The following is a 57671-nucleotide window of genomic DNA, read 5'->3' as shown; positions in this document are numbered from 1 at the left end:
TGTGTATCGGCAAAGCTGCACGCAACCGCAAGCGCTTTCTCACGCGCCAGCCGCTCAACGTAATCACCGGGCATTTCTGCAATTCGTGGGGTTTCGTCAATATCCGCAGGCTGTATCGTAAATCGGACACCGATCTGCTCAAGAAGTTCTGAGCGGCGCGGCGACGCAGAAGCAAGAATAATGGGGATCATGACTATCCAAGCTTCCGGTTGATGTTATCCATCAGTATGGAAAACACGGGCCATATCAAGGCACTGGTCAGTGCTGGCCACAGGTAGCTGAAACCGGCATCCTCGCCTCCGAACACCTGCTTGAGGAAATGCACCAGCATCTGGTTTATACCCAGAAGCAGAAACACCATAAGGCACTGCTGCGGCCAAGGGTACATCCTCAGCCGTTGGTGAATGGTGAGCACAAGAAACGCGATCAGAGCCATCCCCAAGGCATTAACACCCAACGGCGTTGCTTCCAGCACATCGAGCAACAGGCCGAGACACCAGGCAAACAGGACACCGAACTGAGCTGGAGCCCGGAACGTCCAGTAGAACACAATCAAGCCAAGCCACTCAGGCCGGAACTCGAACCAACCAACGGGAAACAGGGAAATGCTCAATACCAGTGATGCGATCACTGACAGCACAAATATCGGATAACTGATTACCGATAACATCAGCCCTGCCCCTCCTGCTCTGAATCGGAGGCAACCGGCTCAGGCCGAGGCCCGCCTTTGGGCGGAAAAACCACCAGCACCAGACGACTTTGATTGAGCTGTGCCTTTGGCCGCGCCCGAATCGATACAAAAGGTTCGCCGGGCTCTTTGTTGATCAAGCTGACTTCGGCAACCGGATAGCCTCTTGGGAAACGCCCGCCGAGGCCGGAGCTGACAAGCAGGTCCCCCTCACGAATATCAGCTGTGTCAGGCACATGAACAAGGTCAAGGGTTCCCGAATCGCCGGTGCCCAGAAGAATGGCTCTCAGCCCGTTCCGCACCACTTCAACCGGCACCGCATGACTGCTGTCGGAAACAAGCAGTACACGGGAGGTTACCTGGCTAGTCTGCACTACCTGCCCCATCAGCCCATGGGCGTCCAGTATTGCCTGCCCGACCTGCAAGCCATCGCTACGGCCTTTATTGATGATAATTTCATGGGAATAGGGGTCTGGCGACACGCTCACCACTTCGCTGACGATAACCCGATCATCCAGAAGCTCCGAGGAATTCATCAGACGGCGGAGCTCGTTATTTTCAGAGGCCAGAGCGGCGTACTTGAGGGCCCTTCGCTCAAGAATGAGCAGGCGGGCTTTCAGATCTTCATTTTCCTGTTTCACGTCTTCGCGGGTGGTAAACAGCCCGGCAACCCAGTCACTGAACTGATAGGGCGCATTGCCAAGCCAGTAAACAGGAGTGAGGCCGGTGGCCAGAGTACTGCGAACAGGTGCGAGCCGATCAAACTGCTGATCGGCAACAATAAGGGCTGCAGATACAATTATTACGAGCAATAGCCTGAGGCCAGGCACTGGCCCCTGGACAAAAATGGTTTTAATGGCGATCCCTCCCCAAAGGATTATCCCTCCGGTGAGAACATTCCGATGCCACCCCGGTCAATAACTTCCAGCGCCTTGCCGCCACCACGGGCAACACAGGTCAGCGGATCCTCGGCAATGATCACCGGCAACCCGGTTTCTTCACTGATCAACTTGTCCAGCCCGCGCAGCAGCGCGCCACCGCCGGTCAGTACAATGCCTCGCTCGGCGATATCCGAGGCCAGTTCTGGCGGGGACTGCTCCAACGCACTTTTAACGGTCTGTACAATCTGCGCCAGGGATTCCTGAAGCGCATCCAGAATTTCTTCACTGTTCAGCGTAAACGCCCGTGGCACACCTTCGGCCAGGTTACGTCCACGCACATCAATTTCCAGAATCTCCAGGCCCTCATAAGCACAACCTATTTCATGCTTGATACGCTCGGCGGTCGAATCACCGATCAGGCTTCCGTAGTTACGACGCACATAGGTAACGATGGCTTCGTCGAATTTGTCACCACCCACCCTCACAGAATCAGCGTATACGATGCCGTTAAGGGAAATAATGGCAATTTCCGAGGTACCACCACCTATGTCCACAATCATCGAGCCGCTGGCTTCTTCGACTGGCAGGCCGGCACCGATGGCGGCCGCCATAGGCTCTTCAATAAGGAACACTTCCCGTGCACCGGCACCAAGGGCCGACTCGCGAATAGCTTTGCGCTCCACCTGAGTGGATTTGCTGGGAACACACACCAGAACCCGTGGGCTCGGGGTAATAAAGCTGTTCTCATGCACCTTGTGAATAAAGTGCTGGAGCATTTTTTCGGTCACTACAAAGTCGGCAATTACGCCGTCTTTCATGGGTCGAATGGCGGTGATGTTGCCGGGCGTGCGACCCAGCATGCGCTTCGCCTCGGCGCCCACGGCAGCGACCGTTTTCGTGGAGTTAGTGGTACGAATGGCTACAACGGAAGGCTCGTTCAGCACAATCCCGCGGTCACGCACGAAAATAAGGGTGTTGGCGGTGCCCAGATCGATGGACAGGTCGCTGGAAAATAAGCCTCGGAGTCTTTTAATCAACATTCGTGTAGTTTCAACCTGAGAGTTGCGGTTGCGGAAAGATGCGGCAACTTTAGCAGTGCCCCCCCGCGCAGGCAAGGCGCAGCCCGTTGCAAAGGCAAATGATATTGCTCTGAGCATGAACAAATGTTCATATGCCTCGAGGGCCTGCATCCTGTCGCACGCTAATTGCTGGTTGACGCAGGCGGTGAGTTGAACTTTGCTTCACACTGAAGATGGCCCGAAAGGCCACCCACACCACTCTGATCAACCTGCCACCGTTGAGGCCAACGTTGAGAATACCAAAGATTAACCTGCCGCTGTGCTTCAATACGGCGCGCCTTGGCTGGCGTTTACTTTTGATTGTGGCGCTAACGGTTTTTGCTCCCTCTTTGACTCTGGCTCAGCAAAACGAAGCCGAGCCAGCTGGCGCAATTACCCTTGAGCCGGGAGCCGACAGCGACGCGCTGATCGCGCAGCGCCTTTCCAGTATTTTTTCCCAGATTCCACAGTTCGAGTCATTGGAGGTTAACGTTAATAGCGGCGTGGTGGCGCTGTCGGGGCAGATCGCGAACGAGGCTCAGGCCCAGCGTGCATTGAAGCTGGCTGGCCGGGTGGAAGGCGCCATCGCAGTCGATGACAGAGTTGTTCGCACTCTGGACTTGCAAGACAACCTCAACCCACTGTGGGATTCGCTGCAGAACACGCTACGCGGTTGGGTAAGAGCCCTGCCCTTGTTGCTGGTGGCATTCAGTATTTTTGCATTTGTTGCGTTCGCCGGGCACCGCCTTGCAGGCCACACACCTCTATGGTCACGACTGACCAAGAATCCGTTTCTGGGAGAGCTTGCGGGCCACGCGGTCCGGCTGGTTACAATACTTCTGGGTCTGTTGCTCGCCCTGAACATACTCGGGGCTACGGCCTTGATGGGCACCCTTCTGGGCGGCGCGGGCGTGCTGGGGCTGGCCATCAGCTTTGCCGTCAAAGACTCCATGGAGAACTACATATCCAGCATTATGCTGAGCATCCGCCAGCCGTTCAGGGCTCAAGAGCATGTAATCATCAATGATTATGAAGGCGTTGTGGTGCGGCTTACGTCGCGCTCCACGGTATTGATGACGCTGGACGGCAACCATTTGCGCATTCCTAACGCGACGGTTTTCAAGGCCGTTATTCTGAACTACTCCCGAAATCCGCAGCGCCGCTTTGATTTTGTTCTGGGAGTAGACGCAGAAGACGACCCGGCACTGGCTATACAAACCGGCCTCGCGGCCATGCAACAGCTTGACTGGGTGCTGGACGACCCCGAGCCCAACGGAATTATCGAATCCGTGGGTGATTCCAATATTCTTATCAAATTCATGGCCTGGATTGACCAGCGCGAATCCGATTATGGCAAAGCCCGCAGTCTCTCCATTCGTGCCGCCAAGAATGCACTGGAAACCCGGGGATTCACCTTGCCCGAACCCATATACCGACTGCGCTTCGATCAAGCGCCCGCCACGCTGGCTGCCATCGACTCATCCGAAAAGTCCGCGATAGCGGAAAAGCCGAGCAAAGGCGCACTTGAATCCGCGCCCGAGCCGCCGCCTGATGATGTGTTGAATGTGCGCCCGGACACCCATATTTCCCGACAAGTACGGGAAGAGCGCAATGACACCAGCGCCGAAGACCTGCTGGACGATACCCGACCGATTGAATAGATTTGCGACCGCGCAGCACCCCTCCCGCCCAGCCGCGAATCTGTTACCATAACGGCCTTCATAAAAACGCCGCTTTATACTTTGGAGCCAACGTGACCATTTCCCGCGAAGACATTGAAAAAGTCGCCGTGCTGGCCCGTATCCGTCTCGATGAAGAGCAGATACCGGCGCTGGAAAACGACCTGGGCAATATTCTCAGCCTGGTTGACCAGCTCAGCGCCGCCGATACCGACAGCGTAGAGCCGCTGGCTCACCCGCTGGATGCCGTGCAGCGTTTGCGCACCGACGACGTGACCGAGACCAACCAAAGGGAAGCCTTCCAGGCCATCGCGCCGGCTACCGAAGACGGCCTTTATCTCGTACCTCGGGTTATTGAGTGATCTGACGAATCCCACCATCAGCCCACCATCAGGATTGAACATGCATAACAAATCCGTAGCAGAGCTTTCCCGCGAGCTGGAAAGCGGCAAGATTTCAAGCGTGGAACTGACCCGTGAGTTCCTCGACCGCATCAAAGCCGAAGACGGCCAGTACAACAGCTTTATTACCGTAACCGAAGATAAGGCCATGGCCGATGCCAAAGCCGCTGACGAGCAGCGTGCAGCGGGCCAAGCCAGCGTTTGGACAGGCGTCCCCTTCGCCCACAAGGACATCTTCTGCACCAACGGCGTTGCCACCACCGCCGGCTCGAAAATGCTGGCCAATTTTGTGCCGCCCTACGACGCTACGGTAACCGCCAACTTTCGCGCAGCGGGCGCGGTATGCCTTGGCAAAACCAATATGGACGAGTTCGCCATGGGCTCATCCAACGAATCCAGCTTTTTCGGCCCCGTGACCAACCCCTGGGGCCTGAGCAATGGCCAGAAACGCGTACCGGGTGGCTCCTCCGGCGGTTCCGCAGCGGCCATTGCGGCACGCCTGGTACCTGCAGCCACGGCTACGGATACCGGCGGCTCAATCCGCCAGCCCGCCGCACTATGCGGCGTCACTGGCCTGAAGCCCACTTACGGCCGGGTGTCCCGCTACGGCATGATTGCCTTCGCCTCCAGCCTGGATCAAGGCGGCACCATGGCGCGCACGGCAGAAGACAACGCTTTGATGCTGAATGTTATGGCCGGGTTCGATCCTAAGGACTCCACCTGCGTTGATCGCGCCGTGCCGGACTACACCGCCACTTTGAACGAGCCTCTAAAAGGCCTGCGCATTGGCCTTCCGAAAGAGTATTTCTCAGACCAGCTCAACCCTGCGATGGAGCAGCAGGTGCGCAATGCAGTGAAGGAATACGAGAAGCTCGGCGCCACTGTGAAAGAAGTCTCACTGCCCCACGCCAAGTTAGCTATCGCTGCCTACTACGTGATTGCCCCGGCCGAAGCCTCCGCTAACCTGTCGCGCTTTGACGGCGTGCGTTATGGCTATCGCTGCGAAGATCCGCAGGATCTGAACGACCTTTATACCCGCACCCGCGCCGAAGGCTTCGGAGGCGAGGTAAAGCGCCGCATTCTCGTGGGCACCTATGCGCTCTCAGCCGGCTATTTCGATGCCTATTACCTGAAAGCCCAAAAGGTTCGCCGTCTGATCCAACAGGACTTCATTAATGCGTTCAAGGAAGTGGATGTGCTGATGAGCCCGGTTTCGCCTTCACCTGCGTTTGTGCAGGGCGAGAAGACCAGCGACCCGGTGACCATGTACCTGGAAGATATTTTCACCATTGCCGTAAACCTTGCAGGCGTTCCAGCCATGTCGGTTCCGGCAGGTTTTGTTGACGGCCTGCCGGTCGGGTTGCAGATTATCGGGAACTATTTTGAAGAGGCCCGTCTGCTGAACGCAGCTCACCAGTTCCAGCAGGTTACCGACTGGCACCAGAAGCTTCCCCAGTAAGCCCGAATCAGGAGAACGTTTATGCAATGGGATATTGTGATCGGGCTGGAAATTCATGTTCAGCTTGCCACCAAAACCAAGATTTTTTCAGGCTCAAGCACAGCGTTTGGCGCGGAGCCCAACACCCAGGCCAGCGCCGTTGACCTGGCTATGCCCGGCACCCTGCCCGTACCCAACGAACAGGCGTTCCGCTACGCGGTAATGTTCGGCCTGGCAGTGAATGCCGAAATCGGCCGGCGCTCGGTGTTCGACCGTAAAAATTACTTCTATCCGGATTTGCCCAAGGGGTATCAAACCACACAGCTGGATCACCCGATTGTTGGCCCCGGCTTTGTGGATGTTGATCTTGCAGACGGCAGCAGCAAGCGCGTGCGCATTCACCACGCCCACCTGGAGGAAGATGCCGGCAAATCGCTGCACGAAGACTTTCACGGCATGACCGGTATCGACCTGAACCGGGCCGGCACGCCGCTGATTGAAATTGTCACGGAGCCGGACATGAACAGCGCAGAAGAAGCCGTTGCCTTCGCCAAAAAGCTGCACAGTCTGGTGTCTTCGATCGGCATCTGCGACGGCGACATGAGCCAGGGTTCCCTGCGCTTTGATGTGAACATTTCGCTCAAGCGAAAAGGCTCGGACGAACTGGGCACCCGCACTGAAACCAAGAACCTGAACTCCTTCCGTTTTATGGAGCAGGCCATCGCCCACGAAGTAGAGCGGCAGATGGACATTCTGGAGGACGGCGGTCGGATCATTCAGGAAACGCGGCTTTACAACGGCGAGCGCGACGAATCCCGCTCCATGCGTAGCAAGGAAGAAGCCAACGATTACCGCTACTTCCCCTGCCCGGACTTGCTGCCCGTAGTCATCGACGACGCCTTCATCGAAAGCGCTCGCGATCTGTTGCCGGAGCTACCAGACGAGCGCAAAGCACGATTCAAGAAGCGGTATGGCCTCAATGATTACGACGCCCGCCTGCTCAGCGATGATGCGCGCATGGCGACGTTCTTCGAGGAAACCGCCAGCCACGGTAAAGATGCCAAACTGGCCGCCAACTGGGTGTTGGGCGAGTTCTCCGCACGCCTGAACGCCGATGACAAAACGGTGGTTCAGGCACCCATTACCGGAAAGCAGTTGGGACAACTGGTTGCGCGAATTGCCGACAATACTGTGTCGTCATCTGGCGCCAAAAAGGTATTCGAGGCGCTTTGGAACGGTGACGGGGGCAATGCCGATGCCATCATCGAGGCTCAGGGACTGAAGCAGGTATCGGATACCGGCGCGCTGGAGCAGATGGTGGATGAGGTTCTGGCTGGCATGCCGGATCAGGTTGCACAGTATCAACAGGAAACCGACCCCAAGAAGCAGAAGAAGATGCTCGGGGGCTTTATGGGGCCTTTGATGAAAGCTTCCAAAGGGCAAGGCAACCCGAAGCTCTTCAATGAAATTCTGCTAAAAAAACTGAACCATTAACCATTCTGAAGTGCGATTGAGTTATCAGTCAGCGGTCTCAGGTCATTCGCTGAGGCCTGGCTGATAACCCGTGTTAAGCAACCTTAATCTTGCAGCTTCAATACGGTAATCTGCTGGCGACCCAAAGCCCCCTGTGCTGTGTTAAATATGGTAAGCGTTCCTCAATCTGATTTGAGAAGGAGGCTCCATGTTTATTCAGACGTTCAAATCCGAAGGGTTGTCGCATCTTTCGTACCTGGTTGGTAACAACGGTCAAGCCGCGGTTATCGATCCCCGCCGCGACTGTGAAGTCTATGCCGAAGCTGCTGCCGCAGAAGGCTGCCGGATAACGCATATCTTTGAAACGCACCGCAACGAAGATCTTATCTCCGGCGCGCCCATACTTGCGCAACTGACCGGCGCTACTGTCTTCCACGGGCCGAATGCTGCGGGAACCGTGCGCTATGCGAAAACCACCCGTGAAAGCGACGAGTTCAACTTCGGCAATCTGCAACTTCGTGTACTGGAGACACCTGGTCACACCGACGACAGCCTGTCATTTGTGCTTTACGATACTGAATTCGGTGATGACGCCGTGGCCGTATTCACCGGCGACGCCCTGTTCATCGGCGATGTTGGCCGCACCGATTTCTATCCGGAGCGCGCAGAAGAAGTCGCAGGCCTGCTCTACGACAGCCTGCAAAAACTGGTAAATCTGGGCGACCAAACGCTCATTTATCCGGCCCATGGTGCCGGTTCTGTCTGTGGCGACAATATGGCCGACCGGGAATTCTCGAGCATCGGCTACGAACGCCGCAACAACCCCATGATGAAAGTCCGCTCACGCCAGGAGTTTATCAACCTGAAAGTTCAGGAGCATCATTACCAGCCGCCCTACTTCCGTGAAATGGAGCGTCTGAATCTGGAGGGTGGCCATGCGACGAGCCCGGTACTGACTCCCGCAGCGCTTTCACCGTCCGCGTTCAAAGATCTGCCAGACGAGACTGTAACCATCGACGTGCGCGGGATCAGCAGTTTCCTCGGCGCCCACGTACCTGACAGCCTGGCGCTCCCGACGCCGATGATCCCGGCTTTCGCGGGCTGGTTCCTGACCCCCGATGACAAGATGGCTCTGGTCGCTGCCAGCGCTTCGGAAGCCCAGCTGGCCGCACGACATCTGGCACGTATTGGCTTTGACAAGCTACTCGGGTACCTGGCCCCCGACATGCCTCAATGGGCCGCCATGGCAGAACCGTTCAGAGCCATAACGGTGATTGATCTGGAGGATTTCAAAAAGCGCAGATCTGCGCCTCCGGAGAACTGGAGCCTGCTGGATGTTCGGGGTAAAGGCGAGGTGGAGGAAAACCCCGTTGACCAGGCCATCCACCATTACACAGGCAATCTGGCGGAGGAGGCCAGCGAGCTGAACCCTGACAGACATTATACCATCATGTGTGGCAGCGGCGCACGAGCAGCAATCGCCGCATCGGTATTGATGCGCAAAGGCTTCAGCAACGTTGATGTATTCCTGGGATCCGTCGGCGCGCTGATGGCCGACTCCTGAGCTCTACTCCGGGCGCCGCAGGAACATCTGCTCAAACTGGCGGATATTCTGCTGCACGTAATCAATAAATGCCCGCATGGCCGGCGTAGGGTGCCGAGCCTGCGGGTAGACCACACACCAGCTACGCCTCAGTGGAAAGCCCTTGATATCAACAATGTGCAGACTACCCAAGGCAAGTTCTGACGACACACCCAGCTTGGGCAGAACGGCCACCCCCAGGCCCGCGAGAACAGCGTGCTTTAAAGCATCATTGGAGCCCAACTCTATACTTGGCTTTGCCCGTAAACGCTGGTCCTGGCAGTGCAACTCCAGCGCCAAGCGACTACCTGAACCACTTTCCCGCACCAGCAACCCACTATCCAGAAACTCCTGCGCCGTCACATTTTTCTGCTGAAGCAATGGATGACCATTGGGCACCACCGGCACGAGTTCATTGTCCAGAAACGGCAGCGACGCCAGAGGCCTCTCTGCGGGCACCATGCCCATAATCACCAGGTCATCGGAATTATCGTTCAGCCGCTGCAGAGCCGTTGCCCGGTTTACCACCGCCACCGAAACAGTCACCTGAGGGTTCAGCTGCAAAAACGCACTCAGCATATAAGGCACTACGTATTGTGCGGTATTCACCGCCACCAGCCGAAGCTCACCCGCGACCTGCCCTTCGAGAGCCGCCAGGCTGTTTTGCACACGCTCCAACTCCCGGAAGACTGAGCGCACACAGCCCGCCATCTCCTCGCCGGCAGCGGTGCAATAAAGCTTACGCCCAACGTACTCAAACATCGGCATGCCCAGCGCTTGCTCCAGGTGACGCACCTGACTGCTGACGGCGGGCTGAGTCAACCCAAGCAGATCGCCGGCCTTGCTGTAGCTTTTCAGATCATTCACGGCTTTGAAAACCTGGAGCTGCCGGAAAGTCAGGCGGCTGGCCAGTTTCTGAATGCTGAGTGGCATAAAACAGGTTTCTCGCTTCTATTCATAAGTTATTACTTATAGATAAACAAAATAATATCAATTTTTTGTCGAAGATCTATCCCTTTACTCTTTTTGTCACCTTCATTCGGGACGAAGCAATGAGGACACTCCCATGCTGAAGAAAGTGTTAATCGCCAACCGCGGCGAAATCGCCGTTCGCATCGTGCGGGCCTGTGCTGAAATGGGAATACGTTCGGTGGCCATCTACACCGAACCGGACCGATACGGATTGCATGTTAAACGAGCTGATGAATCCTACTCTCTGGGCGACGACCCATTGGCAGGCTATCTCGACCCGGCCCGCATCGTAAACCTGGCGGTCGAAACCGGCTGCGATGCCGTTCACCCTGGCTACGGCTTCCTGTCAGAAAACGCCAACTTTGCGCGCCTGTGCGAACAGAAAGGCGTGGCGTTTATTGGTCCGAAATCCGGCGTAATCCATGGCATGGGTGACAAAACCCAGGCCCGCGACAGCATGCGCGCGGCAGGCATTCCTATTACACCTGGCTCCGAAGGCAATCTGGACAGCCTTGATGAGGCCCTGGAACTGGCCAACGAGATTGGCTATCCCGTGATGCTCAAAGCCACCTCTGGCGGCGGCGGTCGCGGCATCCGCCGCTGTGACACACCGCAAGAGTTAAAAGTGCAGTACCCAAGGGTCATTTCCGAGGCCACGAAGGCTTTTGGTTCCGCTGAAGTGTTCATGGAAAAATGCATTGTGAACCCGCGCCACATTGAGGTTCAGATACTGGCGGACAGCCAGGGCAACGCCATCCATCTATTTGAGCGTGACTGCTCCATCCAGCGCCGCAATCAGAAACTGATCGAGATCGCGCCCAGCCCCCAGCTGACGCCAGAGCAGCGACAGTACATTGGTGATCTCGCGGTACGCGCTGCCAAAGCCGTGGGCTACGAGAACGCCGGCACTGTGGAGTTCCTGCTGTCTGGCAACGAAGTTCACTTTATGGAAATGAACACCCGGGTGCAGGTGGAGCACACCATCACCGAGGCCATTACCGGTGTAGACATTGTGCGCGAGCAACTGCGCATAGCCTCCGGACTGCCCCTGAGCTATCGACAAGAGGATGTCCAGTATCGGGGCTATGCGCTGCAATTTCGCATCAACGCGGAAGATCCGAAAAACGATTTCTTGCCCAGCTTTGGTCGCATAACCCATTACTACGCGCCAGGCGGCCCTGGTGTGCGAGTGGATACTGCCATTTACACAGGTTATGAAATACCGCCTTACTACGATTCCATGTGTCTGAAACTGGTGGTGTGGGCGCTGACCTGGGACGAGGTGATTGCAAGAGGCAAACGCGCACTGGACGACATGCGCCTGCACGGGATCAAAACCACCGCCAACTATTACCAGCAAATTCTGGATCACGCGGACTTTCGCAAAGGAGTATTCAACACCAGCTTTGTGCCCGACCACCCGGAACTGCTGAACTATTCAACCAAGCGCCACCCCAGTGAAATTGCGCTTGCCCTCGCCGCCACCATTGCCGCGCACGCAGGCTGGTAATCCGCAGGAGAACGAAATCATGAGCCAAGCAAAACGAATTGAAGTGACAGACCTGACTTTGCGTGACGCGCACCAGTCTTTAATCGCAACCCGCATGCGCACCGAAGACATGCTGCCGATCTGCGACAAACTGGACAAGATTGGCTACTGGTCGCTGGAAGTCTGGGGCGGAGCCACCTTTGACGCCTGCGTTCGGTTTTTGAAAGAAGACCCCTGGGAACGGCTGCGCCAGTTGCGCGAGGCACTACCCAACACTCGTCTGCAGATGTTGCTGCGAGGCCAGAACTTGCTGGGCTACCGACATTACGCCGACGACGTTGTAGAGGCCTTTGTACAGAAAGCCGCCGACAACGGCATAGACGTATTCCGGGTGTTCGACGCGCTGAACGACCTGCGCAACATTGAAACGGCCATGAAAGCGGTGAAAAAAGCCGGCAAGCACGCCCAAGGCACCATCTGCTATACCACCAGCCCAGTACACACTCCGGAGTTGTTTGTGCAGCAAGCCAAAGCCATGCAGGCCATGGGCGCAGACTCTATCGCTATCAAAGACATGGCGGGACTGCTAACGCCCTACGCCACCTTTGATCTGGTGCAAGCCATCAAGGCTGAAGTGGACCTGCCGCTGATCATTCACAGCCACTCAACCTCGGGCCTGGCGCCCTTGTGCCAGCTCAAGGCCATTGAGGCCGGAGCCGACCGCATTGATACCGCGATTTCATCGTTTTCCTCGGGCACCAGCCACCCGGCCACTGAATCCCAGGTGGCCGCACTCAAAGGCACCGCTTATGACACCGGTCTGGACTTGACGCTGCTGAGCGAGATTGCCGACTACTTCCGCGAAGTCCGCAAGAAATACCAACAATTTGAAAGTGAGTTTACCCGCGAAGACGTATCAGTGCAGATCAATCAGGTACCCGGCGGCATGATGTCTAACCTGGCCAATCAGCTCAAAGAGCAGAACGCCCTGGATCGCATTCGCGAAGTATTCGATGAAATTCCGCGAGTGCGTGAAGATCTGGGCTTTCCGCCATTGGTCACGCCCACGTCGCAAATAGTAGGGACTCAGGCGGTTTACAATGTACTGGCCGGCCAACGCTACAAAACCATCACCAACGAAGTAAAACGCTATCTTCAGGGCGGCTATGGCCAACCACCAGCGCCGGTTAATGCGCAAGTCCGCAACAAAGCCATAGGCAATGAATCCGTCGATGAAGGCCGCCCTGCAGACCAACTCAGCCCGGAAATGAACAAACTGCGCAAAGACATTGGCGAGCTGGCCCTCAGCGAAGAAGACGTGCTCACCTACGCCATGTTTCCCGACCTGGGCCGCGAATTCCTGCAGCAGCGTAAAGACGGCACTCTGGTACCGGAGCCGCTGCTGCCGCCAGAAGCAAAATCCCAGGAGCGTTTGGGCACCGGCGTTGCGACTGAATTCCGGATTGAAGTCCATGGCGAGAGTTACGAAGTGGCTGTTACAGGCTCCGGTGACTCGGGTGCGGGCAGGCGCAAACTGTACCTGTCGCTGGATGGTATGCCAGAAGAAGTGGTGTTCGAGCCCCTGAACGAATACACGGCCGAGGGCGGTAGCGGTCGCATGAAGGCCTCATCACCCGGGCATGTCAGCACTGCCATGCCCGGCAATGTGGTGGAAGTTCTGGTGAGCGAAGGCGATACCGTCAGTGCGGGCCAGGCTGTGCTGATTACCGAGGCCATGAAGATGGAAACCGAGGTTCACGCCAACATCGACGGCAAAGTAGAAGCGATTTACGTAACCAAAGGCGATCGGGTAACGCCGGGTGAAGTGCTGATCGACATCGCCTCATCGTCGTAAAACCGGAAAGCTAAAACCTGAAAGCCGCCTCTGAAATCAGGGGCGGCTCTCCATTTTTCGCTTTGTTATAAGGACTTAGTCAGACCAGAGACGCCCACAGGTCATGCTCGTCGGCGTGCTCAACCACGACACGAACAATCTGCCCCGGCTCAAGGTCGGTGACATCGTTCAGATACACCATGCCATCAATCTCTGGCGCATCGGCTTTGGAACGACCTATGGCGCCCTCTTCGTCTACCTCGTCGATAAGCACATCAATGGTTGTGCCAATCTTCGCCTGCAAACGGGCGGCAGATATTTCAGCCTGTTTGGCCATAAAGCGAGCCAGGCGCTCTTCCTTGACCTCTTCAGGCACTGCGCCGTCAATTTCGTTGGCCTTGGCACCCTCGACCGCACTGTAAGTAAAGGCGCCCACGCGATCGAGTTGAGCCTCGTCCAGCCAATCCAGCAGGTACTGAAAATCTTCTTCGGTTTCACCAGGAAAGCCCACAATAAAGGTGGAGCGAATGGTCAGTTCCGGGCAGATTTCCCGCCATTTGCGAATGCGATCCAGAGTTTTGCTGTCGTGAGCCGGGCGCTTCATGGCTTTCAGCACTTTCGGGCTGGCGTGCTGAAACGGGATATCCAGATACGGCAGGATTTTGCCTTCCGCCATCAACGGGATTATGCCGTCCACATGGGGGTAGGGATACACATAGTGCAAGCGAACCCACACACCCATTTCGCCTAATGCCTCGCACAGCGACTGCATTTTGGTTTTCAGCGGTCGCCCTTGCCAAAAGCCGGTACGGTACTTGGTATCGACACCGTAAGCCGAGGTGTCCTGGGAGATCACCAGCAGCTCTTTCACTCCGGCGTCGACCAACCGCTGGGCTTCGTCCATCACATCGCCAATAGGACGGCTTACCAGATCGCCCCTCATGGAAGGGATGATGCAGAAAGTGCATCGGTGATTGCAGCCTTCGGAAATCTTGAGATACGCGTAATGCCGAGGTGTCAGTTTAATGCCTTGGGGCGGCACCAGGTCAGTGAACGGATCATGCTCGCGCGCTGGAGGCACAAACTGATGCACGGCGCCGACCACCTCTTCATAGGCATGCGGGCCAGAAACCGCGAGCACGCCAGGATGAGTTTCGCGGATTTTATCGGCTTCGACACCCATGCAACCGGTGACGATCACCTTGCCGTTTTCCTTGATGGCCTCACCGATGGCATCCAGAGACTCCTGCTTGGCCGCATCAATAAAGCCGCAGGTGTTCACCACCACAATGTCTGCATCGTTGTAGGTGGGTACCACATCGTAGCCATCCAGCCGCAACTGGGTCAGGATACGCTCGGAATCTACCAGAGCTTTGGGGCAGCCCAGACTGATAAAGCCAACTTTGCCGTTACCAGCCACTGTGTTCTCGGTTTGTTCTGTCATAAAGCGTTTCAGGATTCCTGGCGCCCGGCGGGAGCACGCGAATGAATGGAGGCGGTGATTTTACACCAGTAGAGCACCTTTCTGCAGCAAAAGCCGAGCGGCAAGGGTAGGCTGAAGGTTTCTGACCTGAGTCAAATTTGTGAATCCTTGTTCAGAAAATTATAATAAATCTGACACAATGTGCGACACTCGAGTTGCTGATCAGAAAATAAGCAACTACACTTTTTGTCGTTTACACGTTGTTCTGAAACATTATTTGAGTCCGAGCATGCCCTGACAGGGCCGACGGGGTTGCCCAAAAGAGTGCCAACAAGAGTGCCCATGAAAGCTCCCACAATGAAGCCAAATTTGCGTAACCAGCAACGTGTGGATGTTGTTAGCGACATCGTTATCGAGACGCCGGATGGTTGTCAGCTTACCTGCAAAACCTCCAACCTCTCGCGTACAGGCGTTATGATCTCCTGCAATCAGGAAACTGCAGGCCAGCTTATACCGCACCTTAAAGCCCCCGCACCCGGGAATTTGATGTCGGTTAAAGCCCGGTTCTCGGTGCCTGTTATCGCAATTCAACCTGTATCAATTCTAGCCAACGGGAATATCGTTTATCTGCGAAGGATAGCAAGGGACGAATTTCAGCTCGGCATCCAGTTTGCGGATTTCGAGGGTAACGGACTTGATTACGTAGACAGATATGTCCGAAAACTCCTGGCCAACACGTGCAAGCCCGCTTGAGCCCGGACAGCTCAAGGCTTTCGCTCACTCCCCCCAGCCTTCACTTGAGCGCTATATTGCTATAACGCAAAACTCTAACCACAAGGCTTCTTATAGCCTTATTGCCTCTGATACACTTACCGTTCAAATTTGCACGCCCTCAAGGCCCGCTGCGGCAACGGATTATCATGACCACATATAACCTTACGCACCTGAAACAACTGGAAGCGGAAAGCATCCACATCATCCGCGAGGTGGCCGCCGAGTTTGATAATCCGGTCATGCTCTACTCCATTGGCAAGGATTCTGCGGTCATGCTGCACTTGGCCCGCAAAGCCTTTTTTCCCGGCAAGCTGCCCTTCCCTCTGATGCATGTGGACACCACCTGGAAATTCCGGGAGATGATTGATTTCCGGGAGCGGAAGGTGAAGGAGTACGGACTGGATCTGATTGTGCACATCAATCAGGACGGCGTGGAACAGGGTATCGGGCCATTTACCCACGGCAGTGCAAAGCATACAGATGTGATGAAAACCCAGGCACTCAAGCAAGCGCTGGATAAGTATGGGTTTGATGCCGCATTCGGTGGCGCTCGCAGGGATGAAGAGAAATCCCGAGCCAAGGAGCGAGTCTATTCTTTCCGCGACGAATATCACCGCTGGGACCCGAAAAACCAACGCCCGGAACTCTGGAACACCTATAACGGCAAGGTGAACAAGGGGGAGAGCATCCGGGTATTCCCACTCTCCAACTGGACCGAGCTCGATATCTGGCAGTACATCTATCTGGAGAACATTGAAATCGTTCCACTTTACTACTCGGCGGTCCGCCCGGTAGTGGAGCGCGACGGCTCACTGATCATGGTGGACGACGACCGCATGCCGTTGAAAGAGGGTGAAACGCCGATGATGAAGTCCATCCGTTTTCGCACCCTGGGGTGCTATCCACTGACAGGTGCCATTGAATCCGAGGCAAACACCTTGCCCGAGATTATTCAGGAAATGTTGTTGGCTACCAGCTCAGAACGTCAGGGCCGCGTGATTGATCATGACTCGGCAGGCTCCATGGAACAGAAAAAGCGGGAAGGGTACTTCTGATATGTCACATCAATCTGATCTCATCGCCGAAGACATTCAGGCTTACCTCAAGCAGCACGAGAACAAAGAGCTGCTGCGCCTGCTTACCTGCGGCAGCGTCGATGATGGCAAAAGCACCCTGATCGGTCGCCTGCTGCACGACACCAAAATGATCTACGAAGATCACATGGCCACCCTGAAAACCGACAGCGCCAAGATGGGTACTACCGGTGAAAAGCTTGATCTCGCATTGCTGGTTGACGGCTTGCAGGCCGAGCGCGAGCAAGGCATTACTATTGACGTTGCCTACCGCTACTTCTCGACCGATAAACGCAAGTTCATCATTGCGGACACGCCGGGCCACGAGCAATACACCCGCAACATGGCTACCGGTGGGTCTACAGCTCAGGTCGCCATTCTGATGATCGATGCCCGTCGCGGGGTGCTGACCCAGACTCGCCGGCACTCGTTTATCGCCTCCCTGCTTGGCATCCGGCACATTGTGGTAGCCGTGAACAAAATGGACCTGGTTGATTTCAGCGAAGACCGCTTCAACGAGATCAGAGAGGAATACCTGGCCTTCGCCGCGAGACTAGGGCTTAACGATGTCCGCTTTGTGCCGATCTCGGCGCTGGAAGGCGACAACGTGGTCAACCGCAGCGAGAACATGCCCTGGTTTAACGGCCAGCCGCTGATGGACATTCTGGAAACGGTAGAAGTAGGACGGGACAAGAATCTGGAGCACTTCCGATTCCCGGTGCAATACGTGACCCGCCCCAACCTGAACTTCCGCGGCTTTTGCGGCACCATCGCTTCCGGAGTGATCAGCCCGGGTGACAAGGTCATGGCCCTGCCCTCCCGCCGAACCAGCACGATCAAGGAAGTCGTCACCTTCGATGGCAATCTCGAAGAAGCCTATATCGACCAGGCGGTGACACTGACCCTCACGGACGAAATCGACGTCAGCCGTGGTGACATGCTGGTCAAGCCAGAAGACGAGCCGGAAGTAGGCAACCGCTTCAAGGCAAATATCGTGTGGATGACCGATGCACCACTTCAAACCGGGCGCCTGTATGACATCAAGTTGGGGCCGACCTTCACTTCGGGTACGGTCCGGAAGATCCACTATCAGACCGACGTAAACACGCTGGAACAGCACGCCAACCCTGCCCTGCTGCAGGTGAATGAAATCGGCCTGTGTGACCTCACCCTGAGCCAGCCAATCGCATTCGACGCCTACCAGCGCAACCATGCTACTGGCAGTTTTATAGTGATCGACCGACTCACCAACGTAACCGTTGGCGCCGGCATGATTGACAGCCTGGCAGATACCACAGGAACTCTGGAGCCCGTGAGCCCGGAAGAGCGCGAACGCCGGCTGGCTCAGAAACCGATTATAATTGGTTGCTCTGGCAAACAGGCATCTGCCCTCGCGCTGGCAGTGGAACGCGCGCTGTTTGATCAAGGCAAGACCACCGTCATTCTTAGTGAAGATAACGCCGGCTATGCCGATGACCGCCGCCGCGCTGCGCAACTGCTGACAGCCTATGGACTGATTGCGATAGCTTTGAACCTTGGTACTGATGTGGCAAATGTTTCGATAAAGGCTGATAGCACAGAGGAAGTTTCCGGTGTTGCGGCAACACTGGTGCAGGAGCTGATTCGCAATAAACGGATCTAAACCAAGACAAGCATTAATATCGCCCTAATTCGGTGATGGAAGCCAAGGAGTGGGGGTGTCTTTTCTTCTGGAAAAAGATGTCTGAGCGCAGCGAGTTGCTTTTTCCAGAAGAAAAGACACCCCTGCTCCTGGGCCAACTCCCAACCAGTCAATTATCGTTTTAGTCGTGAATGTAATAGTTGTCCGTGGCAGAATCTGTGGCCCTGAAGGTTTCCTTCGGGGCCTTTTTGCTTATATTCATTTAGGATTTTTCTGTTTATGGCCATCAAACACCTGCGCACTGCTTTTTCCAGTCAGTATCAGCCGGGGCAGCCTGCCCGCCTCCAAAGTGGTGAATCTCTGCAAGAACCGGGTGGCGATTATGAAGGTCTGCACAAGCAGATGAAGCGGCTGTTTAATAGTAAGCCGGGTAAAAAGTATGGGCGTTTTTCGGATGACATCGGTGAAAGCCCGCTTGCAAGCTGGCTGAAGGATTATCTTGAGGACAAGCAGAGTTTTGCGTCTTTCACTGACCGGTTGTTCGGGCAGTGGCAGGAGCTTCTTACCGGATCTCAGGAGGAATTTCAGGGACAGCTGATGATCGTCCATGAGGCTTTGGTAGATTCAGATGTCGTTTATCTGCTGATTCTGGAGAGCGACAGTGCCCTGCGTTTTGATGGCACTCAGGCGCTCGACACAACAGATGTGCTGAGCACTTCGCGCCTGAACTTGGCTATGCGTGTTGAACTGGATGACTGGCTGGGCGATAACCCGGCGGACAACTATCTTACACTGGTTCATGCCCGCGGCACGGGCGAACCCGGAGAGCTGTTTATCCGGCTGTGTGGTTTTACCAATCAGGTGGATGTTGAGAAGGAAACTCTGACGTTCCTGGATGCTGTGGAGGCTTTTGCGAAGTCTTCGGAGCCGGAGAAAGCCGGTGAGGTGCGTACGCGGGCCTATGAGTTCTGTAAGGAGCAGCATGCGCTGGGTGAGCCGGTGGCCATTGAGGCTTTATCTGGCTATCTGGATGAGGATGAGCCGGGGCGCTTCAAGGAGTTTGCCAGCAAGACAGCGGAGATGCCGGAAAGTGGCGTACTGCACCCGGATCATCGCAAGGTGAAGAAGCTGGTGCGTATTGCGGGTTCTGGTGGCGGTATGAGTGTTTCTTTTTCTTCGGATCTGGTGAATCAGGCGATTTACTACGACCGGGATAAGGATGCGCTTACGATTACGCGGCTGCCTAAGGCTTTGCGAGAGCAGTTGGAGCGGTATTTGGAGAATCGCGAGGACTGACTCCGCTCTTTGGGGGCTGGCTCCGAAGCGAGGTGAAGTTTTTCTTCTGGAAAAAGCAACTCGCTTCGCTCAGACATCTTTTTCCGGCAGAAAAACTTCACCACACTCCGGGCCGATCTGGTCAGCGATAGGTATCTGGTTAATCGGTTTCTGCTGGGTCAACTTCTATCGGGTTATTTTCGGTCCAGCGGGGGCGATTGGCTCTTAGCACCCTTACTTCCTGCATCCAGCTTACTCCGTCAATTATTTCCCCGGTTTCGTGATCGAGTGGCGGATACGGCAGTTTGCGGTCGTCGCAATAGCGTTTCACGACTGGCTGGCACCAGCAGAACAGCAGTCGGTTGTATTCTTCATCGGGTATGCGCCGGGTGTCGAAGAGGCCGGCTTCTTTGCGTTGTCTTTGGGCTTCGGAGAGGATAATGGCGCAGGCTGCGGATACGTTGAGAGATTCCACCATGCCCATCATGGGAATGACGATGTGTTCATCGGCCTGTTTCGCTGCTTCTGCGCTGACACCGTCCACTTCGTTGCCCATGATAATGGTACACGGCACAGTGAAATCTGCGGAGCGGTAGTCGATAGCGCGGCCTGACAGCTGCGCGGCGTAGATTTTGTGGCCCTGCCCTTTCAAATTTGCTATGGCGTCGTCCATGGTGCGATGGGTGTGGGGTGTTACCCACTTGAAGCTGCCACCGGCGGTTTTCCGGAAGGCCCGGAAACCTTCTTTGGGCCACACTACGTGCATATTGGCCAACCCGAAGGCGTCGCAGGATCGCAATATGGCGGAGAGGTTCCTGGGCTTGTGAACCTGGTCGGTCAGGACACTCAGATCAGGCTGGCGGGTGTTTAAAACCTGTTTGATGCGGGCAAGGCGTTCGGGGGTCATAGTCTTGTGATGTTTGTAGTAAGCAATTGATACACCGAAGCTGGACGAAGCGATTGGTGCAGGACTCTCCAAAAACGTAGAGCGCCAAGGATGGCGCGACCGAGCCCTACAGGGAAGTATTTACGGGCGCTTTTTGGAGAGCCCTGCGCCAATCACTTCAGACTCCGAAACTTAAACGCCGAAAATAATACCACAGCAAAACTGGCAGATTACCGAGACAACGCTGGTTGCAGAATGATCACCCCGTTATAATGCGCAGTTCTCCTTTTCAGTGCGCCCAGTCCGGACAGTTCAAAGGTCCAGGCGCCAAATACATCCAGTTGTGTTGAGACCCATGGCCAAAAAGCTGTACATAAAGACCCACGGTTGCCAGATGAACGAATACGATTCATCCCGCATGGCCGACCTGCTTAAAACCGGCGAATCGGTTGAAATGACGGAATCGCCGGATGACGCCGACATTTTGCTGCTGAACACCTGCTCTATCCGTGAAAAAGCACAGGAGAAGGTTTTCCATCAGCTGGGTCGCTGGAAAAAACTCAAGGCCAACAAACCGGAACTGATAATCGGCGTTGGCGGCTGTGTCGCCAGCCAGGAAGGCCAGGCGATTCTTGATCGGGCGCCTTATGTCGATATGGTCTTCGGCCCACAAACCCTGCATCGCCTGCCGGATATGATTACCGAAGTGCGCATGAAAGGTAACGGCGTGGGCGTGGTGGACGTCAGCTTTCCGGAAATCGAGAAGTTCGACAACCTTCCGGACCCCGGCGCGGACGGCCCTTCTGCGTTCGTATCCATCATGGAAGGCTGTAGCAAGTACTGCACTTTCTGCGTGGTACCCTACACCCGTGGTGAGGAGGTCAGCCGGCCGGCAGACGATGTGATTGCAGAAGTCGCTCATTTGGCAAGCCAGGGCGTCCGGGAAGTGAACCTGTTAGGGCAAAACGTTAACGCCTATCGGGGTGACACTCATGATGGCGATGTAATGGATCTGGCGGAGCTGATTACGCTGATCGCAACCATCGGCGGCATAGATCGCATTCGCTACACCACTTCACACCCCGTTGAATTTACCGATGCCTTGATTGATGTGTATGAACAGGTGCCCGAGCTGGTCAGCCACTTGCACTTGCCCGTTCAAAGCGGCTCGGATCGCATCCTGGCTGCCATGAAACGCGGCCACACGGCGCTGGAGTACAAATCCAAACTTCGCCGTCTACGCAAGATTCGTCCGGATATCAGCTTTTCTTCGGATTTTATTATCGGCTTCCCCGGTGAAACCGAGAAGGACTTTGAAGACACGATGAAGCTGATCAACGATATCGGTTTCGATATGTCCTTCAGCTTCGTTTACAGCGCGCGCCCGGGCACGCCGGCATCTGATCTGCCGGATGAAACGCCGATGGAAGTGAAGAAGCAGCGCCTGAAAATTCTGCAGGATCGCATCAATCAGACGGTGATGGATATCAGCCGCAAGATGGTGGGTTCGACCCAGCGCATTCTGGTAACCGGGTTGTCGAAGAAGGATCCGGGGGAATATTCAGGGCGCACTGAGAACAACCGGATTGTTAATTTCCGGCATGAGAATCCGGGGATTGTCGGGCACTTTATCGACGTTGAGATTGTTGAGGCTTACGCTAACTCTTTGCGCGGTTTGCCTGTGGGTTCGGAGTTGTATTAGGCCTCGGCTCCTATGCTCTTGAGTTTTGGAGTATGAGAGTGGTGGGAAGGCCCCTGCTCAGACCCGTTGCACAAAAGTCAGATATACATTCTCCCGAGATGGGGGGAGTCACCAGAACCGGAGTAATATTGAACACCAACGATTCCAGACAATTTGATTTACACCCGGCAGACCAGCGCAGGCTAACAACCCTTTGCGGCCAGTTTGATGAAAATTTGAAACACATCGAACGGCGCCTGCAAGTGTCCATCAGCAGAAGAGGCCACCACTTCCGGGTTGAAGGTGAAACCGAACACGTTGCCGCCGCAGTGGAAGTGATTCGGCACCTCTATCGGGAAACCGAAGCCACGGATGATATTTCACCGGATACCGTTCACCTCTATATCCGGGAAACCGGGTTTGAACGGCTGCCAGATGACATACCGTTCGACGGCTCCGTCACCATCATCAAAACCCCGAAGCTCACCGCCAAACCCCGCGGTGCGAATCAGCAGAAATACGTGCACAGCATTCGCTCCCACGACATCAATTTTGGTATCGGCCCAGCAGGCACGGGTAAAACCTGGCTGGCTGTAGCTTGTGCAGTAGAAGCTCTGAAAGACGAGCAGGTCAAGCGGATTCTGCTGGTGCGCCCGGCTGTTGAGGCAGGCGAAAAACTCGGCTTTCTGCCCGGCGATCTGGCTCAGAAGGTGGACCCGTATTTGCGGCCGCTGTATGACGCACTATACGAAATGCTCGGGTTTGAACACGTCACACGGCTGATTGAAAAGAGTGTGATCGAAATAGCGCCATTGGCTTTCATGCGTGGCCGCACGCTGAATAACTCGTTTATTATTCTGGATGAAAGCCAGAACACCACCCGAGAACAGATGAAAATGTTCCTGACGCGGATTGGCTTCGGGTCCACAGCCGTGATTACCGGCGACACCACTCAGATTGACCTGCCGCGCGGCCAGAACTCAGGGCTGATTCACGCAGCGGGGGTGCTTGATAAGGTCACCGGCATCGGATTTACACGCTTCGAGGCCAAGGATGTTGTAAGGCATCCTCTGGTTCAGCGGATCGTGGAAGCCTACGATTCGTTTGATGAAGGGAGCAACAAAGAGAGCGATCGTAAACGGTGAGTGAACTGACTGTCGATTTCCAGAACGTGTTCGACGGCCCCGGTGTGCCGGCGGAATCCCTGCTTCAGGCTTGGGCTCAGGCCGCCTGGTTGGAACAGAATCCATCCGAGGTGACTATCCGCATAGTCGGTACCGACGAGAGCCAGGCACTGAACCAACAATATCGAGGCAAGGATAAACCAACCAATGTGTTGTCCTTTCCATTTGAAGCCCCAGCCGGTATAACGGTGCCATTGGCCGGGGATCTCGTTATTTGTGCCCCGGTCGTTGAAATTGAAGCCAGAGAGCAACTCAAAGAGTTGTCTACACACTGGGCACACATGGTGGTGCACGGTATGTTGCATCTTCAGGGCTACGATCATATTGACGATGAAGACGCAGAGGCCATGGAGGCCCTGGAAATCCGGTTGCTGGCACAGTTTGGGTTCGGCAATCCCTACGCAGCAGAGGAAACGGTAAAAGACTCATGAGCGACGATCAGTCGAGTCGCAGTCAGGGCTCCAACAAGTCCTGGCTGGAGCGTATATCACATGCCTTCTCCAGCGGGCCAGAATCTGTCGAAGACGTGCTGGAAATATTACGGAGCGCCGAATCACAGGCGATCATCGATGTCGATGCCATGAGCATCATCGAAGGCGCGATGCAGGTGGTGGATATGCGGGTGGATGAGATCATGATCCCCCGCTCCCAGATGGTCACCGTTCGAGCTTCCCAGGATCCGAAAGAGTTTCTGGATGAGGTCATTTCGTCTGCTCACAGCCGATTTCCGGTGATTGGCGACAGTCAGGATGATGTCATCGGGGTTCTTCTCGCCAAAGACCTATTGCCACTGGCTCTCAATGACGACATGGACTGGTCTCATGTGCGCGAGATTCTGCGCCCTCCCACATTCGTTCCCGAGAGCAAGCGCCTGAACCAGCTACTCAAGCAGTTCAAGGAAAACCGCAACCACATGGCAATCGTTGTGGATGAGTACGGCGGCACGGCTGGCCTGGTGACTATTGAGGACGTACTGGAACAGATCGTCGGGGAAATCGAAGATGAACACGACTTCGATGAAGAGACCCATATCAAAGCCCGCGGCGATGGCTCTTACGCGGTAAAAGCAGTAACACCGATCGATGATTTCAACGAGTTCTTCGATACGGGGCTGGATGAGGAGGAGTTCGACACCATTGGTGGCGTAGTGCTCAAGGAATTCGGACACCTGCCCAGACGGGGCGAAACGGTTGAATTTGGCGGGCTGCGCTTTACCATTGCCAATGCCGATAATCGTGTCATCCGTCTGTTACAGGTAACCCGTAGTGAGCCGTGACGATTCAAAACCCCTGATTGCAGTAGCCCATTCTTTTTTCTCCAATCGCTGGTCACGTGCGGCGACGCTTTTGGTTGCCGGCGCCCTGCAAACCCTGACCTTCTCGCCCTTCCACTTTTGGTGGCTGGGGCCGGTTTCCATACTGCTTATTCTGCTGGTCACCCTTCCACTGCCGGCAAAAAATCTCTTCTTCGCTGGTTTGCTGGCAGGCCTGGGCCTGTTTGGTTCCGGCGCAAGCTGGGTTTACATCAGCATCAGTGAATTCGGTAATACGCCAATCCCTGTTGCGGTATTGCTCACCGTTGCCTTTGTGGCTGTGTTGGCTCTGTTCCCGGCTCTTGCATTCTGGTTCTGGGGCAAACTGGCGAAGAACAGCGCGATGCGGCGGCTCATTCTCTTCCCCGCCATCTGGATTCTTGGGGATTGGCTTCGTGGCTGGCTGCTTACCGGCTTCCCCTGGCTGTATCTGGGCACCGCCCACACCGATGGCCCATTGGCGGGGCTGGCGCCGATGGTTGGCGTTCATGGCCTCACGTTCTGGATTGCTGCAAGCGGTGCGGCCATATTTGCATCCGGCTGGCTTATCACCCGGCAACGCCACGCCAGTGCCGGTATCGTTGCGGCTGTGACTCTGATCCCCTGGCTTGTCGCCCCGGCGCTGAATCGCATTGACTGGACGGATATCAGCACTGAGCCCACTTCGGTGGCGGCGATGCAGGGCAACATTCCCCAGCTTATCAAGTGGGATCCGGAGTTCCTGAAGGATCAGATCGTGGCGTATCTGGGCATGACGGAACCCTACTGGGATACCGATCTGATTCTATGGCCCGAGACGGCCATCCCCATTCCTCAGGATCAAGCCGGGAAGATTATTGACCACATCAAGGAAAATCTCGGGGAAGAGAGCACGTTGATTACGGGTATTCCCTGGTACGGCTTTAGCGAGCGGGCCGACGGCTTTACCTATCACAACAGTATTACGGCCATCGGCAACGGCGAAGGAATTTATCACAAGCAGAAACTGGTGCCTTTTGGGGAGTATGTTCCGCTGGAGGGCGTCCTGCGAGGGCTAATCGGCTTTTTTGACTTGCCCATGTCGAGCTTTACAAGGGGCCCGGCAAATCAGGCGCCTTTAATCGCAAATGGCACAAAGGTGATGCCGTTTATCTGTTACGAAGTGGCTTATCCGGACTTTCTTGCCCGCAATGCGGTGAACTCGGATTTGCTGCTGACGATCAGTAACGATGGCTGGTTCGGGGATTCTGTGGGGCCGCTGCAGCACTTACAGATTGCACGCATGCGGGCGCTGGAAACCGGGCGCTATATGATTCGCGGTACGAACAATGGGGTGACGGCGATCATTGATCACAAGGGCCAGATAACATCGCGTATTCCGCAGTTTGAGCGGGCAGTGCTGACGGGTGAGGTGTTCACAGCCACTGGAAGTACGCCTTATATGATGACGGCTTCCTGGCCGGTTCTGACGTTGGCGTTGATTTTGATTGTGTTTGTTCGCGAGCGGGTTATTCCCAAGAGCTGATTCTGTTTGAGATTTGAGCCTGGTGCCTGCAGTCGAGGCAGTAACGGTTTTCAAAACACGCTGTTAATACCTCCCTGTACGCTCGGCTCCGCCATCCATGGCTCCGCACGGTTTTGAAAACCGCTACTGCCCCGACTGCTCAAACTTCAGGCGGGGCCTCCCTTTCTTTAAAGCCTGGGATCAGCTTTCTTTTCGCGGCCAACGACTGGTCACACGCTTGTAATATTGCGAACCGCAGGCATCGCAGGGTTCCAGGTGGCTGGTAGAGGTGAGGCACAGCATGTGCTCGCAATTCAGGCACTGAAACATGCCGGCTGTCGCAACCTCACCGGCGATGTACTGCCCGGCGCCGTGGCTTTCGAGTTTTTGCCGTAGCGACAGCGTGTCGACCAGAGTCTGGTCCGCCACCGACAGCAGGCGTTCAGTGAGACTGTTTTCCAGCAGTGATAGATCAAGCTGAAGCCACTCTGCGAGCCCTTCGCCGGTTTCATCCACAAAATGCATGAGGTGTTCCAGATCCCTCTGCAGGTAGGTTCCCAGGAGGCTGATTTCATCCCTGGTCATTTCCTCCAGTTCCTGCTCTACCTCTATTGCCTTATCAACCTCTTCTTCCAGGGTTTCCAGCGTGGTTTCCTGCACTGAGCGCAAGCGATTCTGCACTTGCTCAAGCATGCGGTCGTAGGCTTCAAGCGCCTGACCTGAGAGGTGACTTCTTTCCGGGGCCTTCATCGCATCTTCCTTTTTTGAATGCCATAACTCCATTGTGGGCCATCACCCGCAGCCCGACAAGCATGTGGCTGCGCAGAAGCGTCAGGCCGCTCTTTGACGGACTACCTGTTACGCCTTGTGTGCGCTAGAATGTCCGGCCGCTCCGCACATCATTTTTATACAGGGTAACTTTGGTAATGGCAGGTATGGACGAGCACTACAATCCCCGTGACGTTGAACACAATGCGCGCGCCTTCTGGGACGAAAACAAGACCTTTGAAGTCAGGGAAGATCCGGACAAACCGAAGTACTACTGCCTGTCCATGTTCCCCTACCCCAGTGGCAAGTTGCATATGGGGCACGTGAGAAACTACACCATTGGAGATGTAGTCTCCCGCTATCAGCGCATGCAGGGCAAGAACGTTATGCAGCCCATGGGCTGGGATGCATTTGGCCTGCCCGCTGAGAACGCCGCCATTGCCAACAAGACGGCCCCGGCAAAATGGACTTACGCCAACATCGAATACATGAAAAACCAGCTTAAACAGCTGGGTTTCGGCTACGACTGGAGTCGCGAGCTGGCCACCTGCAAGCCGGATTACTATCGCTGGGAGCAGTGGTTCTTTGCACGGCTTTACGAAAAAGGCCTGGTGTACAAGAAAATGGCCACCGTGAACTGGGACCCGGTCGATCAAACGGTTCTTGCCAACGAACAGGTTGTCGATGGTCGTGGTTGGCGCTCCGGCGCCTTAGTTGAGCAGAAAAAGATTCCCCAGTGGTTCATTCGCATTACCGATTACGCCGAAGAACTGTTGAACGGCATGGACGATCTGGATGGCTGGCCAGAACAGGTCAAGACCATGCAGCGCAACTGGATCGGTAAATCTGTAGGTACTGAACTAAACTTCCCTTTGAAGGACAGCGAAGACGGCCTCACTGTGTATACCACCCGCCCGGACACGCTGATGGGCGTGAGCTATATGGCGGTGGCTGCGGAGCATCCGCTGGCGAAAGCCGCCGCCGAGCGCCATGCAGATGTAGCGGCGTTTGTGGAGGAGTGCCGCAACAGCAAGGTGGCTGAAGCGGACATGGCCACCATGGAAAAGAAAGGTGTTGATACAGGATTCAAGGCTATCAACCCGCTGACGCATGAAGAGATCCCTGTCTGGGTCGCCAATTTTGTACTTACGGATTACGGAACCGGCGCCCTGATGGCGGTGCCAGGCCATGATGACCGCGACCACGAATTTGCGCTCAAGTATCGATTGTCAGTCAAACAGGTTATTGCGGCCACTGACGGCCGTGAAATCGATGTCCAGGAACAGGCTTTTACGGGGAAAGGTGTACTGGTCTCTTCCGGTAAATACACGGGCCTGACAAGCGACGAAGCCTTTGACGCCATCGCCGATCATCTGGAAAAGACCGGCATTGGCAAGCGCACCGTTAACTATCGCCTGCGTGACTGGGGTGTGTCACGCCAGCGCTACTGGGGTGCACCCATTCCCATGATGACCATGGAAGACGGCACGCAGCGCCCGGTTCCGGATGACCAGCTACCGGTTCGTCTACCGGAAAATGTTGAGATGGATGGCGTGCTGTCTCCTCTCAAGGCCGATCCCGAATGGGCAAAAACCTCTTTCAACGGCCAGCCCGCAACCTTGGAAACCGATACCTTCGACACGTTTATGGAGTCGTCCTGGTATTACGCCCGCTTCTGCAGCCCGAATTACGACAAAGGCATGCTGGACCCGGCGGCAGCAAACTACTGGTTGCCGGTAGATCAGTATATCGGCGGCATTGAACATGCGATCCTGCACCTTCTTTACGCGCGCTTTTTCCACAAGCTTCTGCGGGATGTCGGGCTGGTAAACAGCTCCGAGCCTTTCAAGCAGCTTCTGACTCAAGGCATGGTGCTGGCAGATACTTACTACCGCGATGATGAAAAAGGCGGCAAGGTCTGGATTGCGCCAGCGGATGTTATCGTCGAGCGAGACGAAAAAGGTCACGCAATCGGCGCTGTTCACAAGGAAGACGGACTGCCCGTTACCGCCGGTGGCGTTACCAAGATGTCCAAATCGAAGAACAACGGTATAGATCCGCAATCGATCATCGATGCTCATGGCGCCGACACCGTCCGCCTGTTCATGATGTTCGCGGCACCGCCAGAACAGTCTCTTGAGTGGTCAGACAGCGCTGTAGAAGGTGCTCACCGCTTCCTTAAGCGGCTGTGGCGTCTGGTGAATGAGCAGGTTGCAGGCGGAGCCGCTCCAGCATTGGATGTGAGTGTTCTCAATGACGCCCAAAAAGACCTGCGACGCAAAACCCATGAAACCATCACCAAGGTGAGCGACGATATCAGCCGCCGCCTGACATTTAACACCGCCATTGCTGCGGTAATGGAACTGCTGAACGATGTCAGCCGATTGAACAACGAAGAGCCACAGACCCGCGCCGCCCGCCAGGAGGCACTGGAAGCCGCCGTCGTGATGCTGGCTCCGATCGTGCCGCACATCTGCCACACCCTCTGGCAGGCACTGGGCCACAGCGATCCGGTTGTTGACGCACCCTGGCCGGCCGCCGATAAATCCGCCATGGTTCGTAGCGAAATACAGGTAGTTCTGCAGGTCAACGGCAAAGTGCGCGCGAAAGCAGATGTCCCCGCTGACATCAGCAAAGCCGATCTGGAAACGCTCGCTCTGGAAAATGAGAACGTTATGCGCTTTACCGAAGGCACTACCGTCCGCAAGGTTATTGTCGTGCCAGGCAAACTGGTTAACGTGGTGGCCAACTGATATGCAGCTCTGCACTCGGCATGACAATACAGCCTTGCGGGCTCTCATCATCGTGATGGCAGGCAGCCTGGGCGCCTGTGGTTTTCAGTTGCGGGGTGCACCGCCGGTTTCCTCTGCTCTGGAGCCTCTGGAAGTAGACTGTCAGGCTCCTGTGCCTGCATCTCTTTGTCTGTCGGTTCGCGAGCAGCTTGAGCTAGGTGGCGTGCAATTGGTTTCCGGTGAAGACGCAAACTTTCATCTAAAAATCCGGAACTTTGAACAGGATCGTCGCGCCAGCGCGATCACTGTTCAGGCCGCAGCTGCCGAGTACACGCTCAGACACTCCGTCGACCTTGAACTGACCAGTGCCGACGACGTTCCCATTATCGCCAGCACCCGCCTCACAACCACTGAAAGTTACCGGTACGATGAAACCAACGTGCTTGCCAAGCAACGGGAAGAAGATAGCCTTCAGCAGCAACTGAGCGTCCGTCTGGCGCAGCAGATCATCTTCCGCCTGGCACCCATCACGCCGGAGCGGTTGCAGGAAATTCGCGACAGCCAGCAGAAGACCACTCCTGCGGCCAACGCGCAACCTGCCAAACCATGAAGACAAACCCGGGCCAGCTGCCACAATTGCTTCGCAAGGGCCTTGCGCCGGTCTACCTGGTTTCCGGAGATGAGCCGCTGCTGGTGCAGGAATGTTGTGACCAGATCCGCAGCGCAGCCAGAGAAGCGGGCTTCCAAGATCGCCTGACCTTCCACGCAGACCAACAGCTCGACTGGAATATGGTAGGTGATGAGTTCAGTGCCATGTCCCTGTTCGCTGAACGGCGGCGCATCGAGATCCGCCTGCCCACAGGAAAATTGGGAGATGGCCGGGCGGTTCTTGAGAGGGTTCTGGCCCAACCTCCTGAAGATATTATCGTGCTGCTGATCAGCACCCGACTGGACGCGGCCGAAACCCGGCGTAAATGGTACAAGGAATTGCAGTCCAAGGGTGTACACGTGCCGGTGTGGCCCGTTGACGCGGACAAGTTTCAGGGCTGGTTGCAGCAGCGGGCGGGAAACCGTGGCCTGACCCTTACGCGTGGAGCCCTTGGCATGCTGGCAGAACGACTGGAGGGCAATCTTCTCGCTGCCAGCCAGGAGCTCGACCGGCTCGCATTATTAACCAATGGCAACACCATTGACGAAGAAACTGTTGAGCGGGCGGTCCAGGACAGTTCCCGCTTCAACGGCTTCGAACTGGTCACTGAGCTCCTTAGCGGCCGGGCACCCCACGCCGGTAAAATGATTGGGGTACTGCAACAAGAAGGGGAAAACCCGCTTGGCCTTCTGGCGGTATTAAGCCGAGACCTGAATCTGTTGCTTGAACTGAAGACAGCCGAGAACAGAACCGAGAACCCCTCCGCGTTTTTTAAAAAGCGGGGCGTCTTCCAACCTCAGCGCGCCCGTGCACTCGAGCAGGCGGCGCGGCGACTGAACCCTACCCATTTGCACGAAGCAGTGAAACTATGTAGCCAGATTGACCGCGCAGCGAAGGGCTTCGACGAGCTCTCTCCCTGGCACTACCTGCGGGATATGTCAGCACTCCTGGCGGTCAGATCCTGACATGGATCAAGTGCACCCGACATAGAGCCGTTCTTGCCTGCCCGTCACTTGACAGTTTTTCGGTACCAAGCGCATTGTTAGGGTATCGCTAACCCAAGGAGGCGCATGGTTATGGGCATTCAAGAAGAACTCAAAACTCTCTCGGATAAAATCAAACAGTATCGTGATGAAGCTCGTGTCCAACTTCATTTGGCTCGTCAGGATGTAAAAGACGAGTTCGATGAGCTCGAGCAAGAGTGGGATAAATTCAGAAACCGCTTCGATCAGGTAATGGACGGTGCAAACGACGCATCCCAGGAAGCACGTCAGACTGCAAAAAAAGTTGGCGAAGAGCTGAAAACAGGCTACGAAAACATTCGCAACAAAATGAAGTGAAAACGTTAAGCTGTTAACAGAACTCTACAAAAAGTTACCGTGAGGGCTCTTGCAATAAGAGTCCTTATGCCATAATCCTTTTCAGTAAGTGAACTGAGCGTCATTAATCACTAAAGACGCTTGCAGACACTGAGAGGTATTAATGGCGTATGAAAAATGTTTTTCTCACCCTTGCCGCGCTTGTTTTCCTGCTGACCACAACATTGGTTATCGGCCAGAATACTCGCTTCAGTGATCCGAAAACCGTCATCAAGGATCAATTCTGGGGCAATTTGTACGCCAACGGTGGCCAGTCTTTCTTCTGCGATGAGCCGTTTTCACGTAAAGGTTTCACACTGACGGAAGGTTACATATACCCTCTCGCCGATGTGCGTGATGCCCTGTCATGCGGCACCTCCCGCCAATGCGAACAAGACAACCGCTATCGCCAGATCGCTTCTGACCTGCACAATATAATCCCGGTCCGTACCCGTACAGAACTTCGTCGCCGCAATGCCCGCTACGAAGACCTTGGAGCCACCGTCAAAGAAAACGACTGTGGCATCCGGGAAAGCAGCCCATTCTTTGAGCCACCGGCCAAAGTGAAAGGCGATGTTGCCCGCAGCATGAGCTACATGGTCGGCACCTATGGCCTGCCTTGGCTGGGATCATCACGAGTATTCCAGAACTGGAACCGTGCGGACCCTCCAGACGACACAGAACTCTCGCGCCACAAACGAGTTGCTGAAATCCAGGGTAACGAGAACTCGTATATCACCGATCCGACACGTGTAGAGCGCCTTTAAAACCAAAAAAAAGCAGGCTCAGGAGCCTGCTTTTTTGCCACCTTCCTGAAGAATCAGAACTCTTCGGCGGTAAGCGCCATCATGGAGTCACTTCCGCTGCGAATGCCTTCAGCAAGTGAAACCGTTTTCGGCAACAGGCGATCGTAGTAGAAACGCGCGGTTTTCAGCTTCCCGCTATAAAAGCCCGATGTATCATCGCCAGCCTTTGGCGCAGCCGCCTTCACAATACGCGCCCACATGTAACCCAGCGCAGTGAGGCCAAACAGATCGAGGTAGTCCACTGAGGCCGCACCAACGGCATCGGGGTTGTCCGAAGCCTGCTTGATCACATGCTCAGTAACGTCCGACAAGCGCTCAAATGCTGCTGCAAGTGGCTCCAGATAGGGGCGCAAGCTCTCCTCACCGCTGTTTTCCTCAATGAAACCTGCTACGTCTTCAGCAAACAGCTCATACAGTTTACCCTGGCTACCTACGACCTTGCGACCAATAAGATCCAGCGCCTGGATGCCGTTGGTGCCTTCGTAGATTTGTGTAATACGGCAGTCGCGAACCAGCTGTTCCTGACCCCATTCACGGATAAACCCGTGGCCGCCAAGCACTTGCTGCCCCATGATACAGGCGTCCAGACCCCGATCGGTCAAAAATGCTTTCGCCACCGGCGTCAGCAGTGCAACCATGCCTTCTGCGTGTTTACGGCGATCCTCTTCTGCGGCATCCGCATATTTGGAGATATCCAGCCACTGCGCCACATACGTTGAAAAGGCGCGACCGCCTTCGACGTAACCTTTCATGGTCAGCAGCATGCGGCGCACATCCGGGTGCACCAGAATCGGATCTGCCGCTTTTTCAGGCTGCTGTGCACCAGTAGGCGCGCGGCTCTGAATCCGCTCCATGGCGTATTCCCGTGCGCTCTGCAAGGAAGCTTCTGCAGCACCGATACCCTGAATACCTACACCCAGGCGCTCGTAGTTCATCATGGTGAACATGGCGTTAAGGCCTTTGTTCTCATCACCTACAAGCCAGCCCTTGGCGCCATCAAAGTTCATCACACAGGTTGCCGAGCCTTTGATGCCCATCTTTTTCTCGATGGAGCCACAACTCAAACTGTTACGCTCGCCGAGAGACCCGTCATCGTTCACCATGAACTTGGGAACCAACAACAGAGAAATACCTTTGGGACCCTTCGGGGCGCCGGGCAGCTTGGCCAACACCAGATGAATAATGTTCTCCGCCATGTCGTGCTCGCCCCAAGTGATAAAAATCTTGGTGCCAGTCAGGTTGAACGAGCCGTCACTATTGGGTTCGGCCTTCGTGCGGATAATACCCAGATCGGTTCCGGCGTGTGGCTCTGTCAAATCCATAGCCCCGGTCCAGACACCTGAGTACATGTTAGGGAGATACTTTTCTTTTAATTCCTGGCTGCCATGCGCATCCAGCGCAAGACAAGCGCCAGCAGTCAGCATCGGCGCCAGACCGAAGGCCATGTTCGCGCCCTGCATCATCTCTTCAAACTGCGCCACCAGGGTTTTGGGCATGCCCATGCCGCCAAACTCAGGGTTTCCGCCAAGTCCATTCCAGCCGCCTTCAACGATCGTCTGGTAGGCTTCTTTAAAGCCATCTGGCGAGGTTACTTCGCCTTGGGCCCATTTGCAGCCCTGCTCGTCCGCTTCGCGATTCAGGGGTGCCAACACGCCACTGGTAATTTTACCGGCTTCTTCAAGAATCGCATCGGCGGTGTCGGGATCCACATTTTCCGCTACTTTGGGCAGAGACGCCCATAAAGCCGGCGCATCAAATACTTCATTCAGTATAAAACGCATGTCACGCAGGGGTGCCTGATAATCAGCCATCAACTCTCTCCAATTTCAAAAACAGTCCAATTTCGAAACAGTCCAAGTTCAAAACTTGTCTGTGCAGGCAGCTTACGAGTGCAAAGCAAGCTCGCCTGCTCACGCAGTGTGTCGTGGTTTATATTATTTGATTGTCGAATATTCTACCGTAAAACCAACCGTAACTCATGAAAAAAGCCCGGCTCCTGAGGGAGCACGGGCTTATCTGACCGGTTAACCTTGAACGCTCTCTGAAATCAGATTGCGAAGGCTTCTTCCGGCATATCCAGCAGGGTGTCGGCACCCGCCAGCATGGTCACAGCGTGAGTCTTGGTACGCGGCAACATGCGGGCAAAGTAGAAGCGTGCAGTCTGCAACTTGGCGTTGTAGAACATCTCTTCACCAGTGCCTTCAGCCAGTTTGTCCTGCGCGATCTTGGCCATACGAGCCCAAAGGTATGCGAATACCGCATAACCGGAGTACATCAGGTAATCCACAGATGCAGCACCGACTTCTTCGCGGTTCTTCATGGCGGTCATGCCCACTTTCATGGTCAGATCGCCCCACTCCTTATTGATCGCGCTCAGCGGCTCAATAAATTGCTTCATCTGTTCGTTATCGGCGTTCTCTTTGCAGAACTGGTGCACCTGCTTGGTGAAGCCCTTGAGGGACTCGCCCTGAGTCATTAGCACCTTGCGACCCAGAAGATCCAGCGCCTGGATACCGGTTGTGCCCTCGTAGATCATGCCAATACGGGCATCGCGCACGTTCTGCTCCATACCCCACTCGGAGATGTAACCATGGCCACCAAAGACCTGCATACCCAGGTTGGCTGCTTCGTAACCAATTTCGGTCAGGAAGGCCTTGGCAATCGGAGTCAGGAAACCAAGCAGCTCGTCGGCTTCTTTGCGCTCTTCCTCAGACCTACCACGCTCAACGAGGTCCGCCTTTTGCGCCGTCAGATAGATCAGTGCTCGAGCACCTTCTGCAACGGCTTTCTGAGTCAGCAGCATGCGGCGAACGTCCGGGTGCACAATAATCGGATCAGCATAACCTTCCGGGTTCTTGGCACCGCTCAGTGAGCGCATGGCCAGACGGTCTTTGGCGTAGGCCAATGATCCCTGGAAGCCCATTTCCGCTGCACCCAGGCCCTGAATGGCCGTACCAATACGAGCCACGTTCATGAAGGTGAACATACAGTTCAGGCCCTTGTTCTCTGGCCCGATCAGCCACCCTTTGGCGCCGTCGAAGTTCATCACGCAGGTCGCGTTACCGTGGATACCCATTTTGTGCTCCAGAGAGCCACAGGATACCGCGTTACGCTCGCCGGCAGAGCCATCTTGGGCAGGCACTGACTTGGGCACGATAAACAGGGATATGCCCTTGGTGCCTTCCGGTGCACCTGGCAAACGCGCCAGTACAATGTGAACGATGTTATCGGTCATATCATGTTCACCGGCGGAGATGAAGATCTTGGTGCCGGTAATGCTGTAGGAGCCGTCCGCGTTGGGCTCTGCCTTTGTGCGCAGGGTGCCCAGATCCGAGCCACAGTGGGCTTCGGTCAGGCACATGGTGCCAGTCCATTCACCACTGATCATTTTGGTAAGGTAAGTCTGCTTCTGCTCTTCCGTACCATGCGCTTCGATGGTGTTTATTGCGCCGTGGCTAAGGCCGGGGTACATGCCCCAGGACCAGTTGGCAGTGCCGTTCAGCTCGCTCATCACGATGCCTAGCGAATCCGGCAAGCCCTGACCACCATAGTTGGGATCAGCCGCCAGTGACGGCCAGCCACCTTCAACAAACTTGTCATAAGCTTCCTTGAAGCCAGTCGGTGTTTTTACACCGTCTTCGCTCCAGATACAGCCCTCCCTGTCGCCAACCGCATTCAGCGGCGACAGTACCTGCTCAGCAAACTTCGCACCTTCCTGGATAATGGCATCAACCATATCCGGAGTTGCGTCTTCCGCGCCTTCCAGATTGGCGTAGTGGGCCTCGCTGTCGAGCAGCTCGTTCATTACGAATTTGATATCACGCAGGGGCGCTTTGTACTCAGGCATGTAAACCACCTCGGTTTTCGGTCTTGGCTGAAAAGATATAACAGCTTGTGGCCTTGGGTTTGCTCAGACGCTACAACTTTGTGTGATGCAGCATTAATTAAACACTTGTTTGAAACATACGTTTAGAGGCACAGAATTGTCAATAGCCCGGCAAACAATTTATGTAGAGATTGGTGACCGGCACACGTTTCACAGGGAGGCCTGAAACCCACAAACCAGCTGCGTAAACCACGCCTGCCCGCGTGATGCAGAGTAATGAGACATTCAGGGAGTGTTGACGACATTCGCCTGACGAATCAGCAGGCTGAATAACTGTAAGGTCAGGCCGAAATCGGTAGAAACCCGACCTCGGACGAGTTTGCGCCTGGCCCGTAGCCAGCAACGTTCTGATAGGTAGCTCTGGCCTGCCGCCCGGTTCCGGAAGCGTCTTCAGAAACGTCTCCCCGAGAGCGTGCAGAGGCATCTTCGCCATCGTTATCTGATGACTTTTCCTGCGGATTGGGGGAGGTCTGTCCCGAAGCAAGCTCCGACTGAGCCTGCAGCAACACCTGCATTGCCTGTGCTGCAACGGCACGATCCTGGCCCGACGGCTCCGCTGGCGCCATCGCAGCAGCACGCACCACTCGCATTTTTTCGATGGTTGCCTGGGGGTTTCCATTGACGGGCGATATATCAATAGACACCTCGCCGCCAACCGCGTATTGAGCGCCGTCGGGGCCCCGCTGATAGGTAAACGACATGCCGCCTGCGTATTGACCACCGACTGCCTGGTGCGCTGCCTCATGAGCGCGAACTTCACGGTCCCGGGCTTTGAGCTCGGTGAGCTCTTTCAATTCTGCTTCATCCAGTCCGCCCGCTTCTTTACCGGGGGCTTCTGTTTCATCGGTTTTGCGGCTGGCATCCGCAGCTTCGCTTTCATCTGCAGCACGGACGGCCTGGCTCCCGGTTTCCGAAGGCGCCTCACCTTTCGCATTCCCGGTACTACGCGATTCGCGAACAGCAGGACTTACAGAGCTGGATGACAAGTCAGACGGAGCGCTAGCGGGAGTGCTTCCCGAACGGGTTCCAGTGGAATAGGGAGAAAGATAGGAAAGAGGTGAAAGCGGGCTCACGTCATCAGAACTCAGACCATAATGTCCAAAAGCGTACCGAGGGTCTCGTCAGCGGCTTTCACCACCTGTGCCGACGCTTCCACGCTACGCTCGTACAATTTCAGATCGATAATGGGCTCAATCAGACTATTCCCACTCCCGCCACTACCTTGAGGGCCGTCAACGCCTGCGCGGGCAATTTTACGGGCGGCGTTTTCCATGCCGTACATACCGTCCTGGATACCTTGAATGCCAATTGCGAGCGTATTATTGATCATGACTGCGGCTTCCCGTGACCATTAATTGACACCATTAGGCCACATCATTGTTCAATTTTCAAACAGCACATCTACGTCAAGATAGCCACTCAGAATTTCCGGCTCGGCGCCTTCAATCCAGGGTATAACACCAAGACAGGGAGCACCGATATGTTCCATAAGATAATCCAGTGTTTCCTGCTCGCAACTCATTACTGCAGGTTCCGCGTGGTTAGCCACCCACCCTGCCAGCACTAGTCCATCGTTGCGAATAGCCTCCGCAGTTAGCAGCGCCTGGTTAATGCATCCAAGCCTGAGAGCAACCACAAGAACCACCGGCACACCGAGCTCCCGGGGTACCGCCGAGTAGGTTTCCCGTTCATTCAGCGGAACTCGCCAGCCGCCCGCACCTTCAATCAGCAAAAGATCCACCGGGCGCATTTGCATGCCACGACAGAACCCCACCAGGCGGCCCGCCGAGACGGTGCGCCCGGCCTGCGCGGCTGCCACATGAGGTGCAATGGCCGGCTCCAGCGCAATAGGGTTAACAAGATCGTAGGCAAGCGTTTCAGTGGCCGCTTGCTGAAGAATCAGTGCGTCTTCATTACGCAGCCCCTCTGGTGTGTTTTCGCACCCGGAGGCAATGGGTTTCATCCCCAGCGCGCGCTTGCCTGCTGTTTTGGCGGCTTCCAGAATTGCCGCAGACACCATGGTCTTGCCAACCTCTGTATCTGTACCTGTCACAAAAACCGTTTTTTTAGCCATACATGCCTGCCTGGATCACTCTTTTTCAATCTGTGCCTTATGGTTGTTACCACGGCACGACCAGAAAACCCAGGCGGCCTCATAGCTCGCCACAACGCCGCCATCAGGCTCTACCGGATAATGCCGGCACATGGCGCGCAACCGCCCTGGGGCTGTCATGGACCTGCGCCTGCTGGCATCTTTGTAGCCCGCACCCAGGTGCTTGAGCTCTGCCGCCAACGTGAGCGGGGAGGCATAAGGTAACCGCAGGGTTTTTGTTTCGATTTCAGCTCCCGGCAACTCTTGTGATACAGCCTCCCGAAGCGCGGCCTCAGACTCGAAGCGGTTTATATGATTCTGGCCGGGGTCCGCATGCTGCCAGGCCTGATCCAACTCCCTGAGAGTCCCATCAAGAAGCGTTGATACCACTAACGTGCCTCCGGGCCTGAGCACCCGCCGGCACTCTCGCAGAACCTGCACTGGAGCAGCACTCCACTGGATCATCAGGTTACTGAATATCAAGTCACAACTCTGGTCCGGCAGAGGGATCGCCTCAGCATCCGCAACAGTCCAGATGATGTCATTCGGGGCGCTTGCGCTGGCGTGTTCTATCATGCCGGACGAAAGATCCATACCCGTCAGGGACACAAAGTTTCCAACGCCAGCCAGCTTGCGAGTATACCAGCCGGTGCCACAGCCGAGATCGAGAGCGCAGCCCGCCATGCCAGCCTGACACTGAAGCCTCTCGAACATCGCATCGCCCATCAGGCGCTGCAACCGGGAAGCGCTGTCATAGGTCGTCCTGGCATTACCGAACTCTCGAGCTATATCGGCTTTACTTGCCGGGCGAGTGTCAATCGCACCCAGGGCACTCATGACTTCTCGCTCAACGACTGGAAAAACGTTTCGATCACTGCGCGGCAATCGCCAGCAAACACGCCACCAGGCCAATGGGCCATGCCGGGGATACTAATTTCAATAGTAGCGGGCGGGGTTTCCAGAGCGCCAGCCCAGGTTGCCACCACCTGATCGCACGCCCCCGTAATATGAAGAACAGGAACGTCAACCTGAGACCACAGCAAGCGCTGATCCGTTTGTTGTAGCCAGTTAAGGCTTTTCATCAGATTGCCCGGTGATACCGGCGGCCCCTGATCGAGCCAGATTTTGAGGCGCTGGCGCTCAGCCCGACCCTCTGCCGCGCCACTTATCATCAGCAGCAGGAAGTGAACCCAATAACGCTCGCTCTCCCGGCTCAGGCCCCGCCTGAACACATCAAACTCATCTTCCGACATGCCGTTGAGCCAGCGTTCGTCTGCGATAAACTTCGGAAAACCTGCAAGCGTGATCGCCGCAGAAACCGCCGCGGTGTCCCGACTCGCCGCCTCCATAACAATCTGAGCCCCCAGAGACCAACCCATCCAGACGGACGTTTCGGGATACCGTGATAGTAATTCATCGGCTACGTCAGCCACCGAATCACAGCGTGCTATAAGACTGTCATTCAGGGGCACCAACTCAACAGTACCTGGCCAGAAGCCATACAGGTCTGCCAGCATTTCCGCGCGAACACCCCATCCGCCAACGACGACAAGGCGTCCAGCCATTGGTGGAAAACTCATGACACGACATCCTTGCGATGCAACAAATGCCGGCAATCAGACAGCGCCTGCATCAGGCAATTCAGGTCGCCGTGTGAATGAGCCGCACTGAGCGTAACCCGCAACCGCGCCCCCCCTTCAGGTACCGTTGGCGGCCGGATAGCGGTCACCAACACCCCACACTCTTCAAGCGCCTGGCTCAACGCCAGGGCCTCGCGGTTACCCCTGATCATAATCGGCTGAACGGGCGTTCGCGAGGGCATTAGTTCATAGCCCAAAACAGTGGCCTCCTGCCGGAACCGTTCAATCAGACTCTGCAGGTGAGTTCGTCGCTCATCACCATGTTCAATCAGGTCAAGACTGGCACAGGTTGCCAGCGCGAGCGCCGGAGGCATCGCCGTGGTGTAAATGTAGGTTCGGGCCTTTTGCACCAGATAGTCCATCAGCACCGCCGGCCCAGCCACAAACGCACCGCTGGTGCCTGCAGCCTTCCCTAATGTTCCTATAAGAATCGGGACATCTTCTTCAGACAAACCGAGCTCCGCCACACTCCCCCGCCCGTGCGGCCCAAGAATCCCGAAACCATGGGCATCATCAACCACAAGCAATGCCCCATGATCCCGGCAAACCTGCGCCAGTTCCTTTAGGGGCGCCACATCGCCATCCATACTGAACACACCGTCGGTAACCACCAACTTGTGACCTGAAGTCTCAGCAAGGATGGCCGCAAGCGACGAAACATCTCCATGGGCATACCTGCGCACCTTCGCCCGGCTCAGAACACAGCCATCAATAATAGAGGCATGGTTCAGACGATCCGAGAAAATCGTGTCCCCACGCCCCGCCAGGGCTGAAATTACACCCATATTGGCCATGTAGCCGGTGGAGAAAAACAACGCCGAACTGCGCCCGGTAAACGCTGCGAGACGCTCTTCCAAAAGGTGATGCGCGTCATGATGGCCGCAAACAAGATGGGAAGCCGCACCACCCAGCCCTATTTCCGGCAAGGCATTCCGGAGCGCTTCTATATTGGAAGGGTGGTTAGCCAGGCCAAGGTAGTCGTTGCTGCAAAACGAAAGTAATCGCTTACCATCGGCGATTAAAACCGGCTGCTGGGGGCCTGAAATCTGTCTGCGTGTCCGGTAAAGCCCCGCCTGCTTCCGTTGTTCTAGTTCTGACGCAAAATCCCGCATGGTGCTTGCCCCAAAACTAGGCGGATTCCCGAGTAGCGTCATAAAACATGTGCCGCGTGGCCTCATGCTCCAAAGCCGCGACAATCACCTCTTCATCCTGCGCCTCAGATGCACACTGCCCCCGCTGCTCAGGCCGGATCCCCAAACGACGGAACAAAGCCATATCCGCGTCCGCTTCCGGGTTCGACGTCGTCAGCAACTTCTCACCATAAAAAATGGAATTGGCGCCCGCCAGGAAACACAGCGCCTGCATCTGTTCATTCATCGTTTCCCGACCTGCAGACAAACGCACATGAGAGGCAGGCATCATGATTCTGGCCACCGCAAGAACGCGAATAAACTCGAACGGATCCAGGTCCTCCACATCTTCCATGGGCGTTCCCTTCACCTTCACCAGCATGTTCACCGGCACACTTTCCGGGTGGTGTGGCAGGTTTGCGAGCTGAACCAGCAAGCCAACCCGGTCATCTTCTTCCTCACCCATACCCATAATGCCGCCACAACACACCTTCATGCCTGCGTTGCGAACGTTAGCAAGGGTATCCAGCCGATCCTGATAGGTGCGAGTGGTAATGATGTGGCTGTAGTATTTCTCGGAGGTATCCAGGTTGTGGTTGTAATAATCCAGACCAGCCTCTGCCAGCTCTTCTGCCTGCTCGGGTTTCAACATACCCAGTGTCATACAGGTTTCCAGGCCCAATGACTTTACTTGCCGGACCATATCCAGCACATAGGGCATATCCTTCGCAGCCGGGCTACGCCATGCGGCGCCCATACAGAAACGCGAAGCACCTTTTTCTCTCGCGGCACGGGCTTCCGCAACCACCTTCTCAAGCTCCAGTAACTTTTCCTTTTCCAGACCGGTATTGTAATGACCGCTCTGGGGGCAGTATTTGCAGTCCTCCGGACAAGCTCCGGTTTTGATCGACAGCAAGGTACTTACCTGAACCTCATTAGGATCAAAATACTGCCGGTGCACCGACTGGGCCCGGAACAGAAGGTCATTGAAAGGCAGCTCAAAAAGTGACCGAGCTTCCTGGAGCGTCCAGTCGTGGCGTATTGATGTGGCAGTCATGTAAAAGTCCTGTTAACCTTTTTCGGTCGCTTGGTTTACGGATGAATCAGATGATAAAGGGACTGGATTGGCTGTCAACCTTAAAATCAATATCGGTTAACAGCGGGAATACCAAAGGCCTATGCGTCGGCTGCCTTTCCACCAACGCTTTCAGAGGCTTATGCAAGTTTTGTGAGGCCGATCTTCCTGTAAACCGATGGCACTGTCACAGCTGCGCCTTGCCTCTGGCGCATTCCGGTGATCGCCATCTTTGCGGCGACTGCCTGACATCGCCACCTCCTTTTGATCGCTCTCTCATCCCCTGGCGCTATCAATATCCGGTCGACAGCATGATCAGCCGTTACAAATACAGCGGCCAGCGCAAATTTGCCCGGCCATTGATTGCAGGCTTTGCGGATTATCTGGCACCCACCCTCCAGGATTGCGGCCGTTCAAAACCGGACATGCTTATCCCCTCACCCATGCTCCCTGGGCGCCGTCGCAAACGCGGCTTCAATCAGGCCAGGGATATTGCAGAAAGCCTGGGCCATACACTGAACATTCCAGTTCGCACCGACGTCGTTCGCCGTACACGCAAAGTCCAGGCCCAGCGAGGGCTGGGGAGAGAAGCCAGGCTGACGAATATGCACGGTGTTTTCGAGGTATATAAGGCAGTACCAGAGCGGGTCGCCATCGTGGACGATGTGGTCACAACAGGCGCAACGATGCGGATTCTTGCTTCGGTTTTAAGGGAGGCAGGAGCACAGGAGATTCAGGTTTGGGCACTGGCGCGAACACCAGGCTAGGCTGGCTTGGTTTATGCCAGTTTGCTCTTCACCAGATCGGCAATGGCGAGGCAAGACGTCAGCCCCGGCGATTCAATGCCAAAAAGATTTACCAGCCCCGGAACACCATGCTCCTCGGGGCCATCAACTCTGAAATCAAAAAAGCCGCCCTCTGCGTCTTTCAACTTCGGTCGAATGCCTGCGTAAGCTGGCTGAAGACGCTCAATCTCAAGGTCGGGCCACCACTGCCTGATCCCCGCTGCAAACGCATGCACCCGCTCGGGATCGACCGCATAGTCTTCTCGCTCGATCCACTCTACATCGGGACCAAAGCGCGCCTGCCCTGCCAGATCAAGAGTAAGGTGAACACCCAAGCCTCCTGGCTCGGGCACCGGATAGATCAGATTGCTGAAGGGATGGCGACCGCTATAGCTGAAGTAGACGCCCCGGGCGAACCATTGAGATGGCCGCTGTTCATCGGGAAGCCCCACCCAACTCCGGGCCAGTGGCACCGCTCCCAACCCGGCGGCGTTAACAAGGTTCCGGACTTTGAGTGTGCATGGCATAGCGCCAGCGACCTGAAGCAGATGGCTATCTGCAGCCGATTCAACGTACTCGACCGGAGAGCGAAGCACCAGGGAGCCGCCCGCATCTTCGAGTTCGCCCAGCAACGCGAGCATAAGGCCATGAGTATCCAGTATGCCCGTTTCCGGTGACCATAACCCGGCAGTGACACGAACTTCCGGCAGCTTCCGTGCAATGTCCTCACCGCCTACCAGAGACAGAGGCACAGCATTGGCTGCAGCGTGCGACTGAATGCCTTCAAGCAAACGGTTTTGCGCATCACTGGTGGCAATAATCCATTTACCACTCTTGCGATACCCTACCTTTCGGCTTTCGCAGTAATCGTATAGTTGCTTGCGACCTTCCACACACAAACGGGCTTTGAGTGAGTTCTCCGGATAATAGATCCCGGCATGGATCACCTCACTGTTTCGTGACGAGATGCCTTCGCCAAAGTGGTCTCCTGCCTCCAGAACAACCACATCCCGGCCTGCCTGAGCCAGAGCCCAGGCAACCGCAAGCCCCACAACACCCGCGCCAATAACAGCGGTATCCACTTCCAGATGATCGCTTGTCACGAGATAAACCTGCTACCTGTTGCCTGCCGGTTGAACGTTTCCAATAAACAGAAACCGATGAGGCTTACGTTAACTCAATCCTGTACACGCAGGAAGCCAATGAAACATCCAGGGCCCGCATTACGGGAGGGCTGCCAAGCAGGTATACTAGGGCCCAAATTTGCAAGCCTGGCCTCGCTTTATGATGAATGTATCACCCCATCCATACGATGCCCTGACGCCAGACGCAATTCTGGACGCCATGGAAGAGGCCGGTTTTGCGGTGAGCGGCCGTCTGTTTGCCCTGAACAGCTATGAGAACCGGGTTTATCAGATTGGGGTGGATGAGGGCGGCCCGGTAATCGCCAAGTTCTATCGCCCTGGGCGCTGGACAGAAGAGCAGATACGGGAAGAGCATGAATTTACCCGGGAGTTGCTGGTAGCGGATATTCCTGTCGTCGCGCCCCTGATAATGCCATCCGGCGATACACTCGCAAAGCACGGTGACTTTTTTTTCACAGTCTTTAATCAACGCGGTGGCCAGGCCCCTGATACAAGCGTTACCGACACCCTGTACCGGCTAGGACAGTGGCTCGGGCAGATACACAATATTGGCGCTCTGAGGCCTTTTCAACACCGTGAGCCTTTATCACCTCTGGATGGCATTGAAGCGAGTAACCAGCTGCTGCTCGAAGGTGACTGGATCCCAAAGGATCTTCGGCCAGCCTGGGACAGCCTGATCCCGGATTTACTGACCCACTGCCACGCCCGCATTGCAGACGCCGGAGACAGTGAAACGCTGCGACTGCACGGCGACTGCCATGCCGGTAACATATTGTGCCGTGATGAGCAGATGCTCTTTGTGGATCTGGACGATTGCCGCTCCGGCCCTGCCATTCAGGACATGTGGCTGCTACTGAACGGGGAAGACATTGAGCGCGGCGCGCAGCTGGGCGAACTGCTGGAAGGCTATGAAATGTTCCGGGATTACAATCGCCGCGAGAGACATTTGATTGAGCCTTTGCGCTGTTACCGCCAGATCAGCCACTGCGCCTGGCTTGCAAAACGCTGGGATGACCCTGCGTTTCCGCGCTTTTTCCCATGGTTTGCCCAGCCCAGATTCTGGTCAGATCAGGTGCTGTCGCTGAGAGAACAGCTGGCAGCTCTGCAAGCACCCTCTATCGCACTTCCCGGTCAATACTGACCATTCATTTACGTTGAAAATGAGGTAGGCATGAGCCAGAACGAGGCCCGTTTCACCATCCGAAGCTTGTTTGTGACCGCTCTGGTCACGATCATCGGTACTGTACTGGTACTTGAGGTCAGCGGAAGCATCAAACATTCGGACAATAAGGATCATGTGCCGGTGGGCGATTTCCAGGCGATTCATATAACGCCGGGCGAGACCTTCCGCATGTCACCGAAAGCATCCGAACTCCACGCGGCCTGTGAAAATGGCTATCTGGCCGTCGCTGCAGATGTCGATCCGTCCTTCCGTGGAATTCTTGTGGATTACAAGAACCGCGGCGTGCGCTGTTACCGACCCTCGGCCACTGCCCCGGCTGTCGTGCCGCAGGAGGAGAAGCCTGCTCAACAAGAGAAACCCGCCAGCGATGAGTAAGAACGACCGCTCAACTGAGCAACAAACAGACCGTCTTTTCGCCACGGAACGGCAGCCAGAAGACTTCCGGTTCGATGCGGCGGTTGCCCGCGTATTCCCGGATATGATTCGTCGCTCCGTGCCCGGGTACACCACGATCATACCGATGATTGAAGTCATCACCGAACAGTATGCTCAAGCCGGATCCAATTGCTATGACCTGGGTTGCTCACTGGGCGCGTCTACCCTGGCCATGCGTCACGGTATTTCGTTCGATAGCTGCTCTCTGGTTGGCGTTGATAATTCTGAAGCGATGATCGAGCGCTGCGAGCATTACATTGCATTGGACGATCACTCACTGCCTGTCAGTCTTCGCTGCGAGAACATTCAGGATACGGAACTTGCGAACGCTTCCGTAACGACCCTGAACTTCACCCTGCAGTTTGTTCCGCCTGAGCAGCGATGCAGCCTTCTGAGCCGGATTGCCGAGGCCACCCGGCCCGGCGGCGTGCTGATCCTTTCGGAAAAAATCCGCTTCGATTCCGAGGATGAGCAAGCTGCGCAGACGCGCCTCCACCATGAATTCAAGCGCGCCAATGGTTACTCGGACCTGGAGATCAGCCAGAAACGCAGCGCCATTGAGCAGGTACTGATTCCCGAGACGCTTGAAGCACACAAACAGCGCCTCAAAAACGCAGGCTTTGATCGAGTTTTCGTCTGGTATCAGTGCTTCAACTTCGTATCCATGCTGGCTATCAAGGCCAACTGAACCCCATACGGAGAGCAAACAGACCATGTCGAATTTTGACTGGAAAACCTGTTTCGGCCAGCTTCTGGCTGAATTGGACGATACAGGCCAGGCCAGCTGGGCCGAGATCATCAGAACCCAGCTGATCCGTCGTTTTGATGAAACACCCCATGGCGACCTGGCTCGTTGGCAGAAGGCAATGGACAGTCTCCCTGATATTTCCTGGACAACATCCGAGCTGAATACCTCTGCGATTACCCTAGGCTCAAAGGCTACCTTGAGCCTTGATCAGCAACAAGCGCTTGAGAGCGGGCTAAGGGGACTTATGCCTTGGCGCAAGGGGCCTTTTGACTTCTTCGGCACCCTCATTGATACCGAGTGGCGTTCCGACTGGAAATGGGACCGGGTTTCACCTTACCTTTCTGACCTGACGGGCCGCCGCATTCTGGACGTGGGTTGTGGCTCGGGTTACCACTGCTGGCGCATGCTGGGCGAAGGTGCAGGACGGGTGATCGGTATTGATCCCGGGTTGCTGTTCCTGTTCCAGTTTCTCAGCGTAAAGCGTTACCTGCCTGAGACTCCTGTCGATCTGCTACCAATCCGCGTGGAAGACCTTCCTGAAGGGCTCGAAGCCTTTGACACTACCTTCTCTATGGGCGTGCTATACCATCGCCGATCACCTCTAGATCACCTGCTGGAGCTTAAAGGCACCTTGCGCAGGGGGGGCGAGCTCGTGCTCGAAACTCTGATTGTAGATGGCCCTGAAGGCTACAGCCTGATGCCCGAAGACCGTTACGGACAGATGCGCAACGTATGGTTTTTACCGAGCTGCGCCACACTGCTGCGATGGCTGGACCGCACTGGATTTCGCAACGCCCGGGTTGTAGATGTGTCGGAAACCAGCACTGACGAACAACGCAGCACAAACTGGATGCGCTTCAATTCCCTTCAGGATTTTCTGGACCCGAACGACCTTACAAAAACCATCGAAGGCTATCCCGGGCCAAAGCGCGCCACGATCATTGCGGAGAAACCCTGAACATAAAAAGAGCACAAAAAACCCGCTGTGCCGATTAAGGCAGAGCGGGTTTCTGAGACTCTTAACGCTTAACAGTCAAAAGGGTGGCGCAGGACAATCGTTTCAATACGGTCCGGGCCGGTGGAAATAATGTCGATTGGCGCTTCAATCTGTTTTTCCAGAAAATGGATATAGGCTTTGGCGTTTTCCGGCAACTGATCGAGTTCAGTCAGACCGAATGTACTTTCGCTCCAGCCCGGTAGCTCTGCGTATACCGGCTCGATATCCTTATAGCTGTCGCAACCGATCGGCGGGCGAGTAATTTCACCGTCTGGTGTTTTATAGCCCACACAAACCTTGACGGTTTCCAGCCCGTCAAGAACATCCAGCTTGGTCAGGCAAATACCGGACACGCTGTTGATTTGGATGGCATGGCGCAGGGCAACGGCATCAAACCAGCCACAGCGGCGGGAACGGCCAGTTGTTGTGCCAACCTCATTGCCTTTGACCGCCAGATGCTGCCCCATTTCATCAAAAAGCTCGGTTGGGAACGGGCCAGAGCCCACACGAGTGGTGTAGGCTTTTGTGATGCCCAGCACATAGTCGAGGTACAGAGGGCCAAAACCAGAGCCTGTCGCGGTGCCGCCAGCAGTCGTATTGGAAGAGGTTACGTACGGGTAGGTTCCCAGATCTATGTCCAGCAAGGAGCCTTGGGCGCCCTCAAACATGATGTCCTGACCGCGCTTGCGATAGTCGTGGAGCAAATCCGTCACGTCGGCCGCCATGGGCAGGATTTCTTTGCCCATCTCCATCAACTCTTTCAAAGCCGCATCAATATCCTCAGCTTCTTCCTTGAAGTACTCCGTCAGCACGAAGTTGTGATAGGACATGATTTCCCGCAGCTTCGCCTCGAAGTCTGCAGGGCTGTGGAGGTCCCCAAGACGAACACCACGGCGAGAGACTTTGTCTTCATACGCCGGACCTATGCCCCGGCCGGTGGTACCAATCTTGTCATTGCCTTTGAGGCGCTCGCGAGCCTGGTCAATACGCACGTGAGTGCGCAGGATAATCGGGCAAGCCAGGCTGATACGTAGCCGATCGCGGACCGCCACGCCAGAAGCTTCCAGCCCACGAACTTCCTTCAAAAGGGCCTCTGGCGACAAAACCACACCGTTACCAATCAGGCACTGAACGTCCTGCCGGAGAATGCCGGAGGGAATCAGGTGCAGAGCCGTTTTCTTGCCGTCAATGACCAAGGTATGGCCCGCGTTGTGGCCGCCCTGAAAACGAACCACCGCTGCAACTTTTTCAGTCAGCAGATCGACGATTTTACCCTTGCCTTCATCACCCCACTGGGTACCCAGCACAACAACGTTTTTACCCATGATTCTCTCTCAATGCGCACACGGTATGGCGTGCGTCTTGCAAATTTGGCAAATGTACTTTCACGCGTTCGTAACAGCTCGCTGGTTTCAGCTCAGCGTCTGAACGATCCAATGATCACCCTGTTTTACCAGCTTCCGGTCACACCCCCGGGTTGAGGGATCCACTCCGTTGTCTTCCGGGAGTGCCCGGACGACGACCTCTGTCATCCGAAGCTCCGATACAACCTGCTCCAGCGTTGCATCATTGTCTGCAGGCGCCCACACGGCTTTGCTACGACAGACCGAACGCTTGCCCAGAGTGACCAGCGCTCGTATATCCAGGCTGAACCCTGTGGCGGGGCGTGCCCGGCCGAAATCACTGCCAATGGCGTCATAACGACCACCTTTGGCAACCGAATCGCCGTGGCCCGGCACATAAGCGGCAAACACCAGCCCCGTATGGTAGTTGTATCCGCGAAGTTCGCAGAAATCGAACCCGAAACTGACTTCCGGAAAGTCCCTCTCAAGCATCTCGGCGACCCGGCCAAGCTGATCCAGCGCGGCACTCAGATTGTCGGAGGCGCCACTCAGTATTCTGCGCGCCTCTGCCAAGGCTTCAGGGCCACCGCTGACACGGGCAAGCTCACGAAGACGCGCGCCCGCTGAGCCTATCGGGCAGTCACCCAGCAGCCTGTCCAGTTCAGGTACCGACTTGCGTGCCATGGCATCGAAGATGGCTGCACTTGTATCCCGGTCAAATTCGGCTTCACCAATGAGACCTTCGTAGATGGATACGTGTGCCAGATCCAGATGCACCCTCGGAAGGCCGGCAACGCGAAGGGCCTCGAGCATCAGGCTGATAACTTCCAGATCCGCAGATTCAGAAGCACTGCCAAACAGCTCACAACCCGCCTGAATCGGGGTGCGCCCGGTCAGCATGTGTTTGGGGCGGGTATGCAGTACATGCCCGGCATAACAAAGGCGGGTAATGCCTTCCTGGCCCAGAGTGTGAGCGTCAATGCGCGCAGCCTGGGGAGTCATATCGGCACGAACACCCATCATACGTCCCGTCAACTGATCAGTCAGCTTGAAGGTCTGCAGCTCCAGGTCATGCCCGGTACCGGTAAAAAGGGATTCGAGGTATTCGATAAGCGGCGGGATTACCAATTGGTAGCCCCAGCGCTGGCAGGTATCCATTACATCCCGGCGCAGGGATTCTATCTGCCCGGCCAGTGGCGGCAAGATATCCTCCACCCCGTCCGGCAGTAACCAGCGATCAGATACTGTCATGAGATTCCGTAGTCCATCCCGCACACTCCTGCTCGTGGTGCAGAAGAAGTACGCAGGCTTGTAGGGTGACATTCGGGGCAGAAAAACCCGAACCAAAACCTGACGGATTTTACACTGTTAGCGCTCACAAAAAAACCGGAATACCCAGGTATTCCGGTTTTCAGGCGTGCAGGGCGAGTTTTAGCTTCCGCCCTTCGAATCCTTCATAAATTTCAGAAATTCACTGTTGGAATCGATAACCATTATGTCGTCTTTGCTTGAAAAGGTGTTCCTGTATGCCTGCAGACTACGATAAAAACTGTAGAACTCCGGATTGGAGCCATAGGCCTCTGCGTAGATCCGGGCCGCTTCACCATCGCCTTCACCCCGGGTTTCTTCTGCAGATGCAAATGCTGCTGCGAGGGTAACGGTTTTCTGACGGTCGGCATCCGCTCGGATACCTTCTCCAAGCTCACGCCCCCGGGACCGGAACTCCTGCGCCAGTTTTTCACGCTCAGTCGCCATGCGGCGATAAACGTTCTCACTGACCTGCCCCGGAAATTCGATAGCCTTGACCCGGATATCTTTTACATCAATACCGAATTCCTTGACGGACGTTTCATTAACCCGGTCACGCAAGGTATGCATCAGTTCATCGCGCTGACCTGAAACCACTTCATGCATGGTGCGGACACCAAACTCATCTCGCAGGCCGTTATCCACCCGGGATAGCAACAGCGACTGGGCACGAAACTCGTCTCCGCCTGTCGCCCGGTAGAACTGGTCCACATCGCGGATTTTCCAGGCGATATAGGAGGTCACATCCAGCGGTTTCTTCTCAACCGTCAGATACTGCCGCGAGGGCAGATCCATGGTCAGAACGCGAATATCAAACTCTCGGACCTGATCAATAACCGGTACCTTGAAGTGAATGCCGGCTTTGATGTCGGTCTCAACCAGTTCACCAAATCTCAGCATGACCCCACGATGGGTCTCCGGAATAATAAACACACTCGAAATTACCAGCAGGACAACGATAAGAGCGCCTGCAAGACCCACTACACTTTTAGGTCCCATGATTATCTGCTCCTCCGGGTATTAGTGTCCTGCCGAGTTCGAATTTCCTGGATAACCTGATCTGTGACCGTCTGGATATCCATATCACCGCCGCTGCTGGAAGACTGGTTTCCGCTACGTGACAGAGCCCCTTGAGTCATGCGATCCAGCGGCAGAAGCATCATGTTGCCACTGCTTTCGGTGTCCACGAGGATCTTGCTGCTGTTTGAAAGCACCGTTTCCAGTGTCTGCAGGTACATGCGCTCACGGGTTACGACCGGCGCCATCTGATACACCGCCAACAACTCGAGGAAACGGGCGGTCTCACCGCGAGCACGCTCGGTAACTTCTTCTTTATACGCGCTTGCCTCTTCGATCATGCGCTGGGCCTGACCTCGGGCTTCAGGAACTACCTTGTTGCGGTAGGTTTCTGCTTCTTCTTTCACGCGCTGTTCGTCCTCACGCGCACGCTGAACCTCACGGAACGCGTCCTGCACAGCCGGTGGCGGCTGAGTGCTCTCGACGTTCACCCGGACAATTTCAAGACCGGTTCCATATTCCTGGAGGAAGCCTTGCAGGCGCTGCTCAACACGAACAGCCAACTCTGCACGACCCTCCGTGAGCACGTCGTCGAGAGAGGAGCTACCTACCTCATGACGCAGCGCACTGTCCGTCGCAAATGCCAGTGCCTGGTTGGAATCCCGAACATTCAGCACGTAATCGCGGGCATCGCCAACGCGGTACTGTACCTGCAGGTCAACCGTTACCAGGTTTTCGTCCTGTGTCAGCATCTGGCCGCTGGACTGGGCGGTTCTCACGCTGGTGACCAGCACCTTGGTGACGTCGTCAATCAAAGGTACCTTGAATCTCAGACCGGGGTTTTCGGTCTTGGAAAACTCCCCAAACCTCAGAACCACCGCGCGTTCCTGCTCGTTCACCGTGTAGAACGATTGGAAGATCACGTAGCCCACCACAAGAATGGCTGCCAGCGCGAGAACGGCGCCAAAACTGCCTGCGGCGCCAGAACCACCACCGCTGTTGCCGCTGTCGCCGCCTGATTTCTTGCCTTTGCCACCCAGCATTTTGTTGAGTTTGTCGAGACCCTTTTTCAGCGCCTCATCAAGGTCTGGTGGCCCCTGATCATTGCCGCGACGACCACCACCATTTCCCCAGGGATCATTATCGTTGCGGTTTCCACCCGGTTCATTCCAGGCCATAGTGCTCTCCGTTCCTAAGATGTCGAATGGCTGCAAATACTAGGGATTTATCATCGCCCCGGCAATAGCTGCTATGGTTTCAGGCTCGCCCGTTATCCAGACGCACCGTTTCTTCACTCATACCGGCTCGGCTCAGAAGCTGGAGCCAGTCCCGATGTTCCAGCCGGGTTTCAAGTACCGTTTCTCCGGTTTCCCGGTGCTCTTCGCTGAGCACTGAGCCCGCCTCATGCAGGAGCGCCCTGAGCTTGCCATCAGCAGGCCCGAGCAAAACGAAGTGGTGAACAACATCTTTCGCCAAGCGCTCGACGATGGCATCGTAAAGCCCATCAATACCTGCGCCCGTGACTGCCGAGACCCAAGCCCGCACAGGAACCCCATCTTCATTGCGCTCGACTCGTGGCGTAAAATCGTCCAGCAGGTCTATTTTATTGAATACCTGAAGCACGGGAATTTCATCGGCACCGATTTCTACCAGCACATTTTCGACCTGCTCAATGTTTTCATCACGACGGCTGTCGTGGCAGTCAACAATATGCAGCAGGATGGTCGCTTCAGTCGTCTCTTCCAGGGTTGCCCGGAATGCCTCAACCAGCTTGTGCGGTAGATGCCTTATGAAACCCACCGTATCCGCCATTACGACCGCCCCGACATCCGGAAGTTCCAGGCGCCGGATGGTAGGATCCAGTGTTGCGAATAACTTGTCTGCGGCGTATACGGACGAAGTGGTAATCCGGTTGAACAGGGTGGACTTGCCAGCGTTGGTATATCCGACCAGGGATACCGTCGGAATATCGGCACGTTTGCGCGCACGGCGGCCTTGGTTGCGTTGCCGGCGCACCTTCTCCAGACGTTTGTGAATGGACTTGATACGTTCGCGCAGTAGCCGACGGTCCGTTTCGAGCTGGGTTTCGCCCGGGCCACGAAGGCCAATACCGCCTTTCTGGCGTTCAAGGTGCGTCCAGCCGCGAATCAAACGCGTTGACATGTGTTCAAGCTGAGCCAGCTCTACCTGCAGCTTACCCTCGTGCGTGCGTGCGCGCTGCGCAAAAATATCGAGAATGACTCCCGTGCGATCCAGCACACGACACTGGAGTTCACGCTCAACATTTCGCTCCTGTCTGGGGCTGAGTGCATGATTAAAAAGCACAACGTCCGCCTCATGCAGCGTTACTGCATCCCGGATTTCTTCGAGCTTTCCTTCTCCTACGAACAGCCTGGGGGTTGGCTGTTTGCGGGATCCGGTTACAGTGCCAACCGCTTCAACTCCGGCCGATGACACAAGCTCCCGGAACTCATCCGGATCTTCTGAGCCATCATGGGACGTAAAATCGATGTGGACGAGGATAGCTCGCTCACCGACATCAGGGCGTTCAAACAAAGGGCATCAACTCCACAACAGTCAGTCTTCCAATATTATAAAAACAAACACCCGCGGCCATCAGAACCCAGGGGCTCGTCAGGAACGCGGGTGGAAATACCGGCAACCGAATTAATTCAGTCTTCAGGCTCACCCTCTTCCGCCGGATTCTGCTGCGGAAGACGTACATTCCGTGCAGGTACAACGGTGGAGATTGCGTGCTTGTAAACCATTTGGCTGACCGTATTCTTCAGTAAAATCACAAATTGGTCAAAAGACTCTACCTGCCCTTGCAGTTTGATGCCGTTAACCAGAAAGATGGAAACCGGAATGCGTTCCTTGCGTAAGGCATTGAGGTAAGGGTCTTGTAACGAGTGCCCTTTTGACATGTGTGTTCTCCTGTTTATAAGTAAATGCAGATCGTCATTAATTAAGTGCTAAATGTGGTGTGAGATTTGATTTTTTTCAAGGCTGCCTCAACGATAAAACCGTCTTCGCTGTCCAGCCAGTTCAAGTCAGACCACTTTCGAAGCCAGGTAAGCTGCCGTTTGGCAAGCTGACGGGTAGCCGCAACGCCTTTACTTACAAATGCGTCATAATCGTCTTCGCCGGACAGATAGCTCCAAGCCTGACGATAACCGACACAGCGCATGGAAGGGAGATTCTGGTGCAGATCACCTCTGCTCATCAGAGCACGGACTTCGTCCAGAAGCCCCCTTTCCAGCATGCTTACAAAGCGCTGGTGTATCCTGTCGTGAAGCACTCGCCTCTCCGGAGGCACCATGGCAAGCTGAGCTACAGTATACGGAAGCGATGATGTTTCGTCTGCCTGCCATTGAGTAAAATAAGTGTAATCCTCAACACCCTGGAAGCCCGACCCTTGCGGATCTGTCTGTTGCTGAGAGCGCTGACTGCCTTCTGCCGCCCAGAAAGCCGAAATAGGCCGACCCGTCAGGCGGATAACTTCCAGTGCTCTCAACAAACGCTGGCGGTTATTTGGATGAATCAGTTTAGCCGCTACCGGATCGGCGGCTTGCAGCTGTTCGTGCAGCGCAGACCACCCAAGTTTTTCTGCTTCGGCCTCAAGCTGTCTACGCAACGCCGGGCTGGCCGCGGGCAGCCCGGACATACCATGAATAAGCGCCTTGAAGTACATCATGGTGCCGCCTACCAGCAGCGGAATACGACCGGCTGCGGAAATTCTCTCCATTTCAGCCAGCGCATCCCTGCGAAAATCGGCGGCGGAGTAGATTTCAGACGGGTCGCAGATATCAATTAGCCGGTGAGGAGCCCGGGTAAGTTCGTCGGCAGTGGGTTTGGCCGTGCCGATATCCATGCCACGATAAATCATTGCCGAGTCGACGCTGATGATCTCGCAAGGCAGCTGCTCGCAAAGTGCCATAGCCAGATCGGTCTTGCCAGAGGCCGTAGGCCCCATCAAAAAGATGGCTGGCGCCTTGTGCTCCGGGTCACAGGCATTATTCGTTTGAGCGTCCCCCAACGGCGCTTTTAATGGCACTCTTGACGGCACTCTAGCGTCCTCGCAGAAACAGTTTATCCAGCTCCGCCAGGGTAACGAGCGTCCAGGTGGGGCGCCCATGATTACACTGTCCACTACGTTCCGTTGCTTCCATGTCCCGTAACAGGGAGTTCATTTCCGGTATGGTCAGTTGGCGATTTGCCCGCACCGAACCATGGCACGCCATGGTTCCCAGAAGCTCATGGGTAACGGCTTCAACCCGATCACTCTGGCCATGCTCAATCAGGTCTGATAACACATCCCGAACGAGCTGCTCTGTATCAGCACCCCGCAATAGCGCAGGTACTTGGCGAACGGCGAGCGTCTCTGGCCCGATTCGCTCAATCTGCAGCCCAAGTTGCTGTAGCTCTTCTCCGTGGGTTTCCGCCAATGCTGCTTCTTTATGACTGACGGCAAGGGAAAGCGGCACCAGCAACGGCTGGCTTTTCAGGTCCTGCTCTGCAAGCGCGCGTTTCATTCGCTCGTAGGTAATACGTTCGTGGGCTGCGTGCATGTCGACTACGACCATCCCGGCACTGCCTTGAGCCAGCACGTAGATACCATGCAACTGGGCAATGGCGTAACCCAGAGGCGGCTCCTCATGGCCGTGCGAGCTTGCCGCATGATCCAGAGGCGGCGAGTAGGCTGGATCATTGCTCCCTAACGAATCCGGCTCTTGCCGGGCACTGACACCGCCGCCACTGAGGGATTGATAAAAGCCCATCTGATCACTGGCTCGCCATTCTTGCTGCGGCGCTACTTGCCCGCCAAAACCGGCACCCGGAGCCTGGTTACCTGGCGACGGCATCGCCGACTGCCCGCTCCAGGGCTGATGTTCAACCTGTGTTGCCCCGGCTGCCAACGCCCCTTCCTGCCCAGTCGCCTCGCGACCGAAAGACTGGGCTACGGCACCCCGAAAATGGTCGTCCGGCCGCACATCTGCCAGAGCCTTGTGCAGCGTTCGGAAGATAAAATCGTGCACCAGGCGCCCATCGCGAAAGCGCACTTCGTGCTTGGTCGGGTGCACGTTCACATCAACGGTGGCGGGATCGACTTCAAGGTAGAGGACAAACGCCGGGTGACGGTTGTTGTACAACACATCGCGGTAAGCCTGGCGTACGGCATGAGCGACCAGCCGGTCTCGGATCACACGGCCATTGACGAAGAAATACTGCAGATCGGCCTGGCTACGGGAGAACGTAGGCAGTGCTACCCAGCCCCACAGGCGCAGACCGGTGGCTTCGGCATCAATTATCACCGCGTTGTCGATAAACTTCTGCCCGCAAAGGGCGCCAATGCGGCGCTCCCTGTCCAGCATGGATTCCGCTGGTCGGAGGTTCTGAACAACCCGTTGGTTGTGACGAAGAGTGAAGCCGGCATCGAATCGGCTGAGCGCCTGACGCCGCACGCATTCTTCTACATGATTGAATTCGGTTTTTTCGGTACGCAAAAATTTGCGCCGAGCCGGAGTATTGAAAAACAGATCGCGAACTTCAACAGTGGTACCCACAGGGTGTGCCGCTGGCGAGATTCGGGCGTCCATATCGCGCCCCTCAACTTCCACCCGGGAAGCTGCTTCTTGACTCTCTGTGCGAGAGGTCAACGCAAGGCGCGACACAGAGCTGATACTGGCGAGCGCCTCTCCCCGGAAGCCGAGGGACGCTACGGATTCCAGATCATCAAGACTGGCAATTTTACTGGTGGCGTGGCGACTGAGAGCCAGAGGCAAGTCATCTTCAGCGATACCGCTGCCGTCATCGCGCACACGGATCAGCTTTACGCCGCCCTGCTCCACTTCAACATCAACGCGGTCTGCGCCAGCATCGAGCGCATTTTCAACCAGTTCCTTGACGACAGATGCAGGGCGCTCAACCACCTCGCCTGCGGCAATCTGGTTTGCCAGCCGCGGCGAGAGCAATCGGATGGAGGGCATATTTCGGAACTACCTCTTGTTCAGGATGAGGGAATACGAATGGTTTGCCCTACCATAACACGGTCGTTCCTCAGCCCGTTAAATTGCATCAGCTCACTGACGGTGGTCTGGTTTTCCCGAGCCACCCCTGAGAGCGTATCGCCGCTCTGCACCCTGTACTGGCTGACGCGACCACCACCCTGACGATTCTGTTTTTGCCACGCCAGCAAGGTGCCTGGTGGCGGCGTTTTACGGAAGTACTCATCAACACCGTTCATGATGGCGCCAGCCAGTTTGCGGCGATACCAGTCCGTCGACAGGTTTTTCTCTTCCTGGGGGTTGGAGATGAACCCGGCCTCTACAAGGATAGAGGGGATATCCGGTGATTTGAGCACTGCGAA

Annotated in this window: 53 protein-coding genes (2 of these 53 cut by a window edge); 26 read left to right on the top strand and 27 right to left on the bottom strand. The window is 55.7% G+C overall.

Annotated elements, in window-relative coordinates; translation table 11 throughout:
- The 4 genes in view from FFI90_RS01325 to FFI90_RS01310 are tightly spaced (at most 29 nt apart) and all read right to left on the bottom strand, a layout consistent with a single transcriptional unit that may run on beyond the window.
- Nucleotides 1-191 carry the beginning of a Maf family protein gene (locus FFI90_RS01325; RefSeq protein ID WP_144775801.1) on the bottom strand. Its footprint begins 412 nt before the window's first position, so the window shows 191 of its 603 coding nt (coding positions 1-191); its start codon is at nucleotides 189-191; its stop codon lies beyond the left edge, outside the window.
- Nucleotides 192-193: 2 nt separating this feature from the next.
- Nucleotides 194-670, bottom strand: a complete 477-nt coding sequence (mreD, locus tag FFI90_RS01320; protein ID WP_144775799.1) for a rod shape-determining protein MreD — start codon at nucleotides 668-670, stop codon at nucleotides 194-196.
- Nucleotides 670-1536: a rod shape-determining protein MreC gene (gene mreC, locus FFI90_RS01315; RefSeq protein ID WP_144775797.1), complete on the bottom strand. Its 867-nt coding sequence runs from the start codon at nucleotides 1534-1536 to the stop codon at nucleotides 670-672. Before mreC ends, mreD begins: the two co-directional genes overlap by 1 nt.
- Before the next feature lie 29 nt (nucleotides 1537-1565).
- Entirely contained in the window at nucleotides 1566-2606 is a 1041-nt protein-coding gene (locus FFI90_RS01310; protein WP_144777172.1) for a rod shape-determining protein, read from the bottom strand.
- Nucleotides 2607-2878: 272 nt separating this feature from the next.
- Here FFI90_RS01310 and FFI90_RS01305 point away from each other — a divergent pair, with 272 nt between their 5' ends.
- From FFI90_RS01305 to FFI90_RS01285, 5 genes are all read left to right on the top strand, one after another.
- Nucleotides 2879-4288: a mechanosensitive ion channel domain-containing protein gene (locus FFI90_RS01305; RefSeq protein WP_186317894.1), complete on the top strand. Its 1410-nt coding sequence runs from the start codon at nucleotides 2879-2881 to the stop codon at nucleotides 4286-4288.
- Between the two features lie 92 nt (nucleotides 4289-4380).
- On the top strand, nucleotides 4381-4668 hold the full coding sequence (gene gatC / locus FFI90_RS01300; RefSeq protein WP_144775793.1) for an Asp-tRNA(Asn)/Glu-tRNA(Gln) amidotransferase subunit GatC: 288 nt from the start codon (nucleotides 4381-4383) through the stop codon (nucleotides 4666-4668).
- Nucleotides 4669-4708: 40 nt separating this feature from the next.
- A complete protein-coding gene (gatA, locus tag FFI90_RS01295) occupies nucleotides 4709-6166 on the top strand; it encodes an Asp-tRNA(Asn)/Glu-tRNA(Gln) amidotransferase subunit GatA (protein WP_144775791.1) in 1458 nt (485 codons plus the stop codon).
- A gap of 6 nt (nucleotides 6167-6172) precedes the next feature.
- Nucleotides 6173-7639, top strand: coding sequence for an Asp-tRNA(Asn)/Glu-tRNA(Gln) amidotransferase subunit GatB (gatB, locus tag FFI90_RS01290; protein WP_342779353.1), 1467 nt, complete (start codon nucleotides 6173-6175; stop codon nucleotides 7637-7639).
- A 187-nt stretch (nucleotides 7640-7826) separates the two neighbouring features.
- Entirely contained in the window at nucleotides 7827-9182 is a 1356-nt protein-coding gene (locus FFI90_RS01285) for an MBL fold metallo-hydrolase (protein WP_144775787.1), read from the top strand.
- 3 nt (nucleotides 9183-9185) lie between these two features.
- On the opposite strand, the gene FFI90_RS01280 is transcribed toward FFI90_RS01285, so the two are convergent.
- Entirely contained in the window at nucleotides 9186-10133 is a 948-nt protein-coding gene (locus FFI90_RS01280; RefSeq protein ID WP_144775785.1) for a LysR family transcriptional regulator, read from the bottom strand.
- A 133-nt stretch (nucleotides 10134-10266) separates the two neighbouring features.
- Here FFI90_RS01280 and FFI90_RS01275 point away from each other — a divergent pair, with 133 nt between their 5' ends.
- Together FFI90_RS01275 and oadA are read left to right on the top strand one after the other, a co-directional pair.
- Nucleotides 10267-11682: an acetyl-CoA carboxylase biotin carboxylase subunit gene (locus FFI90_RS01275; RefSeq protein ID WP_144775783.1), complete on the top strand. Its 1416-nt coding sequence runs from the start codon at nucleotides 10267-10269 to the stop codon at nucleotides 11680-11682.
- Nucleotides 11683-11701: 19 nt separating this feature from the next.
- Nucleotides 11702-13516 carry a sodium-extruding oxaloacetate decarboxylase subunit alpha gene (oadA, locus tag FFI90_RS01270; protein ID WP_144775781.1) on the top strand — a complete coding sequence of 605 codons (1815 nt, stop codon included), beginning with the start codon at nucleotides 11702-11704 and terminating at the stop codon, nucleotides 13514-13516.
- A 79-nt stretch (nucleotides 13517-13595) separates the two neighbouring features.
- On the opposite strand, the gene rimO is transcribed toward oadA, so the two are convergent.
- Nucleotides 13596-14939, bottom strand: a complete 1344-nt coding sequence (gene rimO / locus FFI90_RS01265) for a 30S ribosomal protein S12 methylthiotransferase RimO (RefSeq protein WP_144775779.1) — start codon at nucleotides 14937-14939, stop codon at nucleotides 13596-13598.
- A gap of 321 nt (nucleotides 14940-15260) precedes the next feature.
- On the opposite strand from rimO, the gene FFI90_RS01260 reads away from it, so the two are divergent.
- The 4 genes from FFI90_RS01260 to FFI90_RS01245 all read left to right on the top strand — a co-directional run bounded on the left by FFI90_RS01260 (nucleotide 15261) and on the right by FFI90_RS01245 (nucleotide 19682).
- Nucleotides 15261-15671: a PilZ domain-containing protein gene (locus FFI90_RS01260; protein ID WP_144775777.1), complete on the top strand. Its 411-nt coding sequence runs from the start codon at nucleotides 15261-15263 to the stop codon at nucleotides 15669-15671.
- A 167-nt stretch (nucleotides 15672-15838) separates the two neighbouring features.
- Nucleotides 15839-16747, top strand: a complete 909-nt coding sequence (gene cysD, locus FFI90_RS01255; protein WP_144775775.1) for a sulfate adenylyltransferase subunit CysD — start codon at nucleotides 15839-15841, stop codon at nucleotides 16745-16747.
- Nucleotide 16748: 1 nt separating this feature from the next.
- A complete protein-coding gene (cysN, locus tag FFI90_RS01250) occupies nucleotides 16749-18407 on the top strand; it encodes a sulfate adenylyltransferase subunit CysN (protein ID WP_144775773.1) in 1659 nt (552 codons plus the stop codon).
- Nucleotides 18408-18665: 258 nt separating this feature from the next.
- Complete coding sequence (locus FFI90_RS01245; RefSeq protein WP_144775771.1) at nucleotides 18666-19682, top strand: nucleoid-associated protein; 1017 nt, start codon at nucleotides 18666-18668, stop codon at nucleotides 19680-19682.
- 139 nt (nucleotides 19683-19821) lie between these two features.
- On the opposite strand, the gene trmH is transcribed toward FFI90_RS01245, so the two are convergent.
- Entirely contained in the window at nucleotides 19822-20568 is a 747-nt protein-coding gene (gene trmH, locus FFI90_RS01240) for a tRNA (guanosine(18)-2'-O)-methyltransferase TrmH (protein ID WP_144775769.1), read from the bottom strand.
- A gap of 334 nt (nucleotides 20569-20902) precedes the next feature.
- Between trmH and miaB the strand changes: the two genes are divergently transcribed.
- The 5 genes from miaB to lnt all read left to right on the top strand — a co-directional run bounded on the left by miaB (nucleotide 20903) and on the right by lnt (nucleotide 26228).
- On the top strand, nucleotides 20903-22249 hold the full coding sequence (gene miaB, locus FFI90_RS01235; RefSeq protein WP_144775767.1) for a tRNA (N6-isopentenyl adenosine(37)-C2)-methylthiotransferase MiaB: 1347 nt from the start codon (nucleotides 20903-20905) through the stop codon (nucleotides 22247-22249).
- Nucleotides 22250-22377: 128 nt separating this feature from the next.
- Nucleotides 22378-23373: a PhoH family protein gene (locus tag FFI90_RS01230; protein WP_144775765.1), complete on the top strand. Its 996-nt coding sequence runs from the start codon at nucleotides 22378-22380 to the stop codon at nucleotides 23371-23373.
- Nucleotides 23370-23843, top strand: coding sequence for an rRNA maturation RNase YbeY (gene ybeY / locus FFI90_RS01225; RefSeq protein ID WP_144775763.1), 474 nt, complete (start codon nucleotides 23370-23372; stop codon nucleotides 23841-23843). The genes FFI90_RS01230 and ybeY overlap by 4 nt, the downstream gene beginning before the upstream one ends.
- Nucleotides 23840-24688 carry a CorC family transporter gene (locus tag FFI90_RS01220; protein WP_144775761.1) on the top strand — a complete coding sequence of 283 codons (849 nt, stop codon included), beginning with the start codon at nucleotides 23840-23842 and terminating at the stop codon, nucleotides 24686-24688. The genes ybeY and FFI90_RS01220 overlap by 4 nt, the downstream gene beginning before the upstream one ends.
- Nucleotides 24678-26228 carry an apolipoprotein N-acyltransferase gene (lnt, locus tag FFI90_RS01215; protein ID WP_425463070.1) on the top strand — a complete coding sequence of 517 codons (1551 nt, stop codon included), beginning with the start codon at nucleotides 24678-24680 and terminating at the stop codon, nucleotides 26226-26228. The genes FFI90_RS01220 and lnt overlap by 11 nt, the downstream gene beginning before the upstream one ends.
- A 180-nt stretch (nucleotides 26229-26408) precedes the next feature.
- Here the strand turns inward: lnt and FFI90_RS01210 are convergent, their stop codons facing one another.
- Nucleotides 26409-26957: a zinc ribbon-containing protein gene (locus tag FFI90_RS01210; RefSeq protein ID WP_144775759.1), complete on the bottom strand. Its 549-nt coding sequence runs from the start codon at nucleotides 26955-26957 to the stop codon at nucleotides 26409-26411.
- Nucleotides 26958-27142: 185 nt separating this feature from the next.
- On the opposite strand from FFI90_RS01210, the gene leuS reads away from it, so the two are divergent.
- The 5 genes from leuS (at nucleotide 27143) to FFI90_RS01185 (ending at nucleotide 32481) form a co-directional block, all read left to right on the top strand.
- Nucleotides 27143-29728, top strand: coding sequence for a leucine--tRNA ligase (gene leuS, locus FFI90_RS01205; protein WP_144777170.1), 2586 nt, complete (start codon nucleotides 27143-27145; stop codon nucleotides 29726-29728).
- Between the two features lies 1 nt (nucleotide 29729).
- Nucleotides 29730-30317: an LPS-assembly lipoprotein LptE gene (locus FFI90_RS01200; RefSeq protein WP_144775757.1), complete on the top strand. Its 588-nt coding sequence runs from the start codon at nucleotides 29730-29732 to the stop codon at nucleotides 30315-30317.
- Nucleotides 30314-31321, top strand: coding sequence for a DNA polymerase III subunit delta (gene holA, locus FFI90_RS01195; RefSeq protein WP_144775755.1), 1008 nt, complete (start codon nucleotides 30314-30316; stop codon nucleotides 31319-31321). Before FFI90_RS01200 ends, holA begins: the two co-directional genes overlap by 4 nt.
- A gap of 111 nt (nucleotides 31322-31432) precedes the next feature.
- On the top strand, nucleotides 31433-31696 hold the full coding sequence (locus FFI90_RS01190; RefSeq protein ID WP_144775753.1) for a hypothetical protein: 264 nt from the start codon (nucleotides 31433-31435) through the stop codon (nucleotides 31694-31696).
- 149 nt (nucleotides 31697-31845) lie between these two features.
- Entirely contained in the window at nucleotides 31846-32481 is a 636-nt protein-coding gene (locus FFI90_RS01185) for an endonuclease (protein ID WP_144775751.1), read from the top strand.
- 53 nt (nucleotides 32482-32534) lie between these two features.
- Here the strand turns inward: FFI90_RS01185 and FFI90_RS01180 are convergent, their stop codons facing one another.
- The 9 genes from FFI90_RS01180 to bioB form a co-directional block, all read right to left on the bottom strand.
- Complete coding sequence (locus tag FFI90_RS01180) at nucleotides 32535-34331, bottom strand: acyl-CoA dehydrogenase C-terminal domain-containing protein (protein ID WP_144775749.1); 1797 nt, start codon at nucleotides 34329-34331, stop codon at nucleotides 32535-32537.
- Nucleotides 34332-34567: 236 nt separating this feature from the next.
- The gene (locus FFI90_RS01175) at nucleotides 34568-36367 is read right to left on the bottom strand and encodes an acyl-CoA dehydrogenase C-terminal domain-containing protein (protein WP_144775747.1); all 1800 of its coding nucleotides are present in this window, start codon (nucleotides 36365-36367) and stop codon (nucleotides 34568-34570) included.
- Between the two features lie 320 nt (nucleotides 36368-36687).
- Complete coding sequence (locus FFI90_RS01170; RefSeq protein WP_144775745.1) at nucleotides 36688-37392, bottom strand: putative metalloprotease CJM1_0395 family protein; 705 nt, start codon at nucleotides 37390-37392, stop codon at nucleotides 36688-36690.
- A gap of 98 nt (nucleotides 37393-37490) precedes the next feature.
- On the bottom strand, nucleotides 37491-37736 hold the full coding sequence (locus FFI90_RS01165; protein WP_144775743.1) for a flagellar biosynthesis protein FlgE: 246 nt from the start codon (nucleotides 37734-37736) through the stop codon (nucleotides 37491-37493).
- A 51-nt stretch (nucleotides 37737-37787) separates the two neighbouring features.
- Nucleotides 37788-38480 carry a dethiobiotin synthase gene (gene bioD, locus FFI90_RS01160; RefSeq protein ID WP_144775741.1) on the bottom strand — a complete coding sequence of 231 codons (693 nt, stop codon included), beginning with the start codon at nucleotides 38478-38480 and terminating at the stop codon, nucleotides 37788-37790.
- 15 nt (nucleotides 38481-38495) lie between these two features.
- A complete protein-coding gene (gene bioC / locus FFI90_RS01155) occupies nucleotides 38496-39335 on the bottom strand; it encodes a malonyl-ACP O-methyltransferase BioC (RefSeq protein ID WP_144775739.1) in 840 nt (279 codons plus the stop codon).
- Entirely contained in the window at nucleotides 39332-40078 is a 747-nt protein-coding gene (locus FFI90_RS01150) for an alpha/beta fold hydrolase (RefSeq protein ID WP_246123265.1), read from the bottom strand. Before FFI90_RS01150 ends, bioC begins: the two co-directional genes overlap by 4 nt.
- Nucleotides 40075-41250: an 8-amino-7-oxononanoate synthase gene (bioF, locus tag FFI90_RS01145; protein WP_144775737.1), complete on the bottom strand. Its 1176-nt coding sequence runs from the start codon at nucleotides 41248-41250 to the stop codon at nucleotides 40075-40077. The genes FFI90_RS01150 and bioF overlap by 4 nt, the downstream gene beginning before the upstream one ends.
- Before the next feature lie 16 nt (nucleotides 41251-41266).
- The gene (gene bioB, locus FFI90_RS01140; RefSeq protein WP_144775735.1) at nucleotides 41267-42325 is read right to left on the bottom strand and encodes a biotin synthase BioB; all 1059 of its coding nucleotides are present in this window, start codon (nucleotides 42323-42325) and stop codon (nucleotides 41267-41269) included.
- A 218-nt stretch (nucleotides 42326-42543) separates the two neighbouring features.
- On the opposite strand from bioB, the gene FFI90_RS01135 reads away from it, so the two are divergent.
- Nucleotides 42544-43110 carry a ComF family protein gene (locus tag FFI90_RS01135; RefSeq protein ID WP_246123263.1) on the top strand — a complete coding sequence of 189 codons (567 nt, stop codon included), beginning with the start codon at nucleotides 42544-42546 and terminating at the stop codon, nucleotides 43108-43110.
- Between the two features lie 11 nt (nucleotides 43111-43121).
- On the opposite strand, the gene FFI90_RS01130 is transcribed toward FFI90_RS01135, so the two are convergent.
- Entirely contained in the window at nucleotides 43122-44231 is a 1110-nt protein-coding gene (locus FFI90_RS01130; RefSeq protein ID WP_144775731.1) for an NAD(P)/FAD-dependent oxidoreductase, read from the bottom strand.
- A gap of 181 nt (nucleotides 44232-44412) precedes the next feature.
- Here FFI90_RS01130 and FFI90_RS01125 point away from each other — a divergent pair, with 181 nt between their 5' ends.
- From FFI90_RS01125 to cmoB, 4 genes are read left to right on the top strand one after another with little or no spacing between them, the layout of a single operon-like run.
- Nucleotides 44413-45414: a serine/threonine protein kinase gene (locus FFI90_RS01125; RefSeq protein WP_144775729.1), complete on the top strand. Its 1002-nt coding sequence runs from the start codon at nucleotides 44413-44415 to the stop codon at nucleotides 45412-45414.
- 30 nt (nucleotides 45415-45444) lie between these two features.
- The gene (locus tag FFI90_RS01120; RefSeq protein ID WP_144775727.1) at nucleotides 45445-45831 is read left to right on the top strand and encodes a PA3694 family proteiin; all 387 of its coding nucleotides are present in this window, start codon (nucleotides 45445-45447) and stop codon (nucleotides 45829-45831) included.
- Nucleotides 45824-46579 carry a carboxy-S-adenosyl-L-methionine synthase CmoA gene (gene cmoA, locus FFI90_RS01115; protein WP_144775725.1) on the top strand — a complete coding sequence of 252 codons (756 nt, stop codon included), beginning with the start codon at nucleotides 45824-45826 and terminating at the stop codon, nucleotides 46577-46579. Before FFI90_RS01120 ends, cmoA begins: the two co-directional genes overlap by 8 nt.
- Nucleotides 46580-46604: 25 nt before the next feature.
- The gene (cmoB, locus tag FFI90_RS01110; protein WP_144775723.1) at nucleotides 46605-47597 is read left to right on the top strand and encodes a tRNA 5-methoxyuridine(34)/uridine 5-oxyacetic acid(34) synthase CmoB; all 993 of its coding nucleotides are present in this window, start codon (nucleotides 46605-46607) and stop codon (nucleotides 47595-47597) included.
- Nucleotides 47598-47665: 68 nt separating this feature from the next.
- Here cmoB and FFI90_RS01105 read toward each other — a convergent pair whose 3' ends face one another.
- The 9 genes from FFI90_RS01105 to FFI90_RS01065 all read right to left on the bottom strand — a co-directional run.
- Complete coding sequence (locus tag FFI90_RS01105) at nucleotides 47666-48961, bottom strand: adenylosuccinate synthase (RefSeq protein WP_144775721.1); 1296 nt, start codon at nucleotides 48959-48961, stop codon at nucleotides 47666-47668.
- Nucleotides 48962-49048: 87 nt separating this feature from the next.
- On the bottom strand, nucleotides 49049-50230 hold the full coding sequence (locus tag FFI90_RS01100; RefSeq protein WP_144775719.1) for an ATP phosphoribosyltransferase regulatory subunit: 1182 nt from the start codon (nucleotides 50228-50230) through the stop codon (nucleotides 49049-49051).
- A gap of 180 nt (nucleotides 50231-50410) precedes the next feature.
- On the bottom strand, nucleotides 50411-51286 hold the full coding sequence (gene hflC, locus FFI90_RS01095; RefSeq protein WP_144775717.1) for a protease modulator HflC: 876 nt from the start codon (nucleotides 51284-51286) through the stop codon (nucleotides 50411-50413).
- A 2-nt stretch (nucleotides 51287-51288) separates the two neighbouring features.
- Nucleotides 51289-52482: an FtsH protease activity modulator HflK gene (gene hflK, locus FFI90_RS01090; RefSeq protein WP_144775715.1), complete on the bottom strand. Its 1194-nt coding sequence runs from the start codon at nucleotides 52480-52482 to the stop codon at nucleotides 51289-51291.
- A 79-nt stretch (nucleotides 52483-52561) separates the two neighbouring features.
- Nucleotides 52562-53860, bottom strand: coding sequence for a ribosome rescue GTPase HflX (gene hflX / locus FFI90_RS01085; RefSeq protein ID WP_144775713.1), 1299 nt, complete (start codon nucleotides 53858-53860; stop codon nucleotides 52562-52564).
- A 116-nt stretch (nucleotides 53861-53976) separates the two neighbouring features.
- A complete protein-coding gene (gene hfq / locus FFI90_RS01080) occupies nucleotides 53977-54228 on the bottom strand; it encodes an RNA chaperone Hfq (protein ID WP_144775711.1) in 252 nt (83 codons plus the stop codon).
- Between the two features lie 41 nt (nucleotides 54229-54269).
- Nucleotides 54270-55277, bottom strand: coding sequence for a tRNA (adenosine(37)-N6)-dimethylallyltransferase MiaA (gene miaA / locus FFI90_RS01075; RefSeq protein ID WP_222120488.1), 1008 nt, complete (start codon nucleotides 55275-55277; stop codon nucleotides 54270-54272).
- Nucleotides 55278-55371: 94 nt separating this feature from the next.
- Nucleotides 55372-57291, bottom strand: coding sequence for a DNA mismatch repair endonuclease MutL (gene mutL / locus FFI90_RS01070; RefSeq protein ID WP_144775706.1), 1920 nt, complete (start codon nucleotides 57289-57291; stop codon nucleotides 55372-55374).
- Nucleotides 57292-57311: 20 nt separating this feature from the next.
- Nucleotides 57312-57671: the end of an N-acetylmuramoyl-L-alanine amidase gene (locus tag FFI90_RS01065; RefSeq protein ID WP_144777168.1), read on the bottom strand. The gene runs 981 nt beyond the window's last position; only the last 360 of its 1341 coding nucleotides appear in the window; the start codon falls outside the window, past its right edge; it ends in the stop codon at nucleotides 57312-57314.

The sequence above is a fragment of the Marinobacter maritimus genome (assembly GCF_007671675.1).
GTDB classification, from domain to species: Bacteria; Pseudomonadota; Gammaproteobacteria; order Pseudomonadales; family Oleiphilaceae; genus Marinobacter; species Marinobacter maritimus.
Note: the sequence above shows the minus strand (reverse complement) of the source record. Positions and strands in the feature narration are given on the sequence as shown.

Coding starts and splice junctions, on each gene's coding strand:
- hflK (WP_144775715.1), bottom strand. CDS start 52,482: ATGGCCTGGAATGAACCGGGTGGAAACCGCAACGATAATGATCCCTGG.
- FFI90_RS01200 (WP_144775757.1), top strand. CDS start 29,730: ATGCAGCTCTGCACTCGGCATGACAATACAGCCTTGCGGGCTCTCATC.
- hflC (WP_144775717.1), bottom strand. CDS start 51,286: ATGGGACCTAAAAGTGTAGTGGGTCTTGCAGGCGCTCTTATCGTTGTC.
- FFI90_RS01185 (WP_144775751.1), top strand. CDS start 31,846: ATGAAAAATGTTTTTCTCACCCTTGCCGCGCTTGTTTTCCTGCTGACC.
- FFI90_RS01180 (WP_144775749.1), bottom strand. CDS start 34,331: ATGGCTGATTATCAGGCACCCCTGCGTGACATGCGTTTTATACTGAAT.
- holA (WP_144775755.1), top strand. CDS start 30,314: ATGAAGACAAACCCGGGCCAGCTGCCACAATTGCTTCGCAAGGGCCTT.
- bioF (WP_144775737.1), bottom strand. CDS start 41,250: ATGCGGGATTTTGCGTCAGAACTAGAACAACGGAAGCAGGCGGGGCTT.
- FFI90_RS01165 (WP_144775743.1), bottom strand. CDS start 37,736: ATGATCAATAATACGCTCGCAATTGGCATTCAAGGTATCCAGGACGGT.
- bioC (WP_144775739.1), bottom strand. CDS start 39,335: ATGAGTGCCCTGGGTGCGATTGACACTCGCCCGGCAAGTAAAGCCGAT.
- leuS (WP_144777170.1), top strand. CDS start 27,143: ATGGACGAGCACTACAATCCCCGTGACGTTGAACACAATGCGCGCGCC.
- FFI90_RS01125 (WP_144775729.1), top strand. CDS start 44,413: ATGATGAATGTATCACCCCATCCATACGATGCCCTGACGCCAGACGCA.
- cmoB (WP_144775723.1), top strand. CDS start 46,605: ATGTCGAATTTTGACTGGAAAACCTGTTTCGGCCAGCTTCTGGCTGAA.
- cysD (WP_144775775.1), top strand. CDS start 15,839: ATGACCACATATAACCTTACGCACCTGAAACAACTGGAAGCGGAAAGC.
- FFI90_RS01280 (WP_144775785.1), bottom strand. CDS start 10,133: ATGCCACTCAGCATTCAGAAACTGGCCAGCCGCCTGACTTTCCGGCAG.
- miaB (WP_144775767.1), top strand. CDS start 20,903: ATGGCCAAAAAGCTGTACATAAAGACCCACGGTTGCCAGATGAACGAA.
- FFI90_RS01100 (WP_144775719.1), bottom strand. CDS start 50,230: ATGACAGTATCTGATCGCTGGTTACTGCCGGACGGGGTGGAGGATATC.
- FFI90_RS01245 (WP_144775771.1), top strand. CDS start 18,666: ATGGCCATCAAACACCTGCGCACTGCTTTTTCCAGTCAGTATCAGCCG.
- gatA (WP_144775791.1), top strand. CDS start 4,709: ATGCATAACAAATCCGTAGCAGAGCTTTCCCGCGAGCTGGAAAGCGGC.
- FFI90_RS01220 (WP_144775761.1), top strand. CDS start 23,840: ATGAGCGACGATCAGTCGAGTCGCAGTCAGGGCTCCAACAAGTCCTGG.
- hfq (WP_144775711.1), bottom strand. CDS start 54,228: ATGTCAAAAGGGCACTCGTTACAAGACCCTTACCTCAATGCCTTACGC.
- bioD (WP_144775741.1), bottom strand. CDS start 38,480: ATGGCTAAAAAAACGGTTTTTGTGACAGGTACAGATACAGAGGTTGGC.
- cmoA (WP_144775725.1), top strand. CDS start 45,824: ATGAGTAAGAACGACCGCTCAACTGAGCAACAAACAGACCGTCTTTTC.
- FFI90_RS01285 (WP_144775787.1), top strand. CDS start 7,827: ATGTTTATTCAGACGTTCAAATCCGAAGGGTTGTCGCATCTTTCGTAC.
- FFI90_RS01175 (WP_144775747.1), bottom strand. CDS start 36,367: ATGCCTGAGTACAAAGCGCCCCTGCGTGATATCAAATTCGTAATGAAC.
- FFI90_RS01190 (WP_144775753.1), top strand. CDS start 31,433: ATGGGCATTCAAGAAGAACTCAAAACTCTCTCGGATAAAATCAAACAG.
- cysN (WP_144775773.1), top strand. CDS start 16,749: ATGTCACATCAATCTGATCTCATCGCCGAAGACATTCAGGCTTACCTC.
- FFI90_RS01150 (WP_246123265.1), bottom strand. CDS start 40,078: ATGAGTTTTCCACCAATGGCTGGACGCCTTGTCGTCGTTGGCGGATGG.
- oadA (WP_144775781.1), top strand. CDS start 11,702: ATGAGCCAAGCAAAACGAATTGAAGTGACAGACCTGACTTTGCGTGAC.
- FFI90_RS01120 (WP_144775727.1), top strand. CDS start 45,445: ATGAGCCAGAACGAGGCCCGTTTCACCATCCGAAGCTTGTTTGTGACC.
- miaA (WP_222120488.1), bottom strand. CDS start 55,277: ATGGGGCCTACGGCCTCTGGCAAGACCGATCTGGCTATGGCACTTTGC.
- trmH (WP_144775769.1), bottom strand. CDS start 20,568: ATGACCCCCGAACGCCTTGCCCGCATCAAACAGGTTTTAAACACCCGC.
- FFI90_RS01275 (WP_144775783.1), top strand. CDS start 10,267: ATGCTGAAGAAAGTGTTAATCGCCAACCGCGGCGAAATCGCCGTTCGC.
- bioB (WP_144775735.1), bottom strand. CDS start 42,325: ATGACTGCCACATCAATACGCCACGACTGGACGCTCCAGGAAGCTCGG.
- mutL (WP_144775706.1), bottom strand. CDS start 57,291: ATGCCCTCCATCCGATTGCTCTCGCCGCGGCTGGCAAACCAGATTGCC.
- rimO (WP_144775779.1), bottom strand. CDS start 14,939: ATGACAGAACAAACCGAGAACACAGTGGCTGGTAACGGCAAAGTTGGC.
- mreD (WP_144775799.1), bottom strand. CDS start 670: ATGTTATCGGTAATCAGTTATCCGATATTTGTGCTGTCAGTGATCGCA.
- FFI90_RS01260 (WP_144775777.1), top strand. CDS start 15,261: ATGAAAGCTCCCACAATGAAGCCAAATTTGCGTAACCAGCAACGTGTG.
- FFI90_RS01210 (WP_144775759.1), bottom strand. CDS start 26,957: ATGAAGGCCCCGGAAAGAAGTCACCTCTCAGGTCAGGCGCTTGAAGCC.
- FFI90_RS01105 (WP_144775721.1), bottom strand. CDS start 48,961: ATGGGTAAAAACGTTGTTGTGCTGGGTACCCAGTGGGGTGATGAAGGC.